The organism is Dysgonomonas sp. 216, from assembly GCF_010501065.1.
Taxonomy (GTDB): domain Bacteria; phylum Bacteroidota; class Bacteroidia; order Bacteroidales; family Dysgonomonadaceae; genus QVMM01.
The window spans coordinates 1-57671 of record NZ_QVMM01000022.1 but is presented as its reverse complement, the minus strand read 5'-3'; the positions used below and the strand labels follow the sequence as shown (position 1 = coordinate 57671).

The 57671-nt window shown below is 37.5% G+C and carries 49 protein-coding genes, 1 tRNA gene and 2 pseudogenes (1 of these 52 running past the window's edge); 27 read left to right on the top strand and 25 right to left on the bottom strand.

The window, feature by feature from the left end; translation table 11 throughout:
* Nucleotides 1–888: the 3' portion of an AbiJ-NTD4 domain-containing protein gene (locus tag D0T53_RS12100; RefSeq protein ID WP_163268257.1), read on the top strand. It extends 408 nt beyond the left edge of the window; only the last 888 of its 1296 coding nucleotides appear in the window; the start codon falls outside the window, past its left edge; the stop codon is at nucleotides 886–888.
* 20 nt (nucleotides 889–908) lie between these two features.
* Here the strand turns inward: D0T53_RS12100 and D0T53_RS13650 are convergent.
* Nucleotides 909–1108 (bottom strand): annotated as a pseudogene (locus D0T53_RS13650) (hypothetical protein); the annotation flags it as partial.
* Between the two features lie 170 nt (nucleotides 1109–1278).
* On the opposite strand from D0T53_RS13650, the gene D0T53_RS12095 reads away from it, so the two are divergent.
* The 3 genes from D0T53_RS12095 to rhuM all read left to right on the top strand — a co-directional run bounded on the left by D0T53_RS12095 (nucleotide 1279) and on the right by rhuM (nucleotide 2653).
* Nucleotides 1279–1380 carry a helix-turn-helix domain-containing protein gene (locus tag D0T53_RS12095; RefSeq protein WP_255489445.1) on the top strand — a complete coding sequence of 34 codons (102 nt, stop codon included), beginning with the start codon at nucleotides 1279–1281 and terminating at the stop codon, nucleotides 1378–1380.
* A 14-nt stretch (nucleotides 1381–1394) separates the two neighbouring features.
* Entirely contained in the window at nucleotides 1395–1616 is a 222-nt protein-coding gene (locus tag D0T53_RS12090) for a hypothetical protein (RefSeq protein ID WP_163268255.1), read from the top strand.
* Between the two features lie 62 nt (nucleotides 1617–1678).
* Entirely contained in the window at nucleotides 1679–2653 is a 975-nt protein-coding gene (gene rhuM / locus D0T53_RS12085) for a RhuM family protein (RefSeq protein ID WP_163268253.1), read from the top strand.
* A gap of 604 nt (nucleotides 2654–3257) precedes the next feature.
* Here the strand turns inward: rhuM and D0T53_RS12080 are convergent.
* Complete coding sequence (locus tag D0T53_RS12080) at nucleotides 3258–4118, bottom strand: AraC family transcriptional regulator (RefSeq protein WP_163268251.1); 861 nt, start codon at nucleotides 4116–4118, stop codon at nucleotides 3258–3260.
* Nucleotides 4119–4246: 128 nt separating this feature from the next.
* Between D0T53_RS12080 and D0T53_RS12075 the strand changes: the two genes are divergently transcribed.
* The 6 genes and pseudogenes from D0T53_RS12075 (at nucleotide 4247) to fucP (ending at nucleotide 10493) form a co-directional block, all read left to right on the top strand.
* The gene (locus tag D0T53_RS12075) at nucleotides 4247–5179 is read left to right on the top strand and encodes an aldo/keto reductase (protein WP_163268249.1); all 933 of its coding nucleotides are present in this window, start codon (nucleotides 4247–4249) and stop codon (nucleotides 5177–5179) included.
* 13 nt (nucleotides 5180–5192) lie between these two features.
* Nucleotides 5193–5582: an L-rhamnose mutarotase gene (locus tag D0T53_RS12070; protein WP_163268246.1), complete on the top strand. Its 390-nt coding sequence runs from the start codon at nucleotides 5193–5195 to the stop codon at nucleotides 5580–5582.
* Nucleotides 5582–6601 carry a zinc-binding alcohol dehydrogenase family protein gene (locus D0T53_RS12065; RefSeq protein WP_163268266.1) on the top strand — a complete coding sequence of 340 codons (1020 nt, stop codon included), beginning with the start codon at nucleotides 5582–5584 and terminating at the stop codon, nucleotides 6599–6601. Before D0T53_RS12070 ends, D0T53_RS12065 begins: the two co-directional genes overlap by 1 nt.
* Nucleotides 6602–6646: 45 nt before the next feature.
* Nucleotides 6647–8271 (top strand): annotated as a pseudogene (locus tag D0T53_RS12060) (alpha-L-fucosidase).
* A 14-nt stretch (nucleotides 8272–8285) separates the two neighbouring features.
* The gene (locus D0T53_RS12055; RefSeq protein WP_163268244.1) at nucleotides 8286–9209 is read left to right on the top strand and encodes an amidohydrolase; all 924 of its coding nucleotides are present in this window, start codon (nucleotides 8286–8288) and stop codon (nucleotides 9207–9209) included.
* Nucleotides 9210–9230: 21 nt separating this feature from the next.
* Nucleotides 9231–10493: an L-fucose:H+ symporter permease gene (gene fucP, locus D0T53_RS12050; protein ID WP_163268242.1), complete on the top strand. Its 1263-nt coding sequence runs from the start codon at nucleotides 9231–9233 to the stop codon at nucleotides 10491–10493.
* 49 nt (nucleotides 10494–10542) lie between these two features.
* On the opposite strand, the gene corA is transcribed toward fucP, so the two are convergent.
* The 8 genes from corA to D0T53_RS12010 form a co-directional block, all read right to left on the bottom strand.
* Nucleotides 10543–11622, bottom strand: a complete 1080-nt coding sequence (gene corA / locus D0T53_RS12045; protein WP_163268240.1) for a magnesium/cobalt transporter CorA — start codon at nucleotides 11620–11622, stop codon at nucleotides 10543–10545.
* Between the two features lie 113 nt (nucleotides 11623–11735).
* Entirely contained in the window at nucleotides 11736–15422 is a 3687-nt protein-coding gene (gene metH / locus D0T53_RS12040) for a methionine synthase (RefSeq protein ID WP_163268238.1), read from the bottom strand.
* Entirely contained in the window at nucleotides 15419–16822 is a 1404-nt protein-coding gene (locus D0T53_RS12035; RefSeq protein ID WP_163268236.1) for a DUF6056 family protein, read from the bottom strand. The genes metH and D0T53_RS12035 overlap by 4 nt, the downstream gene beginning before the upstream one ends.
* A 2-nt stretch (nucleotides 16823–16824) precedes the next feature.
* A complete protein-coding gene (gene smpB / locus D0T53_RS12030; RefSeq protein ID WP_163268234.1) occupies nucleotides 16825–17277 on the bottom strand; it encodes an SsrA-binding protein in 453 nt (150 codons plus the stop codon).
* A gap of 31 nt (nucleotides 17278–17308) precedes the next feature.
* The gene (locus D0T53_RS12025) at nucleotides 17309–17857 is read right to left on the bottom strand and encodes a YIP1 family protein (protein WP_163268232.1); all 549 of its coding nucleotides are present in this window, start codon (nucleotides 17855–17857) and stop codon (nucleotides 17309–17311) included.
* 65 nt (nucleotides 17858–17922) lie between these two features.
* Complete coding sequence (locus D0T53_RS12020) at nucleotides 17923–20253, bottom strand: ATP-dependent helicase (protein ID WP_163268230.1); 2331 nt, start codon at nucleotides 20251–20253, stop codon at nucleotides 17923–17925.
* Between the two features lie 191 nt (nucleotides 20254–20444).
* A complete protein-coding gene (gene groL, locus D0T53_RS12015) occupies nucleotides 20445–22079 on the bottom strand; it encodes a chaperonin GroEL (RefSeq protein WP_163268228.1) in 1635 nt (544 codons plus the stop codon).
* A 46-nt stretch (nucleotides 22080–22125) separates the two neighbouring features.
* Nucleotides 22126–22395, bottom strand: coding sequence for a co-chaperone GroES (locus tag D0T53_RS12010; protein ID WP_163268227.1), 270 nt, complete (start codon nucleotides 22393–22395; stop codon nucleotides 22126–22128).
* 183 nt (nucleotides 22396–22578) lie between these two features.
* Between D0T53_RS12010 and D0T53_RS12005 the strand changes: the two genes are divergently transcribed.
* Entirely contained in the window at nucleotides 22579–23409 is an 831-nt protein-coding gene (locus D0T53_RS12005) for a hypothetical protein (RefSeq protein WP_163268225.1), read from the top strand.
* On the opposite strand, the gene dnaB is transcribed toward D0T53_RS12005, so the two are convergent.
* Nucleotides 23406–24902 (bottom strand): replicative DNA helicase, encoded by a 1497-nt coding sequence (dnaB, locus tag D0T53_RS12000; RefSeq protein ID WP_163268223.1) that lies wholly within the window; start codon nucleotides 24900–24902, stop codon nucleotides 23406–23408. The genes D0T53_RS12005 and dnaB overlap by 4 nt on opposite strands.
* A gap of 93 nt (nucleotides 24903–24995) precedes the next feature.
* On the bottom strand, nucleotides 24996–25997 hold the full coding sequence (locus tag D0T53_RS11995) for a DUF2268 domain-containing putative Zn-dependent protease (RefSeq protein WP_163268221.1): 1002 nt from the start codon (nucleotides 25995–25997) through the stop codon (nucleotides 24996–24998).
* 612 nt (nucleotides 25998–26609) lie between these two features.
* On the opposite strand from D0T53_RS11995, the gene tsaD reads away from it, so the two are divergent.
* Nucleotides 26610–27626, top strand: a complete 1017-nt coding sequence (tsaD, locus tag D0T53_RS11990; RefSeq protein WP_163268219.1) for a tRNA (adenosine(37)-N6)-threonylcarbamoyltransferase complex transferase subunit TsaD — start codon at nucleotides 26610–26612, stop codon at nucleotides 27624–27626.
* Between the two features lie 56 nt (nucleotides 27627–27682).
* The gene (locus tag D0T53_RS11985; RefSeq protein WP_163268217.1) at nucleotides 27683–28306 is read left to right on the top strand and encodes a hypothetical protein; all 624 of its coding nucleotides are present in this window, start codon (nucleotides 27683–27685) and stop codon (nucleotides 28304–28306) included.
* 90 nt (nucleotides 28307–28396) lie between these two features.
* On the opposite strand, the gene D0T53_RS11980 is transcribed toward D0T53_RS11985, so the two are convergent.
* Both D0T53_RS11980 and D0T53_RS11975 read right to left on the bottom strand, forming a co-directional pair.
* Entirely contained in the window at nucleotides 28397–30442 is a 2046-nt protein-coding gene (locus D0T53_RS11980; RefSeq protein ID WP_163268264.1) for a M3 family metallopeptidase, read from the bottom strand.
* 86 nt (nucleotides 30443–30528) lie between these two features.
* Nucleotides 30529–31167, bottom strand: a complete 639-nt coding sequence (locus tag D0T53_RS11975; RefSeq protein WP_163268215.1) for a nitroreductase family protein — start codon at nucleotides 31165–31167, stop codon at nucleotides 30529–30531.
* Nucleotides 31168–31441: 274 nt separating this feature from the next.
* On the opposite strand from D0T53_RS11975, the gene ruvA reads away from it, so the two are divergent.
* The 6 genes from ruvA (at nucleotide 31442) to D0T53_RS11945 (ending at nucleotide 43378) form a co-directional block, all read left to right on the top strand.
* On the top strand, nucleotides 31442–32020 hold the full coding sequence (gene ruvA / locus D0T53_RS11970; RefSeq protein WP_163268213.1) for a Holliday junction branch migration protein RuvA: 579 nt from the start codon (nucleotides 31442–31444) through the stop codon (nucleotides 32018–32020).
* Nucleotides 32021–32088: 68 nt separating this feature from the next.
* The gene (gene sprA / locus D0T53_RS11965; protein WP_163268262.1) at nucleotides 32089–39585 is read left to right on the top strand and encodes a cell surface protein SprA; all 7497 of its coding nucleotides are present in this window, start codon (nucleotides 32089–32091) and stop codon (nucleotides 39583–39585) included.
* A gap of 170 nt (nucleotides 39586–39755) precedes the next feature.
* Entirely contained in the window at nucleotides 39756–41297 is a 1542-nt protein-coding gene (locus tag D0T53_RS11960; protein ID WP_163268211.1) for a sensor histidine kinase KdpD, read from the top strand.
* A 7-nt stretch (nucleotides 41298–41304) separates the two neighbouring features.
* The gene (locus tag D0T53_RS11955; RefSeq protein ID WP_163268209.1) at nucleotides 41305–42018 is read left to right on the top strand and encodes a response regulator transcription factor; all 714 of its coding nucleotides are present in this window, start codon (nucleotides 41305–41307) and stop codon (nucleotides 42016–42018) included.
* 95 nt (nucleotides 42019–42113) lie between these two features.
* The gene (locus tag D0T53_RS11950; RefSeq protein ID WP_163268207.1) at nucleotides 42114–42908 is read left to right on the top strand and encodes a thymidylate synthase; all 795 of its coding nucleotides are present in this window, start codon (nucleotides 42114–42116) and stop codon (nucleotides 42906–42908) included.
* Between the two features lie 23 nt (nucleotides 42909–42931).
* Complete coding sequence (locus tag D0T53_RS11945; protein WP_163268205.1) at nucleotides 42932–43378, top strand: GtrA family protein; 447 nt, start codon at nucleotides 42932–42934, stop codon at nucleotides 43376–43378.
* Nucleotides 43379–43401: 23 nt separating this feature from the next.
* Here D0T53_RS11945 and coaBC read toward each other — a convergent pair whose 3' ends face one another.
* Together coaBC and D0T53_RS11935 are read right to left on the bottom strand one after the other, a co-directional pair.
* Complete coding sequence (coaBC, locus tag D0T53_RS11940; RefSeq protein ID WP_163268203.1) at nucleotides 43402–44607, bottom strand: bifunctional phosphopantothenoylcysteine decarboxylase/phosphopantothenate--cysteine ligase CoaBC; 1206 nt, start codon at nucleotides 44605–44607, stop codon at nucleotides 43402–43404.
* A 23-nt stretch (nucleotides 44608–44630) separates the two neighbouring features.
* A complete protein-coding gene (locus D0T53_RS11935; protein ID WP_221411537.1) occupies nucleotides 44631–45059 on the bottom strand; it encodes a hypothetical protein in 429 nt (142 codons plus the stop codon).
* Between the two features lie 113 nt (nucleotides 45060–45172).
* On the opposite strand from D0T53_RS11935, the gene D0T53_RS11930 reads away from it, so the two are divergent.
* Together D0T53_RS11930 and D0T53_RS11925 are read left to right on the top strand one after the other, a co-directional pair.
* Nucleotides 45173–45736: an NUDIX hydrolase gene (locus D0T53_RS11930; protein WP_163268199.1), complete on the top strand. Its 564-nt coding sequence runs from the start codon at nucleotides 45173–45175 to the stop codon at nucleotides 45734–45736.
* Nucleotides 45737–45834: 98 nt separating this feature from the next.
* Complete coding sequence (locus D0T53_RS11925; RefSeq protein WP_163268197.1) at nucleotides 45835–46329, top strand: hypothetical protein; 495 nt, start codon at nucleotides 45835–45837, stop codon at nucleotides 46327–46329.
* Nucleotides 46330–46406: 77 nt separating this feature from the next.
* Here the strand turns inward: D0T53_RS11925 and D0T53_RS11920 are convergent, their stop codons facing one another.
* A complete protein-coding gene (locus D0T53_RS11920; protein WP_163268195.1) occupies nucleotides 46407–47045 on the bottom strand; it encodes a biopolymer transporter ExbD in 639 nt (212 codons plus the stop codon).
* A gap of 109 nt (nucleotides 47046–47154) precedes the next feature.
* Between D0T53_RS11920 and rnpA the strand changes: the two genes are divergently transcribed.
* Genes rnpA through sppA form a run of 5 tightly spaced genes read left to right on the top strand, consistent with a single transcriptional unit; the run spans nucleotide 47155 to nucleotide 50477 of the window.
* Nucleotides 47155–47562 carry a ribonuclease P protein component gene (rnpA, locus tag D0T53_RS11915; RefSeq protein WP_163268193.1) on the top strand — a complete coding sequence of 136 codons (408 nt, stop codon included), beginning with the start codon at nucleotides 47155–47157 and terminating at the stop codon, nucleotides 47560–47562.
* Nucleotides 47559–47780: a membrane protein insertion efficiency factor YidD gene (gene yidD / locus D0T53_RS11910; protein ID WP_163268191.1), complete on the top strand. Its 222-nt coding sequence runs from the start codon at nucleotides 47559–47561 to the stop codon at nucleotides 47778–47780. The genes rnpA and yidD overlap by 4 nt, the downstream gene beginning before the upstream one ends.
* A 26-nt stretch (nucleotides 47781–47806) precedes the next feature.
* On the top strand, nucleotides 47807–48412 hold the full coding sequence (locus tag D0T53_RS11905) for a DUF2238 domain-containing protein (protein ID WP_163268190.1): 606 nt from the start codon (nucleotides 47807–47809) through the stop codon (nucleotides 48410–48412).
* An 18-nt stretch (nucleotides 48413–48430) separates the two neighbouring features.
* Nucleotides 48431–48643: a helix-turn-helix transcriptional regulator gene (locus tag D0T53_RS11900; protein ID WP_163268188.1), complete on the top strand. Its 213-nt coding sequence runs from the start codon at nucleotides 48431–48433 to the stop codon at nucleotides 48641–48643.
* 34 nt (nucleotides 48644–48677) lie between these two features.
* A complete protein-coding gene (gene sppA, locus D0T53_RS11895; protein WP_163268186.1) occupies nucleotides 48678–50477 on the top strand; it encodes a signal peptide peptidase SppA in 1800 nt (599 codons plus the stop codon).
* Nucleotides 50478–50730: 253 nt separating this feature from the next.
* Here the strand turns inward: sppA and D0T53_RS11890 are convergent, their stop codons facing one another.
* The 6 genes from D0T53_RS11890 to ung form a co-directional block, all read right to left on the bottom strand.
* Entirely contained in the window at nucleotides 50731–52479 is a 1749-nt protein-coding gene (locus D0T53_RS11890; RefSeq protein ID WP_163268184.1) for a phospho-sugar mutase, read from the bottom strand.
* Nucleotides 52480–52648: 169 nt separating this feature from the next.
* Nucleotides 52649–53080, bottom strand: coding sequence for a thioesterase family protein (locus D0T53_RS11885; RefSeq protein WP_163268182.1), 432 nt, complete (start codon nucleotides 53078–53080; stop codon nucleotides 52649–52651).
* Nucleotides 53081–53374 carry a DUF721 domain-containing protein gene (locus D0T53_RS11880; protein WP_163268180.1) on the bottom strand — a complete coding sequence of 98 codons (294 nt, stop codon included), beginning with the start codon at nucleotides 53372–53374 and terminating at the stop codon, nucleotides 53081–53083.
* The gene (locus D0T53_RS11875) at nucleotides 53371–54480 is read right to left on the bottom strand and encodes a DNA replication/repair protein RecF (protein ID WP_163268178.1); all 1110 of its coding nucleotides are present in this window, start codon (nucleotides 54478–54480) and stop codon (nucleotides 53371–53373) included. Before D0T53_RS11875 ends, D0T53_RS11880 begins: the two co-directional genes overlap by 4 nt.
* Nucleotides 54481–54616: 136 nt before the next feature.
* Nucleotides 54617–55435, bottom strand: coding sequence for an N-acetylmuramic acid 6-phosphate etherase (murQ, locus tag D0T53_RS11870; RefSeq protein WP_163268176.1), 819 nt, complete (start codon nucleotides 55433–55435; stop codon nucleotides 54617–54619).
* A gap of 2 nt (nucleotides 55436–55437) precedes the next feature.
* A complete protein-coding gene (gene ung, locus D0T53_RS11865) occupies nucleotides 55438–56100 on the bottom strand; it encodes a uracil-DNA glycosylase (protein WP_163268173.1) in 663 nt (220 codons plus the stop codon).
* A gap of 125 nt (nucleotides 56101–56225) precedes the next feature.
* Between ung and D0T53_RS11860 the strand changes: the two genes are divergently transcribed.
* Nucleotides 56226–56297: transfer RNA gene (locus D0T53_RS11860), tRNA-Arg, on the top strand.
* Nucleotides 56298–56386: 89 nt separating this feature from the next.
* On the opposite strand, the gene D0T53_RS11855 is transcribed toward D0T53_RS11860, so the two are convergent.
* Nucleotides 56387–56665 carry a helix-turn-helix transcriptional regulator gene (locus tag D0T53_RS11855; protein WP_163268171.1) on the bottom strand — a complete coding sequence of 93 codons (279 nt, stop codon included), beginning with the start codon at nucleotides 56663–56665 and terminating at the stop codon, nucleotides 56387–56389.
* A gap of 65 nt (nucleotides 56666–56730) precedes the next feature.
* Nucleotides 56731–57306, bottom strand: a complete 576-nt coding sequence (locus D0T53_RS11850; protein WP_163268169.1) for a hypothetical protein — start codon at nucleotides 57304–57306, stop codon at nucleotides 56731–56733.
* Between the last annotated feature and the right edge of the window lie 365 nt (nucleotides 57307–57671).

Genomic DNA, 57671 nt, shown 5'->3' with positions numbered 1-57671 from the left:
GAATTATATGAGAGTGACAAAATATCAAACAGAGATGTATATTCCTGGAGACAAATATCAGCAGAAGAATCACAAAGCAATAGATTTATTCCTTTTTCTATAAGAAATAAAAAAGTAATCGAAGAGAAGACCTTAATATTACCATCTATTTCTAAGAAAAATAGAACAGATGTTATTAATTTGTTTAACCGGTATGATGAAACCCTGTACAGAACAACGGAGACAAACTGGAACTATACGATTAATACCAAAAATGCAGTAATTGAAGATTTAAACAATTATTATGCTCCAAAGGCATTTGCCCCATCTCGTAACTACATAGAAACGGGAGATTTGGATGATTTTGTGATGAATAATTATCCATATTGTGTTTTTGATGTCATTGAATTATTTGAGAAATACAATAAAGAAAACAACTTCACGAATGAAGTAAATCTTATTTTCCAAAACAGTAGTTTGGCATTCCGGTTATTAGGTGGAAAGATAGAATCTTCCAAGGGGAAAATAGAAATCAAGCAATCGGTTAAAGAATATGGGCTTAAGGAATTATTAGAGCAAGCTGTTTACCTGTACAATGACAAAACAAATGAGAATAAGCAATTAGCTGTTGAAAAATTATGGGATGCTTTTGAGAGATTAAAAACATATTATAAAGATTTAGATAAGAAAAAGTCCATAGAAAAAATAATCAACGAAATATGTCATATGGATGTAGATTACATTACTCTGTTGGATGAAGAATTTAAGAAATTAACAACAATTGGGAATAACTATCGCATCAGGCATCACGAAACTGGTAAAATAGATATATACAACAATAATTTCTATGATTATTTTTTTCAAAGATGTCTTGCTTTGATTGAGTTATCTCTCAAGTATTTAAAATGAAAGATTTATTTTAGTAAATCCTAAGCGATGCAAAAATGAAATTTAACCCGTGATGCATTTAAGCGATAACGGTTTTTTAAATTATTTATATTTCTGTTATTTAGTTTGTTTATGAGTTGTATGGCTGTAAGAGCCATTTTTTCGATAATATTCTGTTTTTGAATCCATCAAAAGATTTGGCATAATTCCTACGAATCATAAATTGGTCACACAATTGCGATGTATAATATAATTGAAAAGTATACCACCAGTTGAGTAAAATCTGCAAGAGCATATAATACATCTCTGTGTTTTACTAACAAATATTAACATTATAAATTCCTTTGTGTGTTATACACTAACACAGAGGTTAAAATGATAACAATGGTGGAATAACAAACAATTATTCACATGTACCGTACGGTTGGGTACAGTAAACGCGCTATAGCCAGGGAGTTGGATATCAGCCGTAAGACCGTTCATAAAATCATAGCCGATTATGAAAAATATTAAGTGCCAGCGATGCAATGGACGACGAAGTTATAAAAAAATTGGACTGGGCCCGAAAGAAAGCAGACTGGTTAGATCCGTTTATTGATGCCGAAGATGAATATTTGGATGAAGATGATAAAGACCAAAGAGTAGAACCTGTAAAAACAGAATCAAATGCACGTCATTCATCCACTACAGAAACTGAAAGATACAATTTCTGGACCAGGCCATATCGTTGGTTTAGTAAGAAAAGATAAGATGTCGTCGCAATTGACTATATTTGTATCAGCGTGATTATCATAATCAAAGGGTTAAAATAATGAATAAAGGAGAAGTTATAATATATAAATCGCCTGATGGCACGACCAATTTGGATGTAAAATTGGAAAATGAAACAGTTTGGCTTTCACAGGCTCAGATGGCAGAATTATTTGAGACTACACCTCAAAATATAACATTGCATATTAGTAATGTTTATAAAGAAGGAGAGCTAGAACAAATGTCAACTTGTAAGGATTTCTTACAAGTTCGACAAGAAGGAAAAAGACAGGTGCAAAGAAACCTCTCCCATTATAACTTGGATATAATAATATCAGTCGGCTACCGAGTAAAGTCTCAACGAGGAACTCAATTTCGTATTTGGGCAAATAGAGTTCTAAAGGAATATCTTGTAAAAGGCTTTGTTATGAATCGGCAAGCAAAGGTTAAACAATTACAGGAAGCTTTGGATTCAATAAAAATGCTGACTGGTATTGCATCAAAACCTTCTATTTCCGATGATCAGGCGAAAGGTATACTACAAGTTATTACTGATTATGCACATGGTTTGGATATTCTGGATCAATACGACCATCAGCAATTGACTATTGAACCAAGTGATACCAAAGAACAATTCAGAGCAACTTACGCGAGTGCAAAAGACGCAATCAAAGAGCTTTATAAAAAATTTGGAGGAGGTAACTTGTTCGGAAATGAAAAAGATGATTCATTTAAAAGCTCTATTAATACCATATATCAAACCTTCGATGGTATAGAATTATATCCCGGTGTCGAAGAAAAAGCAGCTATGCTTTTGTATTTGGTAACCAAAAATCATTCGTTCAGTGATGGAAATAAACGCATTGCAGCATTTTTGTTTATTTGGTTTTTGGATAAAAATGGGATTTTATATAACTCGGATGGCTCAAAACGGATTGAGAATAATGCATTGGTGCCACTTACTTTAATGATAGCTGAAAGTAAAACAGAAGAAAAAGATATGATGGTAAAAGTTATTGTAAACTTAATTGGATAGCCTCTATATTAACCAATATAATATAGACAAAAATAAGTTTATTACCCGAATAATTATCTGTATATTTGTAACTAGAAGTTAGGCTCACAGCGGTCTGCCAACACAAGATAAAAGACATTTTTTAATCGTTACGAATTCGTTACGGCATGTCTTTAAAGGAAATATAACAAGCTGAAAATTTAGCTATTACGAGATAAAAAAGCGATCCCGCTCGGATCACTAACAAGTAAACGTTTTAAACTTAATGGTTTAGGGCGTTTTGTTTTTATTTATATTATTAATATAAACCGTTTTTAAACTAAAATCACTATACTTGTATGTACTTTTAGGTATGTAGGTTGGGTATAAGGAATGATGTCGATTATGGAACTTTTTTTAATCTTTTGAATAACTGTTTTTTTATTTTATTGCGGCAAAATAGCTTTACAGATAAGTCAAAGAATAAAAAATATACGTGAAATTTGTTGTGTCCTGTAGAAGGTCCCAAAGGCAAGTGAAACGAAATAAAAATACATCGTAATAAGTGGTAAATCTCAGATTTGTAATCAAGAGCCTTCGAATATTTATATAAATCCTGTAAACCTATTATATTCGTTAAGTCGGTCTATAATAGTATTTTCTTTTTGTATTTGCCGGGACGCTCACCTGTTATTTTAGTAAAGAGTCGATTAAAATAAGAAACATTATCAAAGCCTAATCCATAAGCAATGTCTTTGATGCTGACATCGTCTATCAAAATACGTAATTGGGCTGTTTCTATTTTTTTTTGATTAATGTATTTGCCGGGTGTACAATTCATTTCCTTTTTAAAGAGCCTGATAAAGTGATCTTTTGTTAAGCAACAAATTTCAGCTAAATCATGAATATCTATGGTTTGGTCTATGTTTTTATGAATGAAATAAATACACTTTAATATTCGTTTTTCAATATTTTCATTTTTATAAACAGCTTGAACCATAAACCGTGATAGTAACTGGTTAATGATACCATGTGTTTCCATCTCAAAAGCAAGAGGACTTTTTTGCTGAATTGCAATATTATAAGCAACTGTGTCGGAATTATCGTAAGAGCGCGGATCGTAATATTTAAGTTCTCTTTCCGGATTTATATTTATTAATCGTTCTATAAGTTGTATATCCAAAGTATCTGCCTTTATTTCAACAGGAAAATCCATCATGTCGAAAAGACTGAGATTTTTACCAAAGTCTTCATAAAGATGAATATAATATAATTCGAGGATATCATTACATTCGTAACCATGTTTTGTATAAGATGGAGTCAGGTAGAGATGTCCTTTTTTTAATTCGTAAACACCATCTTGTCGTATAATTTTAGCATTACCATTCTTTACATAATGTATTCTGGCAAAAGGGCTCTGGATGTTCTTCCAGTTCCAGTCGGCATTATGATTAGCATATCCTACATTTAATAAAATGAAATCCTGCTTTAACTCTTTTCTATTCATTTTCAGATGTATTTGAGTCTAAAGATAAATAATAATGTCGATAAAGTGCATTTTTTAATCGATAAAGAATAAAAATAATCATTTTCATATATATAGTTTTGTGAACAAAGATTATTTAATTTAAAATCATGGAATACAGAGAAATCGGAAATACAGGCATGAAGGTGTCTAGCCTTAGTTTTGGTGCATCGTCGTTAGGAGGTGTTTTTCATTCCCTAAAAAAGGAAGAGGGTATACAGGCTGTATATACGGCAGTAGAAAACGGCATTAATTTTATAGATGTTTCGCCTTATTATGGACATCTGAAAGCTGAACTAGTACTAGGCGAAGCCTTAAAAGGGATTGGCCGAGATAAGTATTATTTGTCGACAAAAGTCGGTCGCTATGGTGCAGACGGGAAAAACTATTGGGATTATTCTGGAAAGAAAGCTATAGAAAGCGTGTATGAAAGTATGGAGAGGTTAAATGTTGATTACATAGATCTTATCAATGTACACGATGTTGAGTTTGCCGATTTGAATCAGGTTTGTAATGAAACGCTTCCGGCATTAGTAGAACTGCGCAGTAAAGGAATTGTAAAACACGTAGGTATTACTAATCTTACTTTAAGGCATTTTAAATATATAATAGATAATGTACCTGATGGTACAGTCGAAAGTGTATTATCATTCTGTCACTATTGTTTGAACGATGATGCCTTATTAGATTATCTCGACTATTTTGAGCAAAAGGGGGTTGGGGTAATTAATGCTTCGCCTTTTTCGATGGGATTATTAACCGAAAGAGGAGCTCCTGATTGGCATCCCGCTCCTAAACCCTTGCAAGATGTATGTAAAAGAGCTGCCGAATATTGTAAGTCGAAAGGTAAATCAATAGAGCAACTCGCTGTAAAATTCTCAGTCAACAATCCGCGCATAGCAACTACATTATTTAGCACTACTCGCCCGTCGGCAGTGTTGCAAAATATAGAATGGGCGAATGCTCCGCTGGATGAAGAACTATTGGAAGAGGTAAAGACGATTCTAGAACCTCGTTTTCGCGATACATGGTTAAACAGTTGAGAAATATAGAATCATGGAAAATAAAAGGACAGGATATAAATCTAATCAATATGATTTCCCCACTAAACATTATTGTCAAACACTCGATCTGAAAGATGATAAAGAATTGATTGAAGAATATGTGAAGCGGCATAGCCAAACTGAACATTGGAAAGAAATACGTGAAGGGATACGGAGCGTTGGGATATTGGAAATGGAAATCTTTTTACAGGGAACAAGGCTGGTAATGATCGTAGAAACGCCATTTAACTTTGAGTGGGATGATGCTTTTCAAAAGTTGGCAGGTTTGCCTCGTCAGGCCGAATGGGAAAAATATATGTCTGTATTTCAGCAGGCAGAAGCAGGAGCAACCTCTTCTGAAAAATGGAAGCTGATGGATCGGATCTTTAATTTATATGAATGATGAAAGCAATACAGATAACAGGCGAACGAAAAGTTGCAGTAATAGAAAAGGAAAAGCCTCAATTAAAACAAGGGGAAGTACTTGTTAAGATAAAATATGTTGGTTTTTGCGGGTCAGACTTGAATACCTTTCTGGGTAAAAACCCTATGGTAAAACTACCTGTTGTTCCCGGACATGAGATAGGTGCAATAATAGAGGCTGTAGCTGACGATGTGCCGGAGATATTCAAACCGGGTACACCTTGTACAGTCAATCCGTACACAAGTTGCGGACATTGTACATCTTGTCGAAATGGTCGACCAAATGCTTGTCGCTACAATCAAACATTCGGGGTACAGCGCGATGGAGCGATGAGTGAATATATTGTTGTTCCGTGGCAAAAAGTAATTACCGACACTGATATAACTCCACGAGATTTTGCATTAATCGAGCCCATGAGCGTTGGTTTTCATGCCGTAGCACGGGGTGAAGTAAATGATTTGGATATCGTGATGGTAATTGGGTGTGGTATGATAGGGATAGGTGCAGTTGTTCGTGCAGTGTTGAGAGGTGCGCGAGTTATAGCTGTTGATATGGATAATGAAAAATTGGACTTAGCCAAGCGATTAGGAGCAACTTATACAATTAATTCTAAAACCGAAGATGTTCATGCTCGTCTGATAGATATAACCGGCAACAACGGCCCCGATGTTATAATTGAAGCCGTAGGTGCACCAACAACCTATCAGATGGCTATTAATGAGGTAGCTTTTACCGGCAGGGTTGTTTGCATTGGATATGCTAAAACCGAAATAGCTTTCGAAACAAAATATTTTGTGATGAAAGAACTGGATATTCGCGGTTCGCGCAATGCTATGCCCGAAGACTTCCGGGCGGTTATGGAATATATAAAACGAGGAACTTGTCCTGTTGATGAGCTTATTAGTGGAATATATTTACCCGAACAAGCACAGGATGCATTAGAAAAATGGGCTGCCAATCCGGGAAAAGTATTTAGAATATTAGTAAGTTTTGATTAAAAATTTGTATACATTTCGATAATTAACCTTTAACCATAGAATAAAATGAACGTAAAAAACATTATTCTTTTATTATTAACCGGAAGTTTATTAATAGCCTGCCAACCGAAACACGAAACGATGTTGGAGGGGAAGTATGAACCTACTTGGGAGTCACTGTCTCAATACGAAGAAGCTCCTGAATGGTTTAGAGATGCCAAATTCGGAATATGGGCGCATTGGGGGCCTCAATGTGAACCTGAGGCTGGAGATTGGTATGCCCGTCATATGTATGATGAAGGACATTGGCAATATAAGTATCATCTTGAAAAATATGGTCATCCTCCGAATTTGGCTTCAAAGATGTAATTAATGCATGGAAAGCAGACAAATGGGATCCGGAAAAGCTGATGGCACTTTATAAACGGGTGGGCGCAAAATACTTCTTCGCATTGGGCAATCATCATGATAATATGGACTTATGGGACAGTAAGTATCAGCCGTGGAACTCGGTAAATATGGGACCCAAAAAAGATATTTTGGCAGGATGGGAAAAAGCAGCTCGCGCAAATGGTATGTATTTTGGCGTAAGTATTCATTCGGCACATGCATGGACTTGGTACGAAACGGCGCAACGTTCGGATAAAAACGGCACCAAAGCAGGTATCCCTTATGACGGTAAGTTGACCAAAGAAGATGGAAAAGGCAAATGGTGGGAAGGATACGATCCTCAGGAATTATATGCCCAAAATCATGAATTAAGCGTAGAAAGTGAAAAAACAAATAAACTTCACAGTCAATGGGCTTGGGAGAATGGAGCATCGATTCCGACAGAAGAATATTGCCAGAATTTCTTTGATAGAACTGTCGATATGATGAACAAATACAACCCTGATCTCGTGTATTACGACGATACCAGCATGCCTTTATGGCCTGTCAGCGATGCAGGGTTGAAGACTGTTGCGCATTTTTATAACAAAAGCATGAAAGACAACAAGGGTAAGAATGAGGCTGTTGTTTTTGCTAAAATACTGACAGAGGATCAAAAAGAAGCTCTTGTATGGGATGTGGAGAAAGGCGTTCCCGATAAGATGCAGGAAAAACCATGGCAAACATGCACATGTATAGGCACATGGCATTACCAAAGATCTTTTTATGATAATAATCGGTATAAATCGGCGAAAACCGTTGTACATATGCTTGTAGATATTATCAGCAAGAACGGAAATTTATTGTTGAGCGTGCCTGTGCGTGGCGATGGAACAATTGATGATAAAGAAGAAGCTATATTAGAAAATGTTGCTGCATGGATGAACGTTAACGGAGAAAGCGTATTCGGTACAAGACCATGGAAGATATTTGGCGAAGGTCCCGTAGCAGAAGAATCTAATCCGATAAGATCACAAGGATTTAATGAGGGCAGACATAAACCGTATACAGCCCAAGATATTCGTTTTGTGACAAAAGGTAACACCTTGTATGCACACGTATTGGCATGGCCGGATAATGATAAAGTAGTTATAAAATCGTTGTCTACAGGTAATCCCCTGTATGAACAAGAAGTGAAATCGGTTAAACTTCTCGGCAGCAACAAAGAGGTAAAATACACAGGAACGGCTGATGGTCTGGAGGTTGAATTGCCACAAGATGAAAAACCGAACGATATCTCCTTTGTGTTGGAAATTAACTAAATTATTTCAGAGTTATGATATACCCAATAATAGATACACATGCCCACCTCTGGCTTCGGCAGGATGCCGTAGTGGATGGGTTAAATATCAAAACATTGAATAACGGTAAATCTGAGTTTATGGGGGAAGTGCGCCAGATGCTTCCTCCTTATATACTGGATGGACAAAATACAGCGGAGATTTTCCTTTCTAATATGGATTATGCACAGGTGTCGGCTGCTGTTATAACGCAAGAATATATTGATGGCATCCAAAATAATTACCTGTGGGAAGTACAGCAAAAATATCCCGAACGTTTTCTGTGCTGTGCTATGGTAGATATGCGAAAATCTGGTTACTTGGAACATGCGGAGCAATTAATTGCTCAAGGTTTCAAGGCTATAAAAATTCCTGCTCAAAGGCTTATAACCCAAAATAACAGGGTTTACCTGACTGAAAAAGAAATGATGCAGCTATTCAAGTTGATGGAACAGCAGAATATTATTCTTTCTATTGATTTAGCAGATGGAGCAGAACAGGTTGCCGAGATGAATGAGATAATTCAGGAATATCCAAAATTGAAAATCGCTGTAGGGCATTTCGGGATGGTTACACGCCAAGGTTGGCAGGAACAGATAAAACTGGCACGAAATGAAAACGTAATGATAGAGTCGGGGGGGATTACATGGTTGTTCAACGACGAATTCTATCCGTTTACAGGGGCCGTGAAAGCAATAAAAGAAGCCGCTTCGTTGGTTGGTATGAATAAACTGATGTGGGGTTCTGATTATCCACGTACTATTGTGGCTATAACATACCGCATGTCGTATGACTTTGTAGCGAAGTCTAAATTAATAACAGAAGACGAAAAAGCTGCATTTCTAGGATTGAATGCCAAACAGTTTTATGGTTTTGAGAACCATATTGAATTACCTTATATAAAAAATATGTCGGAATAAACCGAGAGAAAATTTCATATCATGAATAATAACAAAAATAAATACACTGTTGCTTTAGCCCTTATATTTAGCTTATTTTTTATTTGGGCTATCAGTAGTAATCTATTGCCAACAATGATTAGGCAGTTGATGAAAACATTCGAATTATCGGCCTTTGAAGCTTCACTTACCGAAGCATCTTATTGGATGGCATACTTTATTTTCCCTATCCCGATAGCTATGTTTATGAAACGGTACAGTTACAAAGCCGGGATTATAGTCGGCTTGTTAATTGCAGCGGCAGGAGGACTATTGTTTTTTCCGGCAGCTATCATACAACAATATTGGGCATATCTGGGTATTTTCTTCATTATTGCTACCGGTATGTGTTTTCTCGAAACGGCTGCAAATCCGTATGTTACAGTATTAGGTGATCCGGAGACTGCACCTCGTCGCTTAAACCTTGCTCAATCTTTCAACGGATTAGGCGCGTTTATTGCAGCGATGTTTCTCAGCAAGTTGGTACTGAGTGGTAGCGATTATACTCGCGAAACAATTCCTGCCGATTATCCGGGCGGATGGGAAGGTTTTGTGCAATTTGAAACAGATGCAATGAAATTGCCTTATCTGATACTTGCTGCCATCTTGATTATTATAGCTTTGGTTTTTGTTTTCTCACATTTACCAAAAATAAAAGAGGGAGAGCATGAAGAAGGAAATGTAAAAGGGGAAAAACTTATCGACTTCGGCGTGTTAAAGCGTTCACACTTACGCTGGGGTGTTATTGCTCAATTTTTTTACAACGGGGGGCAGACGGCCATCAATGCCATGTTCCTTATTTATTGTTGTAAGTACGTAGGGCTATCTGAAAGCACAGCTACTACCTATTTCGGGTTCTATATGTTGGCTTTCTTATTGGGACGCTGGATAGGTACGATGTTGATGGTTAAATTCAGACCACAAAATATGTTAGTTGTTTATGCCATCGTTAATATTGCATTGTGCGGAGTGATTATGGCTTTCGGCGGAATGATTGGTTTGTATGCCATGTTAGGAGTATCGTTCTTTATGTCAATTATGTATCCAACACAGTTTTCGTTGGCACTCGAAGGTTTGGGTGGTAAAACTAAAAGCGGTTCGGCTTTTTTGGTTATGGCTATTGTCGGTAACGTTGTGTTGCCTCCGCTAACAGGGCATCTTATGGATTCATATCCTACTGTTTATTATGTAGCTTATATAATTCCGCTCATCTGTTTTATTTTCTGTGCCTACTATGGATGGAAAGGTTATAAGGTTGTAGACTGAAACCTGTCCTAGTAGAATTTCGGTTCGTTTACTCTTATTCTGGATATATTTAGAACCAGCCTTTTCGCTTTAGAAACAGAATTGCTATTAATGCTATTATAACCAAAGTTATCCACGAAACATAATAACCATATTCCCAGTCGAGTTCGGGCATATATTTGAAATTCATACCCCAAACACCAACCATAAATGTTAGAGGGATGAATATAGTAGAAACAATGGTTAAGCGTTTTATTATTTCGTTCATCCGTTGGTTGTTATTATTGAAGTATAGGTCCATAAGGGATGCTAATGTTTCGTGTATAATTTCAAGCTCTTCGAGTGTGGTTCGCAGGCGGTCGTCAAAATCGTCGAAATAGATAATATTTTCATCCAGAATAAGGTTATTCGAATTGTGAAGTAAATTTTTATATTCTTCTCTGAGAGGCATAACTGAGCGACGGATGATTGAGTAATCGGAACGTCGCTTACGTAAAAAACGCATAACATAGTTGTTGTCTTCTTTGTCGTCCTGATTTATAAGCTTATCTTCCATATAATCTAACTTTTCTGATGTTTTTCCGATAATGTCGTTATATCCCGAATGAACACAGTTAAGGAGGAAATAGAGTAGGTGATCGGCTCCTTTATTTCTTATTTGTAAAGTTGGATTATTGAGTGCAGTAATAATTCCGTCGAATATAGGCGAGCTGGTTTCTTGAAAGCTTATAACATAGTTCTTTCCTAAAATGAAGGCTATTTGTTCAACAACAACACAATCGTTCTCGTCGATGAAACACCCCGACATCATAATAAATGTAACAGTTTTGTAAGTTACAATTTTAGTTACCTGTAAGTTCGAAAATAGATCTTTGATGTCGAATCGCTGTATTCCAAATTTATTGCAAATACGATTTATTCTGTCAACATCAGAAAATCCTGTAATTTTAAACCAATAAACATATCCGTCTTTTATTTGATCTATAAGGCGTTCTTCTTCGGATATAGCTTTTTTTAAAATTTCTTTTTCATTAAATTTTATCATTTCTACTTCGGTTGCTACATTGTAACTGCCTTGGTATGATAGGTTTTGAAGTAAATGTGTATTCCCTTGCCGAACGTATGATTTGTGTGTGGTTTTCTTTTGCATGACCATATGTTTATAGTAAAGAAACGAGGTGCTTGTTTATAAAACACAAAGCAGAATCTTAAAGTTCATTCAGGTAGCTAAAGATTCTGCTTTATCCGAAGGATTATAATATATTATATCAAGTTTGCAGCAAGAAATTTTCTTACATCAATCTCTTTTTCTCCTCTTTTCTTAATATAATCGTTGGCTTGTTCTTCCGATATTTGCCCAATGGCGAAATATTTCGATTGAGGATTTGCCATAATGAAACCACTAACCGATGCGTTAGGGAGCATTACTCCGTTTTCGGTAAGATTAACACCTATTTCTTCCGATTGAAGTAAGTCTTTATTCAACAAGAAGTTTATAGATTGATCGGGAATAGAGGGATAACCCACTGCGGGACGTATTCCCCGATATTTTAGGGAAAACATTTCTTGAATGTCGAGATTCTCGTCAGAAGAAAATCCCCAGTATTCTTTACGGATTTTTTCGTGCAGATATTCTGTTGCAGCTTCAGCCAAACGATCTAAAACCGATTTCAACAGTAGTGCCTGATATTCGTCGCCTGCATCTTCATATTTCTTCATCAAAAAATCAGCTCCTGCTCCTGCTGTGACGGTAAATCCTGCAACGAAATCTTTAACATCTTTTTCTTTTGGAGCAACAAAGTCGCACAACGAGAGATATTCGTCTTTTTCGTTTTTCTTTTGTTGGCGGAGCATCGGGAATTTTATTCCGTTGAGGTATATGTTCTCATCTTCGGAATAAGCTTCGTAAATACCAAAAACAGCTTTTATATATTCGGCCTTAATATGTGCCAGATGCCCAAGTAATGCCTGCGCATCTTTGTACAATTTCATTGCTTCCGATGCTTTTTCCCTTTCGCCTTCAGGAAAAGAACTGAGCCACGATGCACGACAATTTGTACAACTGTCAACAAAATGTATGCTGGCATAACGCGCTGACAGATTCCACGAGTGGAAGAAGAATTTCCAATCGATATAAGGGATAATATCTTCTACGGGAATATAAGGTAAAACTGTACGCCCTAAAACATTTGGTACAGGTGTTTGAAATTCATTCCAGTCTATTTTTAGGGCTTTGGATTTGGCCTCATCTAAAGATAATAACTCTATTTTTTTATTCTTCTGAGATTTACGGAGTCCAGCATACTCGCTTTTTATTTCCTCAATATATTCTGCGCGGGTAAGTTTATTAATGAGTTTCGATACGGTAGACGGAGCTTGTGATGCATCTTTTACATAAACTACTGCACCACTGTTATAGTTCGGGTCGATTTTTATTGCAGTATGAAGTTTTGACGTGGTGGCACCTCCAATCATTATAGGAATAACAAATCCGGCTTTCTCCATTTCGCGGGCAACAATAGACATTTCTTCTAACGAAGGGGTTATAAGTCCGCTCAAACAAAGTATATCGGGTTGATGTTTTTTTACACTTTCAATGATTGTTTCGGGCGGAACCATTACGCCAAGGTCAATAACCTCGTAATTGTTACAAGCCAGAATTATAGCTACAATATTTTTACCTATATCATGTACATCGCCTTTAACGGTAGCAATAACAAGCTTTCCTGCTTTATTGCTCCCCGATACTTTTTCGGCTTCTATTGTTGGTTGTAATATGGCAACGGCGCGTTTCATTGTTCGGGCTGTTTTTACAACTTGAGGTAAAAACATTTTGCCGGCGCCAAATAGTTCTCCTACTTTATTCATCCCCGCCATCAACGGCTTATCTATTATATCAACAGCTTTTGGATATATCTTTAGAGCTTCCGCAAGGTCTTCTTCAAGATAATCGGTAATTCCTTTAACTAAAGAATGTTCGAGTCGTTCGGTTAGCGAGAGGCTTCGCCATTCTTCAATTTTTTGTTCGCTTTGGTTGGTTTGCGAATCCTTTAGTTTTTCGGCATATTCAATAAGTTCATCTGTAGCTTCTTCCCTGCGATTGAATATTACATCTTCAACCAAATTCCTTAAGTCGAGTGGGATATCTTCATAAAGAACAGATTCGCCCGGATTTACGATTCCCATATCCATGCCTTTTTGAACAGCATAATAAAGGAATACCGAATGCATAGCTTCGCGCACATAGTTATTCCCCCTGAAGGAGAATGATAAGTTGCTGATACCTCCGCTTATTTTTGCATGCGGCAGATTTTTCTTAATCCATTCTATGGTGTTAATAAAGTCTACAGCGTAGTTTCTGTGTTCTTCTATACCTGTTGCTATAGCCAAAACGTTGGGATCGAATATTATATCCTGAGGATTGAACCCATCGTTGATAAGAAGTTTATAAGCCCGTTCGCATATCTCGATCCTGCGTTCAAATGTATCTGCTTGTCCGGTTTCATCAAAAGCCATAACTATAACAGCAGCTCCGTAACGATGGATTAAGCGAGCTTGGCGTATAAATTCTTCTTCTCCACCTTTTAGCGAAATAGAGTTAACTACAGGTTTACCTTGTACACATTTAAGCCCGGCTTCTAAAACCTCCCACTTCGAAGAATCGATCATTACAGGCACACGTGATACATCGGGGTCGGAGGCCATCAGGTTCAGAAACGTAGTCATTTCTTTTACACCATCAAGTAAACCATCGTCCATATTCACGTCTATAATTTGTGCGCCATCTTCTACTTGCTGGTGAGCGATGGATAGGGCTTCTTCATATTTTTCTTCTTTTATCAGACGTAGAAACTTACGTGAGCCTGCGACGTTACAACGCTCGCCTATGTTTATAAAATTGATTTCGGGTTTAGCTTCTAGCAATTCGAGCCCCGACAGCCACATATATTGAGGTTTACTAGCTGGTATGTGGGGTTTTGCACCTTTTATCAGATTGAAGTATGTTCCTATATGAGCAGGAGTTGTTCCGCAACATCCTCCTAAAATATTAACTAAACCTTCGTCGATATATTCTTGTATTTGCGATGCCATTTTTTCAGGCGTTTCGTCGTATTCCCCAAACTGATTAGGCAATCCTGCATTTGGATATGCCGAAACAAACGAAGGAGCCAAACGTCCGAGTTCTTTTAAAAACTGTTTCATATCGGATGCCCCGAAAGAACAGTTCAGGCCTACTGACAGGTAATCTATATGGCTTATAGATGCTAAAAATGCCCCGATAGTTTGCCCCGATAATGTGCGTCCACCTTTATCGGCTAAGGTAACGGATATCATAATCGGAATATCCTTGTTTCGTTCTTTACGAACTTCATCGGCTGCAAATAATGCCGCTTTGGCGTTTAGAGTGTCAAATATGGTCTCGATAAGCAGCAAATCAACCCCTCCGTCTATTAAGGCTTCTGTTTGTTCCTTATAGGCAATATATAAATCGTTGAATGTTACAGCCCTGAATATGGGATTTTCAACCTCTGGGCTCATGGATGCAGTTTTGTTTGTAGGACCGATTGATCCTGCTACAAATCGGGGCTTTTCGGGGTTTTGAGTTGTGAAATCGTCTGCGGCTTTACGTGCCAATTTTGCCGATTCGATATTCATTTCTTTAACAAAAGCACTCATGCCATAATCTTCCATTGATATAGTGTTGGCATTAAATGTGTTTGTTTCTATTATATCGGCTCCGACCGATAGATATTCGCGATGTATCGCTTCTATAACATCGGGACGGGTAAGCGATAATAAGTCGTTATTGCCCTTTAGCAATATATTCCAATCTTTAAAACGGTCGCTTCTGAAGTCTTCTTCTTTCAGTTTATAACGCTGAATCATAGTACCCATAGCCCCGTCGAGGATAAGTATCCTTTCCTTTAGTATATCTTTTATTTTACTCATTCTTCACTTCCTTTATATATTACTGCCGAGTCTTTTATTATTGTTATAGATTTTACACCTTTATATTTTCTGTAGCATTCGCAACGCCAGTCATCTATTTCACTGGGGAAATCTCTCATTTTGGGAACAATTATCAACGGATTTTTTTTTCGTTCATATTTCCCGTATAAAATAACATCCTCAATCCCTTTGTTTTTCTGTTCGTTAATACAAGTTTCCCATGTTTGAAACAGTTCATGTGTTTTTTTGAGTTCATTTACGCTCATAACATAAGTTATTCCAAAGAATAACAGCCCAAGTATAAGTGCGACCCTTTTTGTGTTTTTCAGGTAAATATTCGAAAAATTAATTTTAGAATATAGCATTGCCGAGGCTAATATTATAAAAGTAATAATACCGAACCATGCACGTGGAGGAAACTTGGGAGAACCAATCATTACGATAACGGCTATTTGCGCCGATGCGAAAAATAACAGGGCTAGCTTTATTTGCAGGCTTTTAGCCTCTTTTTTGTTGGTTTTATAAACAAAGGAGAGCAGAATGCAAAAAATAACTGATGGGAGTAAACCATAGCGCAAGTATTTTTTCAGAACTTGGGCGGATGTTGATAAGAAATATAAAAAACCACCTTTACCATAATCTCCTATCTCTTCTAACCTTACATAATTTCCGGGAGCAGCAAACAAAAACACCATGCCTATTATAAAACCTGTACAGCCCAATATAGCCCATAACGGTATTTTTCTTTTATCGGCTTTTATCAAAAAAAATAACACGAAGAGAAAAAAAAGTGTAGCTAAGGACATGTTTTCGTTAGTCCATCCGGCAATTAGTCCAGCAAAAGGTAATAACGCATTCAAATATTTATTATTAAGCTTGCATCCTTTCCTGTAATAATTGCAATAAGGTACTAAAAAGAGAAGGATGATAAAGCAACTCCACATATAGTTGCCACTGCCTGTTACCCATAGGGTTGTTTCTCCATACTCTGACTGAAAAAACCACATGAATAAGAATATAAAAAGAAGCAACGTTATATTGTGTTCATTCTTTTCTTTGGCCGATAGTTTATAAATAACAATAATCAGCGAGGTATAGATAATTGTATTCAGGATATTTGACCATCCTTTTCCAAACCAAAGCAGGCTTTGCACTATTGTATGAGCCACAGAACGGCCTCCCCATTCGAAATAGTGATGGTATTGACTCGCAATAATATCGGCGAAACTGTTTATTGAGCCTCCTGACCAAGTGAATGCGTAGACCCAATCGTCAGCTATTAATGGATATAAAAGATTGAGCGCATAAGACAAACAAAAAAGTAATAACAATACCAACACAAAGGATATTTTACTTTGTATACTGCTTTTTGTTTCGGGTAAATTTGTGTTTTTATTCATTACTAAAACTTCATAACCCTATCCATCATGCGTTTGTCGTCTTTTTCTTTCAGGGATTGGCGTTTATCGTATTGTTTTTTGCCTCGGGCTATAGCTATTACTAATTTGGCTAAACCTCTTTCGTTAAGAAAAAGCCTTACGGGAACTATAGTGTTTCCTGTTTCTTTAACCATACGTTCAATTTTTCTGAGCTCTTTCTTTGATAGAAGAAGTTTTCGTTCGCGACGAGCGGCATGGTTATTATACGAACCGTAAAAATATTCGGCGATGTGCATGTTACGCACCCATAGTTCTCCCTTCTCAAGATAACAAAATGTATCTACCAAACTGGCTTTTCCCAAACGGATCGACTTAATTTCGGTTCCGGTTAGTACAATGCCGGCTGTATATGTGTCGAGCAATTCGTAATCGAAGGTTGCTCTTTTATTTTTTATGTTTATTGCGCTTTGTTTCATTTCGTTTGTTATGTCTAAAATGGCTAACCCATTAAATGTTCATAATAATGGATAAGCCCGATTTAAGTATGAGTGGCATTCCTAATATGAATGCCGAAGCTAATAGCATAAAGTTTGTTCTTCGTTCGGGTATTATACCATAATATATTCCGGCGCCTATGTAGACAATATAGGGGGTATAAAATGCGAATAACCAAAGAAAAAAAAGATCGTCGAATAAAGCTACTGCTATTTCTATAAGGTATATGACCGACGACGAATAGGCCACAAAAACCTGAGTTTTTTTTAGGTTTTTTCCTACATCAGTGAGTTTTCCTGCATATTCATTCATAAAGAATGAAGATATATGGAAGCTGGCGAAAAGAATGAGCCCCTCGGCAAGTAGGTTTTTAACTCCTAATTCAAAGCTGGCGTTATAGGTAAAAAAGCATCCTCCGATGAACGATAAAACCAATATGACACCCCATATTGGGAATAAAAATTCCCGATATATATTATGTTTGTTCTCTAAAATATTTTCCCATGCTTCGGTGGGAGAGAACATCACTTGAATAGCCGACTTAAAAGCGCCTTGTATCATACTCTGTAAACACAATCTACAAATATAAGCATTTTAGCGGATAACATGTTTATGTATGCTTTAAACTATTCTATAACTTCGAAACGGGCAAATTTTAGCAACAATTGCTTTATTCCCGAATTTTCGAATTCGACGGTTGCCTTTCTGTTGTTTTCATCTCCTTCTATCGCCTTTATTGTACCTATACCAAAACGTTCGTGCTTTATTATTGTTCCTGCTGATAATCCCGATGTGTTATTGTTTACAGCTTTAGGGGTGGCATTTTTTACATTAACGAAACGAGGCTGAGGGTATGTAGGTTGAGGAGTAGATGCCTGAACAGGCTCTTTTTTGCATTGTTCTTCTCTTTGCTCTCTATTTTGCCTCACAGTATCCCAAAATCCTCCTTGTTGGTTTGGTTGGAATCCTCCAAAACCATTCTCAAATACAATGTTGTTTGCTTTTAAATAGTTTTTATCAATCTCGCGTAAAAACCGACTGGGATTGCAGGATATTGTTTGTCCGTTTTTAAACCGACTTTTAGCAAATGTAATCATACAGAATTCTTCGGCACGAGTCATAGCCACATAGAATAAGCGGCGCTCCTCTTCCAGTCCACGCATTTCGGCTTTAGCCATTGCCGAGGGAAATAAATCTTCTTCCAGTCCGACAATGAATACATTCTTAAATTCCAGCCCTTTTGATGCGTGTATTGTCATCATTGTAACTTTATCGTTTTCGGCTTCTTTATCCGTGTCCTGATCGCTGAGAAGTGATACTTCGGATAAGAAGTCCATCATTCCTATATTTTCAATTCCTTCTTCCTGACGCATTTCACAAAATTCGTGAATACCTCCGAGTAACTCTTGCAGATTTTCCTGACGACTCATGCCTTCAGGTGTCTGGTCCTGATATGCGTCGTGTGCTATGCCTGTTTGTTTTACTACTAAACTAGCAAGTTCGTAAGCATTGAGTACTGATAGCTGTTCTATAAAACTGTCTATCATTTCCCTGAATCCGCTCAGTTTTTTTGCTGTTCCCGAATTTACTTCCAAATTGTATTCGAGAGGTTTGTTTATTATCTCCCAAAGACTAACATTATGCAATCGGGCAACAGATACTATTTTGTTTAAAGTAGTTTGTCCAATCCCTCTTGTGGGGTAATTAATAATTCTTTTAAAGGCCTCTTCGTCAAAAGGGTTTACTATAAGGCGGAAATAGGCTATAACATCTTTGATCTCTTTGCGCTGATAGAACGAAAGCCCGCCGTATATGCGGTAGGGTATGTTTTTTTTACGTAACGATTCCTCAAACACACGCGATTGTGCATTAGTGCGGTAAAGTATCACAAAATCTTTATAAGGTTCGCTTTTAGCATGCCTTAGTTCCAGTATCCTGTTTGTAACAATAATTCCTTCTTCAAAATCGGAGAATGCACTGGCTAGCTCAATTTTTTCACCCTCTTCTTTCTCCGAATATATATTCTTCTTTATTTGTTCTTTATTCTGGCTGATGAGGCTGTTTGCCGCATTTACTATGTTCTGTGTAGAACGATAATTTTGCTCCAGTTTAAAAATACGGGCTTCGGGATAGTTACTCTGAAAATTCAGTATGTTATCAATGTTTGCGCCACGGAACGAATAAATACTTTGTGCATCGTCGCCAACAACACTAACCCTGTGATGCGCTTCCGCCAATTGTTTAACTATCAGGTACTGAGCAAAGTTTGTATCCTGATATTCATCTACCAATATAAACTGAAAGCGATTTTGATAATCGGATAACACTTCGGGATAATCGCGGAATAATCGGCTTGTATAAAATAAGAGATCGTCGAAATCCATCGTGTTTGCAGCTCTCAAACGGTTACGGTATTCCTTGTATATATCCTTAACCATCGGAACTTTAGCTTTACGGTCATATTCCAGAATTTCGCGGTTTTGTGCGTACATTTCGGGCGAAAGTAAAGCATTTTTCGAATTCGAAATAAGTGATTGGATTTTAGCCGGTTTATATATTTTATCATCAAGTTGGAATTCTTTGATGATAGTTTTTATCAGGTTTCGGGAATCGGCAGAATCGGCAATTGTGAAATTCGAATTGAAACCTATTTTTTCTGCTTCGGTTCGTAATATTCGGGAAAATATGGAGTGAAAGGTTCCCATCCATAAGCGACGGGCTATCTTTTCGCCCATAAGCTCGGCTATACGCGATTTCATTTCGCGTGCAGCTTTGTTTGTGAAAGTCAGTGCCAAGATATTTTGTGGAGGCAGTCCCATTTTTAACAGGTATGCAATTTTATATGTAAGCACGCGGGTTTTACCCGATCCTGCTCCTGCTATAACAAGCGAAGGTCCGTTGTTATATTCTACAGCCTCTTGTTGCGACTTGTTTAGTTGTTTCAATAATTCGTCCATGTCCCGATTTTATATAGCCTACAAAGATATAAAAAGCAGTTGTATAAATTATTGTTTGTTGATAAGTGGTTTTACTAAATAAATTTGGTTTAGTCGTATACTGAAATAAACAGTCCCGCAATCAGTTAAGATACGGGACTGTTTTTATTTAGAAAGCGCTAATTAATAGCCTTTATTTGAGTTTGGCTTTATTACATCATGCCGCCCATTCCTCCGCCCATTGGAGGCATTGCAGGAACTGGGTTATCTTCTTTCTTATCTGCAATAATGCATTCTGTAGTCAAGAACATACCAGCGATAGAAGCTGCATTTTCCAAAGCAACACGGGTTACTTTAGCAGGGTCGATAACACCCGCAGCGGCTAGGTCTTCGTATACATCCATACGTGCATTGTAACCAAAGCTTCCTTTTCCTTCGCTCACTTTTTGTACAACTACTGCGCCTTCTTTTCCACAGTTGTTTACAATAGTACGAAGAGGTTCTTCGATTGCACGTTTTACAATCTCGATACCTGTTGTCTCATCGTCGTTTTCGCCTTTAAGGTTTTGGATAGCCTCAATAGCACGGATATAGGCTGTACCTCCTCCCGGAACCGTACCTTCTTCGATAGCAGCACGAGTAGCAGAAAGAGCATCGTCAACACGGTCTTTCTTCTCTTTCATTTCTACTTCCGATGGAGCACCTACATAAAGAACTGCCACACCACCAGCTAATTTAGCAAGACGCTCTTGCAATTTTTCGCGGTCGTAGTCTGAAGTAGTTTTTTCGATCTGAGTTTTGATTTGTCCTACACGTGCAGCAATGGCAGCTTTGTCGCCAGCACCATTTACGATAGTAGTATTGTCTTTGTTGATTGTAATTTTATCAGCTGTACCTAACATGTCTAATGTTGCAGCTTCCAGTTGAAGCCCTTTTTCTTCCGAAATTACTGTTCCACCTGTAAGAACTGCTATATCTTCAAGCATTTCTTTACGACGGTCTCCGAATCCGGGAGCTTTAACAGCTGCAATTTTCAATCCTGCACGAAGGCGGTTTACAACAAGTGTAGTTAACGCTTCTGAATCAATGTCTTCGGCAATGATTAATAATGCACGACCCGATTTAAGAGCAGATTCAAGTATTGGAAGAATATCTTTCAATACAGAAATCTTTTTGTCATAAATCAAGATATATGGATTTTCAAGGTCTGCTTCCATTTTTTCTGTATCGGTAACAAAGTATGGAGAAATGTAACCTCTGTCAAATTGCATACCTTCTACAATATCAACGTATGTATCGGTTCCTTTAGCTTCTTCTACAGTGATTACTCCTTCTTTTTTAACCTTATCCATTGCTTCTGCAATCAGTTTTCCGATAGTCTCATCGCCATTTGCTGAAATCTTAGCAATATTTTCGATTTTCTTCAAATCGTCACCGATTTCAACCGATTGAGATTTGATACTTTCTACAACTTTAGCAACAGCTTTGTCGATACCGCGTTTCAAATCCATAGGATTAGCTCCGGCTGTAACGTTTTTCAAACCTACACTGATGATTGATTGAGCCAATACAGTTGCAGTAGTAGTGCCGTCGCCGGCGTCATCGTTTGTTTTAGAAGCTACTTCTTTTACCAGTTGAGCTCCCATGTTTTCGAATGGGCAATCCAATTCTATTTCTTTTGCTACAGTTACACCATCTTTTGTGATATGAGGGGCACCGAATTTTTTCTCGATGATAACATTACGACCTTTAGGTCCAAGAGTTACTTTTACTGCATTTGCCAACTCGTCAACACCTTTTTTCAGTTGGTCGCGAGCATCGATATTAAACTTAATTTCTTTTGCCATGATTTAATATTTTTATTTTTTGCTTTTTAATGAATAAAGATTCTTATTAGATAATTGCCAAAAGGTCGGATTGACGCATAATAAGGTATTTTTTGCCATCCAATTCAAGCTCGGTTCCGGCATATTTGCCATATAAAACATTATCTCCGGCTTTAACAACCATTTCTTCATCTTTAGTTCCGTTACCAACTGCAATAACTTCGCCTTTCAATGGCTTTTCTTTAGCTGTATCGGGAATTATAATTCCACCTACTGTTTTTTCTTCAGCCTCAGCTGGCTTAATAAGCACTCTGTCTGCTAATGGTTTAATGTTCATAATCTTAATCTTTATATCGTTATACTTAATAAATAAATTAATGTTCTGCTAACATTACATGCTAAATCCGTGCCAAAAATGAGAACTGACAAAAAAACAGTCTGAAAAAAAGTAGGGGCAATAGATTGCGACAACTTGGCATCTTTTCTATTACATTTGTATGTATTAGAAAATGAAGAGAGAATGAAACTTATTATAGAAAGCGGATCTACTAAAACAGAATGGGTGATTATTCAGGATGGAGAGATTAAAACCCGGAGTATGACCGATGGAATAAACCCACTTATGCAATCGGCGGAGTCGATATCCGATACAATAAAAAAGCAGTTGGCTGATTCGTTCTTTGTTAATGAATATGCTTCGGTTCACTATTATGGGGCGGGTTGCGTGTCGGACGAAGTAAAGCGAACGATTAATGACATTCTATCCGAGACCTTTTTTGTTACGGCAAGTGTCGATACCGATTTGCTTGCGGCTGCCAGATCCTTATTACAACATGAAAAAGGAATAGCTTGTATTTTAGGTACAGGGTCGAACTCTTGTTTTTACGATGGGCACGAGATAATAAAGAATGTGCGTTCGCTTGGATATATATTAGGTGACGAGGGTAGTGGTTCGGTGTTAGGCAAGATGTTTTTAGGCGATTGCCTGAAAGGTTTGGCTCCGGACGACATAACACAATCTTTTTTTAGTACATATAGTTTAACTTACGAACAGCTTATAACACGTATTTATAAGGAGCCTTATCCCAATCGTTTTCTGGCAAGTTTGTCTGAGTTTTTGAATACACATATCGGACATGAGTATGTACATGGACTGGTTTATGCAAACTTCGAATTGTTTTTTAAACGTTGTATTTCGCAATACAACCATGAACAATATCCATTGGCTTTTACAGGCTCTATCGCTTATTATTATAAAGATATACTTACAGAGGTTGCTGAACAATACGGGGCGCAGATCAGCAAAATACTGAAATCGCCCCTTATAGGATTGGTTGAATATCACTCTTAAAACGGCATCGGGTCATTACCTCCTCCCGGTGTTAACGATGGGGGTGCAGTACTTATTTTAGACCGGAACTCGTTTACACTGTTATATTCGTCGTCAACGTTCTGAAAACGGGCAAATTCGCTTTTGAAACGCAAAAGAACGTCGGCTGTGGCACCGTTACGGTGTTTTGCTATAATAATTTCGGCAAGCCCGATCAGTGAATTTCCTTTTTCGTCTTCAAATATTTTGTAATATTCGGGGCGGTGTATAAAGCAAACCATATCGGCATCTTGCTCAATTGCTCCCGACTCACGAAGGTCGGACAACTGAGGTCGCTTTCCTTCTGCTCCTGTACGTCCTTCAACACCACGATTCAGCTGCGACAGGGCAATGATAGGGATGTTAAGTTCCTTAGCTAAACCTTTCAACGATCGCGATATCATACTTACCTCCTGTTCGCGGCTACCATAATTCATCCCGCTGGCATTCATTAACTGAAGGTAGTCGATTATTATAATTCTCACACCATGTTCGCGAACAAGTCGGCGTGCCTTTGTCCTAAGTTCGAATACCGACAGACTGGGGGTGTCGTCGATAAATAAAGGAGCGTCATAAAGTTCCTTTATCTTAAAGTCAAGTTGTTCCCACTCGTAAGGTTCGAGCCGTCCGTTTTTTATTTTTTCGCCCGGAATTTCGCAAGTGTTCACAATCAGACGATTAACCAGCTGAACGTTCGACATCTCAAGCGAGAATAATGCAACAGGAGTATTGTAACTCACAGCCATGTTTTTGGCCATAGATAGTACAAACGCAGTTTTACCCATTGCAGGACGGGCAGCAATAATAATAAGATCGGAATTTTGCCAACCTGATGTTATCTTATCCAGACTTTTGAAGCCTGTTTCCAAGCCGCTCATACCTTCGGGTTTACTGGCCGCAATACTTAATAAGTCGAGAGCTTCTTTAATTACAGGGTTTATTTGGGTAACGTCTTTCTTTACATTTCTTTGCGATATTTCAAATAACTTTCCTTCGGCTTCCTGCATCAGGTCGTCTACGTCCGAAGTTTCGTCGAATGCTTTATTTGTTACTTGCGAAGAAAAAGAGATAAGCTCCCTTGCCAGATATTTTTGGGCTATGATGCGGGCATGAAATTCGATATGTGCAGCCGAAGCAACTTTTTCGGTAAGCTGGGCTACATACACAGGACCACCAACCGATTCGAGTTCTCCTTCTTTTTTAAGTTCTTCTACAACGGTAAGCATATCTACCGGTGCCTGCCTTATAGCCAGGCTTACAATGGCACGGTATATGATTTGGTGTACATTGTCGTAAAAACTATCGGGTTTCAATATATCACTAACCAGCGAATATGCATCTTTCTCAAGCATCAAAGCTCCAAGAACAGCTTCTTCTAATTCTCGGGCTTGTGGTTGTATCCGCCCTATATCGGGAATAGTTATATCTGAATCTTTCTTTGTTCTGCGCTGACCTTTTTTATTATTGCTTTCCATTCTTTTTTGTAGTGATTTTCCAGATTCAAAGATACTGGACTTTTATCTTCCGTATGCTCTTTTTTCTTTAAAAGTATGAACAGGTTTTTAACATCAAGGATTGTACCCCGAATCTTTTAATAGTTGTTGCGAAGCTGTGTTAACCAACTGTGATAACGATGCTTTATTTTTTGTCATATATGCTTTAACTATTTGCCATCCAACCCATATTCCGGCTCTTCCGGGCGAATCGGTTGTTAATGTTGCTGTGTAAGGTGCATCGTTAATATATTTATTAATAATTTGATAGTCTTGTTCGTAAAGATGATTCTTCTTTATGATAATTTTCCATATATCTTTTTCATTATCTGTACACCATTTCATCTGATCGGAAGTGTAACTAATCAGATTCGTTTCTTCCCAATCGGGCAATAATTGCGAAAGGATGTAAAGTGTTTTGCCTTCCTTTATCATTTCGTCGAGTAACGAAGGGGTTTCTACAGCTTTCACTTGTTCCGATAATATCCAAGCCCTTAAAAAATCGCGTGTTATAAGGTTAGGCTGCATTTGTATACGTTGGTAATCTTCGAAGAATTGCTTGTATGCCTGATAATTTTGCCCAAGATATTTATCGACCGAAAGCGATATTACACCCGGCAGAACCATGACGTTTTCTTTAAACCCCGATACATGAACAAAAAGAAACGGTAATTGCTGATCCTGAAAGTTTTCTATAATCAGTTGGTTTGCTTTGGTTAGTTCCTTTTCGTATGAGCTGAAATCGGAAAAAGTGGTTAAAGCATCGTCATATATCTTCGATAACATTTGATTCGAAAAATACTGACGTAGACGGGTATAAAATTCCGAACGGTACGAGTCGGAATTATTTATTGTGACACGTCCGAATGCCGGCAGAAAATTTTTGTATTTGTTTTTTAATCCTGTCAAATTACTCTCACTCGGATCTTTAATATACGAATGTAAGTCTTTATCGAAACGGATTATAGATATTTGATCTGTATTGTGTGCTTTGTTGTTTGCTGCACGACTATCAGATTGTCCTGTGCAACTAATAAGCGAAAGCGAAAGCGCTATATAGCATATGAGATATTTCATAATTCTTCCTGATTCAAATTCGACCTGTAAATATAGCATAAAACTACGTCATCTATAACAAGAGTAGAGCTCTGTTCTGTTTTTTTAATATCTCAATTTGTATGAGTTATATTTCGATTGTATTCTATTCTGGTAGAATTGTGTCGTTGTTATAGTGTGTTGTAGCTAGTGTATTTTATAAAACCTGACGGTTCTGACAGATTTTCGTTCTTTAAAATTATACTTATTGCGTGTGATCGAAAACCACTTGCAGTAACAGTAAATGAGTATAATAAAAAAACACACTTATTCTACTTGTGTAGAGTTATATCTTGCCGAAAACACTCTAAAAGAACTAAAATTTCAAAACCTGACACACCTGACAGTTTTTAGCATATTTCATAACTGTTTAATTGTTGTTGTAAATAAAATATAACCAACAGTCAATATATAGATAAATTTCACGGCCGATTTTTTGTTAAGAAACTCGTATATATTTGCTTCTGCTTTATTTTTAGATTGAATGAATAACTTCGGTTAGTTATCTAAACATAGTTAATCATCACATTATTGCAATAACATAAAGTTTATTCTTTAATTTTGTAGCCTTGAATAAAACAACGCATTTATTTTATGATTACAATACTAGGTATCGAATCGTCGTGCGACGATACTGCTGCTGCGGTTATACGTGATGGTATTTTGCTGTCGAATGTAGTGTCGAGCCAGAAAGTACACGAAAGTTATGGGGGAGTTGTTCCCGAATTGGCGTCAAGAGCGCATCAGCAGAATATAATACCTGTTGTTCACGAAGCCTTAAAACTTGCAGGGGTTGATAAAGATGAACTTAGCGCTATTGCTTTTACTCGTGGTCCCGGACTAATGGGGTCGTTGCTTGTAGGAACATCATTTGCTAAAGGTTTTTCTACAGCTTTGCAAATTCCTTTGGTTGATGTAAATCATTTGCATGCGCATATTTTAGCTCACTTTATAAAAGCAGAGGGAGAGGATAAAAAATTTCCTGCTTTTCCTTTCTTGTGTTTGTTGGTTTCGGGTGGAAATTCGCAGATTGTACTTGTGAAATCGTACAAAGAAATGGAAATAATAGGACAAACTATTGACGATGCCGCAGGCGAAGCCTTTGATAAATGCGCAAAGGTTATGGGTTTAGGTTATCCGGGTGGTCCTATTGTCGATAAGTTAGCAAAGGAAGGCGATCCTTCGAAATTCAAATTTAATAAGCCTCACATACAGGGTTACGATTACAGTTTTAGCGGATTAAAAACTTCTTTTTTATATTTGCTGAGAGATGAAGTGAAAAAAAATCCCAACTTTATAGAAGAAAATAAGAAAGATTTATGTGCTTCGTTGCAGCAAACCATAATCGAGGTGCTGATGGATAAATTATATAAAGCTGCAAAAGACCTTAAAATAAAGGACGTGGCAGTAGCCGGAGGAGTATCGGCAAATTCAGGGTTACGACAGGCTTTTGAAGACTACAGGCTGCGTTATGGATGGAATATCTATATCCCGAAGTTTGGCTATACAACCGATAATGCGGCGATGGTAGCAATATCGGGCTATTATAAATATTTAGATAACGATTTTTGCTCTATCGATGCTGCACCTTATGCCCGATTAACAGTCTAGCATTCACACATATATACACTAGAACTAACTATAACACTAACTTAAAACACTTTATTATGAAAGATGGAAATTCGGAAATCGGAGATTATGATTTTGGCAGTGACGATGCTTACAAAACAAACATGCAGGATGGAGTAGAAGATAAATTAAATTCGGCATTTAATGGTTTTGTACAAAAGGATGAAAATATTACAGAGGCTGTTGTTGCTGAGCCGTTGAGTGCAGAATCTTTAGATACAACGTTGGAAAGAGTAGAGGAAATTGATTCAGCTTACGAAGATAAGAATTTTGCAGGGGCTATACTTGGAGGAATTATTGGTACTGTTGTAGGTGCACTAATATGGACACTGATTACTGTTATAACAAACTATAAAATAGGATATGCTGCTATTGGGGTTGGTTTATTAGTCGGCTTTTTGGTTTATCGCATGGGTAAGGGCAAATCTTTTATGTTTGGAATAATAGGAGGCTTGTTTGCTTTGATTGCCTGTGTAGTTGGCGACTTTTTTAGTGTTGTTGCTATAATGGCTAACGAGCTCGAAATGTCTTATTTCAGCTATCTTACAGGACATGGTTTTGCCGATTCTATAGATATAATGAAAGCATGGTTCGAACCTCTGGATTTGTTGTTTTATGGAATAGCCGCGTATGCAGGTTTTAAACTTTCGTTTAAGGACTAGGATATTAAACATGCTTTTAATAAAATAAATAAGCCCAAAAGAAATTTTCTTTTGGGCTTATTTGTGTAGAAATATTTTTATTCTGTTTGTTTATTTCACTCCGTTTCTGTCGAGCAGTGCATCAACAGTAGGTTCGTGTCCTTTAAACTTAATGTACAACGACATCGGATCTTCGGTGTTACCTTTTTCTAAAATGTTTTTGCGGAACGATGTTGCTGTTTCTTTGTCGAATATTCCGGCTTTTTTGAATGAGGCAAAAGCATCGGCATCCAATACTTCCGACCACTTGTAGCTGTAATATCCTGCGGCATATCCGCCAGCGAAAATGTGGCTGAACGATACCGACATATTTGTGCCGGGAACAATAGGAAGCACAGCAGTTTTACTCATCGCTTTTTGTTCGAAATCCAGAATGTTGCCGGTATAGGCTTTGGTTTGTGTGTGCCAAGCCATATCCAGATATCCGAATGATAATTGACGGTAGCACAAATATCCTGCAAGATAATTTGAAGCATCTACAAGTTTTTTCACTAATTCGGCAGGAATCCGTTCGCCAGTTTGGTAATGTACCGCAAATTTATCAAGGTAGTCTTTTTCTGTCAGCCAGTTTTCCATCACTTGCGAGGGTAGTTCTACAAAATCGCGTGCTACGCTTGTTCCCGAAAGGGTTTCGTATGTACACTTGCTCAACATACCGTGTAGTGCATGTCCGAATTCGTGTAAGAAAGTTTCCACTTCGTCAAAAGTCAGTAACGCCGGTTTGTTTTCGGTTGGACGAGTGAAGTTCATCACTATTGAAATATGCGGGCGAGAATCTTTTCCGTCACGCATATACTGATCTTTATAGCTGGTCATCCATGCTCCCTGACGTTTTCCATCACGTGGGTGAAAATCGGTATAAAGAACGGAAAGGAATTTTCCATCGGCATCGAATACTTCAAACGCCTCTACTTCGGGATGATATACCGGAATTTTCGAGTTTTTCTTGAACGTTAATCCGTATAAGTCGGTAGCTAAACCAAACACACCTTTTTTTACGTTTTCTAATTCAAAGTATGGACGTATCAGTTCGTCATTTACCTGATATTTGGCATCTTTCAGTTTTTCCGAATAATAAGCCCAGTCCCAAGGTTGAATCTCAACCGCACTGCCTTCCATTCCTATAGCAAAACCTTGAACTTCTTTTACATCTTGTCGTGCGCTTAGAGCGTATGCCGCATACAATTTATCCAATAAATCGTAGACCGACTCTTTGTTTTTGGCCATTTTATTGCGTAAGCTCAATGTGGCATAGTCAGGGTATCCTAATAAATTGGCTATTTTAAGGCGGGTTTCAGCTATTTTTATAACATTTTCTTTATTATCGAACTCACCACCTTTAACACATTTCGTGCAGTAAGCCATATATAGCTTTTCGCGAAGATCGCGACGCGATGAATATTTCATAAAGCCGATATAGCTGGGTGCAGAAAGATCGAAGCGCCATCCTTCCTTGTTTTTCGATTTGGCACTCATTGCTGCAGCCTCTTTAATGCTTTCGGGTAGTCCGGCAAGGTCAGCTTCATCGGTTAAAACCATTTCGAAGAGGTTGCTTTCCTTTAATACATTCTGCCCGAAGTTTAAAGTCAACTTGCTTAATTCTGTCGAAAGTTCACGATAAATAGCTTTGTCGGCATCGCTAAGGGTGGCCCCACTGTTTTCGAACCCTTCGTATATTTTTTCAACCAAACGTATCTGCTCGGGATTTAGGCCCGATTCGTTACGTTTGTCATATACGGCTTTTACTTTTTTAAATAAGCCTTCGTTAAGGGTTGTATTGCTCGAATGCTCCGATAGTTTAGGGGAAACTTCTTGCGATATTTGCATCATTTCGTCATTACTTTCAGCACTCAACAGATTGAAAAATACTGTTGTTACTCTGCCTAACAAATCGCCCGATTTTTCGAAAGGCTCAATTGTGTTTTTGAAAGTAGGAGCTTCTTTTGAATTTACTATTTTGTCTATTTCAGCCTGATGGTCTTTTATTCCTTTTTCGATGGCCGGCAGATAATGTTCGTTCTTTATCTTATCGAAAGGAGCGGTTGCATGAGGCGTTTTGTAAGCTTTAAAAAATGGATTTGCTTGTATTGTAGTCATAGCTAACGTTAATAATAAAAAAAGTGATAATTTTCTTTTTCTCATATCGTAATATTTAAATTATAGAGTTTCGGGTTTTGCTTAATTTATTTCCATTGGGTTATTTCTTCGGCCGAAAAGCGTATTGTGTCATGCGGTGCTTCATCAGCTTTTCCTATCGAAATAAGTATCATAGGTATATAACGATTGGTGTCGAGCCCTAAAGCTTCGGTCAGTTCTTTTTTCATATATCCGCCTATAGGGTTTGTGTCGTATCCATATGCTTTGGCGGCTAACATAATTTGCATAGTTATCATACCGCAGTCGAAAACAATAACATCTTTAGCCTTTTCGGGTGTGTAGCTTCCTGCATATTGTTTTATTTTAGCTATGCGAGCCTGAGCATGCTCTTCGCTCATAAGTCCCGTTTTTACCGATTCGGAAACAATCTGTTCGGTATATGATGCGTTTTGCATATCGCCAAAAACGGCAATTATTGCAGCCGAAGTGTCGCATTGCACTTCGTTGAACATCATAAAAGGTTTTATTAATTTCTTGCCCTCTTCGGAGTCGATAACAACAAAACGCCAAGGTTGTAAATTAAGCGATGATGGCGCTGTTATAGCATCCTGAAGAAGATTTGTCATTTCTTCTTTGCTTATTTTTACCGATGGATTATATTTTCTTATCGAATACCGGTCTTTTAATAGAGTATTTGCCGGATTTATTACATCTTTAATTTTCATATGCATTAATTTTCTGTATATTAAATCGGATTTATTTTCACAAAGATAAAATAAGTAATTCAAAGAATTTTATCTTTGCAGATTAATATAATTAAAAAGAAACCGATAGAATACAACAATATATAAGAATGTATAATCTCATGATGTTAGAAATGACATGTTTAGTGCGTTTGGTTTTTTTAACGAAATGCAATGATTGAATAAACTTAATAGAGGGTTATACGTTTTTAATATTTTTGACGTTGTTATTATAAGGTAAAAGATTTGTAGTTCGATGATAGATTATATAAAAGGAGAAATAGCAGAATTAACACCTGCATCGGTAGTAATTGAAAATAACGGAATTGGATATCTGCTTCATATTTCCCTGAATACATATTCGGCGCTTAACGGGCAAAAGTCGTCGAAGTTATATGTTTACGAAGCTATAAGGGAAGATGCTCATTTATTGTTTGGGTTTAATGACAAACACGAACGGGAGTTGTTCTTATTGCTCATAAGCGTATCGGGAATCGGGGCAGGAACAGCCCGGATGATATTGTCGTCAATGAATCCGCACGAATTGGAATCGGTTATAGCCTCGGGCAATGCCGATATGTTGAAAACAGTGAAAGGTATTGGGCTGAAAACAGCTCAACGGGTTATTGTTGATTTGAAAGATAAGATAAGAATATCGGAAGGTGTTGGCATACCATCGGTGGTTGATAGCAAGATTGTTGAGGAATCGGTTGCTGCACTTGTTATGTTAGGGTTTCCTCAAAACGTTTCGCATAAGGCTGTTTCTAAAATATTGAAAGATAAGCCCGATTGTACTATCGAAGAGGTTCTTAAATTAGCACTTAAAATGTTATAATCTTTTCAAAACTACAGGATTGATAGTTGAATAGAATTCTTAAATATGCTTGTTTATCGGTACTCTTAATGTTAGGGGTACTGAGTTTGTTTTCCGGAACTTCCGGCAGAACAGAGAGCGTATTATTGCAGCCCGAAGTACAGCAAACTCCTCCTCAAAACCAGAATGACGAGGATTCGGTAGCGGGTGCGCGTTATCCTGTGAAAAAAACACAAATATCTACTTACGAAGATTTGGAGAACCGTACACCGATAGATTTACGAGATCCGTCAAATGTAAAAACCGAGATAGAATACGACCTTAAAAATAATGTTTACCTGTTTAAATCTAAAATCGATAATGATGTTTGGGTAACACCTTTTACCCTTAACGAAAAGCAATATCAGGATTATACATTAAAACAATCGATGTCGGAATATTTTAAATTGAAAAATTCGGAACTGGTTGAAAAAGGAAGTACAACGGAAGATTACAATCTGAAAGATATAAAAATCAATATTGGTCCTGCCGAAAAAATATTCGGTCCCGGAGGTATACGTTTTAAGCCCCAAGGATATGTTGAATTGTCGATGGGTGTGAGGCATCAATCGATTGACGACCCTACTATGCCGCAAAAGGGTAGGAGTAATACTACATTCAAGTTCGATGAGAAGATAAAGTTAAGTGTAAATGCGTCGGTAGGAGATAAAGTTAATTTCGATCTGAATTACGATACGGAAGCAACATTCGATTTCGATTCGAAGAAAGTAAAACTTGCATACGAAGGAAAGGAGGATGAGATAATACGTTACCTTGAAGGAGGGAATATTAGTTTTAATACAACAAACTCTCTTATTCCCGGAGTCTCGTCTCTGTTTGGTATCCGTGCCGATCTACAGTTCGGTAAGTTGCGTGTAAATACGGTAATCTCGCAACAGGAATCGGAATCGCAGACTGTTAACTCGAAAGGCGGTGTACAAACAACGTCGTACGAATTTAAAGCAGACCAATACGATGAAAACCGGCACTTCTTTCTAGGTCACTATTTTCGCGATCAGTACGATGAGGCTATGAGCCGTTTGCCGTATGTAAAGTCGCCTGTTATAATTTCGCGAATGCAGGTTTGGGTTACAAACAAGAGGGGGAATTTCGATCAGGCACGTAATATTGTTGCTTTTGCCGATTTAGGAGAGCCTAAAGTGATAAAAGATAGTACAATATGGACAGGAACAGGGATATACCCCGAAAATAGAGCGAATACACTATATGAAGAAATGACAACTACTTATGCCGATATTCGCGATATAAGTAAAGTTACATCTACTCTTAGCACTGTTGGTGGAACAGGGCTTACTGCGGGCACAGCCTACGAAAAGCTTGAAAGCGCTCGTCTACTATCTTCCAGCGAGTATTCTTTTAATCCGCAGTTAGGATATATATCGTTAAACAGCACCTTGCAATCTGATGAGATTTTGGCTGTTGCTTTTGAATATGAAGTGTTGGGAAAGACGTATAAGGTTGGAGAGTTTGGTGCAGATATTGTTGATAAATACGATTCGGGTAACCCAAAATCGGGAGCATTGATCTTGAAATTATTGAAGCCGGTGTCTATGTCTCCTAACTCTTACACATGGCATCTGATGATGAAAAACGTTTATTCGCTTGGTGCGTACCAACTGCAATCGGATAAATTCAGGCTTAATATTTCTTATCAGAGCGATACAACGGGAACATATATAAATTATATACCCGAGGGCATTTTAAAAGATACAGTGCTGCTGCGTGTGATGAACCTTGACAGGTTGGATTCGCAAAAGAGGGAAAGAGCAAATGGTGATGGTATATTCGACTTTTTAGAAGGGTATACGGTTATTCCTCAAAATGGTAGAATTATTTTTCCTGTAATCGAACCGTTCGGGTCGCATTTAAGAAAAAGGATTAAAAACGATGATATTGCTGATAGGTATGTTTATCAGCAGCTATATGATTCGACTTTGACTGTTGCCCGTCAGAATGCGGAGAGAAATAAATTTAAAATATCGGGGACATATAAGGCTAGCAATAATAACGAGATATTCCTGAATGCGACCAATGTGGCACGCGGGTCGGTTAAAGTTATGGCAGGAGGGGTGCAATTGACAGAAGGAACTCACTATTCTGTCGATTATATGTCGGGCATTGTAAGGATAATCGACCAAAGTATAATTGATGCGGGAACATCGGTTAGCGTTTCGCTCGAAAACCAGTCGTTTTTCAGTATGCAAAAGAAAACGATGTTAGGTCTGAATCTTAGTTACGAGTTTTCGAAAGATTTTAATATAGGGACAACCTTCATGCATATGTACGAAAAGCCTTTGGTTATGAAAACTGAGGTAGGGGGCGAATCGGTAAAAAATACGCTTTGGGGGGTAAATACATCATATCGCACCCAATCGCAATTACTTACCGATTTGATTGATAAGCTTCCCTTTGTAACCGCAACAGCTCCATCGCAAATAGCTTTTAACGGAGAGTTTGCCCACATGATTCCCGGTCACTATACAAATAAATATGCAGGCGGGTATTCTTATCTCGACGATTTTGAATCGTCCCGTTCCCGCTTATCATTGAGTGACCCATATAGTTGGAATTTAGCATCTACTCCGTCTATGTTCGACGAATCAAAAAGCGATAGTGTAGATTATGGATATAACAGGGCGCACATGGCTTGGTTTAATATCGACAGATTGTTTACCCGCCGAAATTCGTCGCTCACACCTTCGCACATAAAAGAGGATAAAAACCAATTGTCGAATCATTTTGTGCGTGAAATTAGTGTTACCGAACTGTATCCTAACAGGGAAACCCTTTATAGCGAGAATGCAATAATTACTGCATTTAACGTTTCGTATTACCCTGAACAACGGGGGCCATATAACCTTGATGCTGTAAATATATCGAACGAAGGTAAACTGAAAGATCCGCAAAAGCGTTGGGGAGGTATTTTCCGAAAAATGCCTGTTCAGGATTTTGAAAGTAATAACTACGAGTATATTGAGTTTTGGCTGATGGATCCCTTTACATATAATGATACAATTACTAATGAGAGTGATAAAAATCATGGTGGGTATCTTTATTTTAACTTGGGCGATGTGTCGGAAGATATTTTGAAAGACGGGCGTAAATTTTATGAAAACGGTCTGCCTGTAAGCGGCGATTTGTCTCAGGTCGACTTTACGGCATGGGGTAAAGTGCCTAATAGGCAATCGACCGTATATGCATTTGACGCCAGCCAGAGTAATGCATTGTATATGCAGGATGTGGGGCTTAATGGTTTGAGAACCGAAGAGGAGCATGAATACTACTCGTATAAAAACTATGTTGAGAAATTTATAGATAAAGTACAAGGGAATGCAGATGCCTACATCCGTTTGCAAAACGATCCTTTTTCGCCACTGAATGACCCTGCCGGAGATAATTATCATCATTACAGGGGAGCCGATTACGACAGGGATAGGGTAAGCATTCTCGATCGTTATAAGTACTATAACGGAACGGAAGGTAACTCGACCAGTACCGATAACGACATGATAAATACATCGCGGAGGGTACCCGATGTGGAAGATATAGATCAGGATTATACCTTAAACGAAAAAGAATCGTATTACCAATATAAAATTCATCTGAAACAAAGCTCTATGGCTGTTGGTAAAAACTACATTACCGAGGCCCGGAAAGTAAAAGTGAAGTTGGAAAACGGTACAGATGGTGAAGTGACATGGTATTTGTTTAAAGTTCCGCTTAGGGATGATGCGAAAGAAAAGGTTGGGTCTATTCAGGATTTTAAATCGATACGTTTCATGCGTATGTTTATGCATGGGTTTGAAAAACCAACATTCCTCCGTTTTGGTACGCTCGAACTTGTGAGGGGAGAATGGCGAACATACACCCAAAATCTGAATCATGATATAAATACTCCTAATGGAGGAGAAATAAATGTCTCTTCGGTAAGTATAGAAGAAAACAGCAATAAAGAGCCTGTTAATTATGTTTTACCTCCGGGAGTAACCCGTATACTTGATCCTAGTCAGCCTCAATTACGGCAGGAAAACGAACAAGCGCTATCTTTGCAGGTTATTGATTTGGATGGCTTTGGAGCTACACGTGCAGTTTATAAAACATCGTCTTACGATTTACGCCGGTTTAAGCGTTTACAAATGTTTACTCATGCCGAGGAACTTATAAGTGGTTTAGGCGAATTGAAGAAGGGAGATTTGAGGGTATTCATTCGTTTGGGTTCCGATTATAAGAATAACTATTACGAGTACGAAATGCCTTTAAGCATAACACCTCGCGGAAAATATAACGAAAAAAACGAGGCAGACCGTTTAATTGTGTGGCCTCAGGAAAATATGTTCGACTTTCCTCTCGAACTGCTTAAAAACGTGAAAGTTAATCGTAATAGGAAAAAACGTCAAGCCGGATCGTCTTATTCATATACAACGCCATATGATGAAGAGAAAGATCCGGAGAAGCCGACTAATAAAGTGACGGTAATGGGTAACCCTTCGTTAGCAGAGATTAATGTGATAATGATCGGGGTAAGAAATACTTCATCACGAACACATTCGGCAGAGATATGGGTAAATGAATTACGGGTTACCGATTTTGACGAAGAAGGAGGATGGGCAGCACAAGGAAATCTTAGTATAGGTTTATCCGATATTGGGACGGTAAACGTTACAGGACGAAAAGAAACCGCAGGCTTCGGTTCGATAGAGCAAAGCCTGATGGAAAGAAGACAGGACGACTATCATACATATAGTATAGCTACCAATGTCGACTTAGGGCGGTTTTTACCCGAAAAAGCTAAGATGACAATTCCGTTGTACTATACTTATACAAATGAAACAACAACTCCACAGTACGATCCATTAGATCAGGATGTTTCGCTCGATGAGGCTATGTCGGCGGTAAGTACTAAAGCCGAGAAAGATTCTATAAAGAATTTGGCTCAGACTAAGACTATCAGCAAAAACTTTAGTTTAAGTGGTGTTAAGGTAAATATTAAGAGTAAAACCCCAATGCCTTACGACCCGGCTAACTTTACTTTCGGGTATGCTCAAAGTTCGGTCGAGATGTCCGATCCTACAACGGTTTATGATCGTACCGAAGATTATAAGGCGAGTGTAACTTATTCGTATTCGCCGTTGATGAAAACATGGAAGCCTTTTGGCGAAACGAAGAGTAAAGCTCCGATGTTGAAATATGCAAAGTCGTTAGGTTTCAATTATTTGCCAACTAATATATCGTTTAATTCGTATTTAAGCCGGTATTATACCGAAACAGCAGTAAGGGATCTGGAAAGTTACGTTCTGGGTGGAGATAATAAAGACAATGAGTATTTGTCTTTCAGTTCGAATTTCTATTGGGACAGAAGTTTCAGTATGACATGGGACTTTACAAAAAATCTGAAAACGAGTATACAAACCGGAACTAAGGCCGAAATTTATGAACCTTATCTGCAGGTAAACAAAAAGCTAAATCCTGACGATTATCAGCTGTGGAAAGATACCGTAATTCAGAGCTTGAAGCAATTGGGTACTCCGTTGTCGTATAACCAAACTGCAAAGGTTACTTATGCATTGCCATTCTCAGATATTCCATTCCTCGATTGGGCAAATTCATCGGCTAATTACGAGAGTTCTTATAGCTGGCAGCGGGGGACTGATGTGTCGAACGAGTATAAAGTGGGTAACTCGTTGAGTAACAGTTTGACTTTTGGTTTGAATAACAGATTTAATATGGTGACTTTGTATAACAAGTCGGCTTTTTTACGAAAAGTGAATCAGAAATTTAATATGTCAAGCTCTCCTCGTACGCCTCAAAGACCGGTGCGTGCCGAAGCAAAGAAGCCCCGAAAATTTGAGCGAGAAGTTACATTAAATACCGATTCGGCAACAGTTATAAATCATAATTTAAAAACAAAGAATGTTATTGTTTCGGCCAGACGTGTGTCGGATGGGAAAATATATAAAATCAAGTTTAAGAAAACAGATGATAATACAATTCGTATCAATGTTAAAGATACCGTAAAACTGAAGGTAAATGTTTTGCAGGGGCCCGATCCCGAAGAACAGCTTTGGTATAAAGTGGCTCAATATTCGGCTCGGGGGCTGATGTCGTTACGTAGTATATCTATTAATTATTCGAGACGTAAGGAGAATCATATTTATGGGTTCAAACCTAATGTTGGCGATTTCTTTGGACAAAACAGCAGAGATGACGGAATGGCTCCCGGTGTGGGGTTTGCCTTTGGATTTGATGGCGGGGAAAAGTATGTGGATAAATTACTGTCTAAAGAAGAATCGTGGTTACTTCTCGATAATGCAATGAATATTAGTCCGGCTATATTTAACTCAATGGAGAAACTTGATATTAAAGCTGATTTAGAACCTATAAAAGGACTGAAAATAAACTTATCTGCTTTAAGGGAAACGAACGACCGCACAAGCTACAAATACATGTACGACGGAAAACCTAAAAGTTATGGTGGTAGTTTTACAATAACAACAATATCTATAGGTTCGGCTTTCGAGTCTGTTAATGCAAATAATGATTATTATTCGAAGGCTTTCGAAAAATTTGTTGGTTACAGAACACAGATAGCAAACCGTTTAGAGAATAAATATCAAAATAGTAGATACCCAGAAAGCGGCTTTCTTAAAAATCATAATGCGAGCAAGCCGGGTGGTCCTAATGGTGGAGTATACGACCCTGTTCTTTATGGAGGTGTAGATAAAAACTCTGCCGATGTGTTAATACCTGCATTTTTGGCAGCATACACAGGTAAAGATCCTGATAAAATATCCTTATCCCCTTTCCCTTCGCTTAGTTCTTTGGTGCCTAACTGGACTATAACTTATGATGGGCTTATAACACTGCCTTGGATAAGAGACAAGTTTAAGTCGTTGAGAATAATGCATGGTTATACCAGCCAATACCGTATCGGTTCGTACGAGTCGTTTTCTAGTTGGGTTAGTGCCGGTAACGGGCTTGGTTTCACTCAGAATTTAGCTGGTAATCCAATGCCTTCTTCGCCTTATAATATATCGTCGGTTAGTATTGTTGAACAATTTAACCCGTTATTTGGTACCGAAGGAACTCTTAATAATAGCCTTACATTGCGTGCCCGCTATAATACACAGCGAAATCTGAATCTGAATATAACTTCGTATCAGATTGTAGAATCGCGCACAAAAGAAATTGTTGTAGGAATGGGATATACTATAAACGAATTTAATCGGGTGGTAGGATTAACTTCTCGTAATCAGGGCGGATTTAATAACGATCTTAAATTAAGTGGCGATTTATCGTACCGAAAAACACATTCGTTACTACGAAAAATAGAAGAATACTTCTCGCAGGCAACCGCCGGTACAGAAGTGCTTACAATAAAACTAGCTGCTAACTACGCATTAAGCCGTGCATTAACACTTAGTGCGTTCTTCGACAGGGCTGTTAATACTCCTTTAGTGTCGGCATCCTCTTACCCAACCACAAACACCAATTTTGGGGTAAGTATTCGGTTCAATTTGACACAATAATGTTTTGAAATATTAAAACTCTAAAAAACAGACTAATTAGAAAGGGTGTTTTATAACAAAGTTGTAATTTTTATAAACAAAAGGCTTCTTTATTTGTTAAAATACTAAATCTTAATTAAATTTACATGTCGTATCTATTGTGTAAATGAAATTAAGGTAAGGGAAACTGAATGAAAAAGTCGACTATATGGATATTAGCTGCGATAATGGCCTTCGCGTTTTTTGGGCTCATATATCTGCAAATTAACTTTTTCAGATCGGCAGTCCTCATGCGGGATAATCAGTTTAACGAAGCTGTGAGCAGAAGTCTTTATCAGGTCTCTAAAAACTTAGAACTGGAACAGACTAAAAAGTATCTTGATGATGGGCGAGCAAAAGCAAAGAACAAGGAACGTATTTCGCTAAACCAAATGGGTGAGTCGACTACTACTATCCAGCAGAAGTGGAAAATTACAATGCCCGATGGAAGTGGAAATGTTGATGTTCAGGTTGATCATACTGTAAGGAAGAGACCTTCGGGTTCGGTTTTTTTATCGCCTAATCATGGGTCTAAGTCTATCTCTCAAAGGTCGTACGAATTGCAAGAAGCCGAAAGGCAACGTTACGAGTACGAAAAGGCTTTGTTAAACGATGTACTTAACAATTTGGTAAATGCGCCTAGCAAAGTTCTGTTTGAAGAAAGGGTCGATTTAAAGAGCTTACAGAACAACATAAAGGACGAGTTAAGATTTAATGGCATAGAGTTGCCATTTACGTTCGAAGTAGTAAATAAGGATGATAAACCGATTTATCGGTCGGAAGATTTCAGTGTTGAAGATAGCAGGGCTTTATACAGGCAGGTTTTGTTCCCGAACGATCCGAGAGATAAGCTAAATTATTTGAGGGTTTATTTCCCAACTAAAACAACTTATATACTGAGCGAAACGAGGGAGTTTGTTCCCATCATCTTGTTTACGTTTGTGTTGTTGATAACGTTTATTATAACGATATATTTGATATTCCGCCAGAAGCGTTTGTCGGAAATGAAGAGCGACTTTATGAACAATATGACGCACGAATTGAAAACTCCGGTGTCTACAATATCGCTGGCAGCCCAAATGCTGAGAGACAGTTCGATATTGAAATCTCCGGATGTGTTCAAGCACATATCAAATGTGATAAACGATGAAACAAAGCGTTTGAGTTTTCAGGTCGAAAAGGTACTGCAAATGTCGTTGTTTGAAAAACAGAGGGCAACGCTAAAGCAGAAAGAAATGGATGCGAACGATATGATTGTCAGTGTGGCTAATACGTTTCAGCTAAAAGTTGAAAAATTTGGCGGACATATTGATGTTGATTTGCAAGCAACAGAATCTACTATTTTTGTAGATGAAATGCATTTTACAAATGTATTGTTTAACCTGTTGGATAATGCAGTGAAATACAGGCGGGAAGATGTTCCGTTGGAGTTGATGATCAGGTCGTGGAATAATGGAAGTAAAGTTTATATATCGGTAGAGGATAACGGAATTGGTATAACAAAAGATAATCTGAAAAAGATTTTTGAGAGGTTTTATAGAGTATCTACCGGTAATTTGCACGATGTAAAAGGATTTGGTTTAGGTTTGGCTTATGTGAAAAAAATAATTGAAGATCATAAGGGTACCATAAAGGCCGAAAGCGAATCCGAAAAAGGCACTAAATTTATTATTTGTTTACCTATTATAAAGTAGATTAGTTATGGAGGAAAAGTTGAAATTATTTTTATGTGAAGATGACGAAAATCTTGGTATGTTACTAAGAGAATATCTTCAGGCTAAAGGATTCGACACAGATTTGTATCCCGACGGGGAAGCAGGCTATAGAGGATTCATTAAAGAGAAATACGATTTGTGTGTTATAGATGTTATGATGCCGAAAAAAGATGGTATCAGTTTGGTAAAAGATATCAGAGGTGTTAATTCGGATATACCTATTATATTTTTAACAGCTAAAAATATGAAGGATGATATTCTGGATGGTTTTAAAGCCGGAGCCGATGATTATATTACTAAGCCATTCAGTATGGAAGAACTTGTTTTACGTATCGAGGCTATTTTCAGACGAGTGAAAGGTAAGAAGGTTAAAGACCAACAAACCTACCACTTCGGAAATATGGATTTCGATACACAAAAACAAATACTTAATATTGATGGTGTAAGCACTAAACTGACAACTAAAGAATCGGAACTTCTTGGGTTGTTGTGTGCTCATGCTAATGAAATATTGGAAAGAAATCATGCCCTTAAACAAATTTGGGTTGATGATAACTACTTCAATGCTCGTAGTATGGACGTTTATATCACAAAACTACGTAAGTTGTTGAAACCAGCTAAAGATATCGAAATAATCAATATCCACGGAAAAGGATATAAACTGATTGTTCCGGTTGAAGAGGGCGAAGATAAAGCTTAAAATTTTATCAATCTTTATAGGGAAAGTCATCTCAAATGCGGGATGGCTTTCTTTTTTTTCATAACTTTGATTTTCGAAAAAATAGTAGGGTAGAAATGAAACAATATATAGATTTACTGCAAAGGGTTCTGGATGAAGGAACTGTGAAAGAGGATCGTACAGGTACCGGAACTATTAGTGTTTTTGGGCATCAGAGCCGTTACAACCTGTCGGAAGGTTTTCCTTTGATTACAACTAAAAAGTTGCATCTGAAATCTATTATATATGAGTTGTTGTGGTTTCTGAAAGGAGATACCAACGTAAAATATCTTCAGGATAACGGTGTGCGTATTTGGAACGAATGGGCTGACGAGAACGGAGACCTTGGCCATATTTACGGTTATCAATGGCGGTCGTGGCCCGATTATAATGGCGGATTCATAGATCAGATACAAATAGCAGTAGACACGATAATAAACAATCCCGACTCGCGACGTAACATTGTCAGTGCATGGAATGTTGCCGATTTGCCAAATATGAATCTTCCTCCTTGCCATGCGTTTTTCCAGTTCTATGTTGCTGACGGAAAGCTTAGTTTACAGTTATATCAGCGTAGTGCAGACATATTTTTAGGTGTACCTTTTAATATAGCGTCATATGCCCTTCTGTTGAAAATGATGGCTCAGGTAACCGGTTTACAGGAAGGCGAGTTTGTTCATACATTAGGTGATGCCCATGTTTATTCGAATCATTTGGAACAGGTGAAATTGCAAATGTCGCGCGAACCCCGGAAATTGCCTCAGATGATTATAAACCCCGATGTTAAAAGTATTTTCGACTTTAAGTTTGAAGATTTTACTCTTGAAGGTTACGATCCGCATCCACATATAAAAGGAGTTGTAGCAGTTTAATAATATTAGATAAAACATTGTAAGTGAATCAATCTTTTAAACAATTAGTGAAATATGGTCTTGTGGGAGTAGCAGGGCTTGTAGTCGATTTTTTGTTTTTTATAATATTTAGGGATGTTGTGGGTTTGCCATATTGGGTGGCTCAGCCAATAGGCGCAGCATTTGGTATTCTTAATAATTTTATTCTCAATAGTTATTTCACATTTAAAACTACCGACAATATGGCTAAACGGGGAATCTCGTTTTTTGCTATCGGTGGAATAGGGCTCGTAGCTAGCAGTTTGTTGTTACCATGGTGTGTAACAATGTATAATACTTACGGACAAGGTATCTTTGAAATACAAAACCAAAAAACTCTTGAGAGTATAATGAAGATTGGCGTTACTCTTTTTGTGGCTTTCGTTCAGTTTTTTGCAAACAAATACATTACTTTCAGGCAAAAAAACGAGATGAAAAATTCTAATTCGTAATATGTTTATTTAAAATATTGAAACTATATACTGACATTATCTAATGTATTATCAATAATATCGGAGGCCACTTCTTTTTTCGATTTTAGGTCGAAATTTATTTTGTTGCCGTTTCGGGCTATAATTGTTATTTTATTTGTATCGTATTTAAAACCTGCGCCTGCGTTATTTAATGAATTGAGGACAATATAATCGAGATTCTTTTTCTCAATCTTATTTAACGCATTTTCTTCTTCGTTATTGGTTTCAAGTGCGAATCCGATGAGGGTTTGCTTGTTTGTTTTTATTTTGCCTAATGTGGCGGCAATGTCTTTATTAGCAACAAGTTCTATTGCAAGATTTTCGCTTGTCCGTTTTATCTTTTCAGCGGCTTTTTGTCTCGGTTTATAGTCGGCTACAGCTGCACACAAAATAGCGGCATCGCAGGCTGGAAATTCGTTTATTGTGGCCTCAAACATTTCGTCGGCCGATTCAACATCTATCCTCTTTATGTTAGGATGGTTGACTTGTAAGTTCACAGGTCCACAAACAAGAATAACTTCTGCACCGCGTGCAGCACATTCTTCGGCCAGTGATAATCCCATTTTCCCCGACGAGTAGTTGCCGATAAAGCGTACGGGATCTATTTTTTCATAGGTCGGGCCTGCTGTTATCAGTATTTTTTTTTTTGAAAGAGATTCTTGTTTGCTAAAAAAATCTTCGATGTATGTCATTATTTTTTCAGGTTCTTCCATACGTCCTTTGCCAATTAAGTGGCTGGCTAGTTCTCCGCTGGCAGGTTCTATTATATGGTTTCCGTACGAGCGAAGTAAATCGAGGTTACGCCCTGTGGATGGGTGTGCAAACATATCTAAATCCATTGCAGGAGCAATAAAAACAGGAGCCTTCATCGACATATACGTAGTTATCAGCATATTGTCGGCAATTCCGTTTGCCATTTTACCTAGTGTCGATGCTGTAGCAGGTGCTACAACCATAGCATCGGCCCACAGTCCTAAATCTACGTGGCTGTGCCATGTGCCATCGTTAGCTGTGAAAAACTCACTAACTACAGGTTTCCCTGTAAGAGCTGACATGGTAACAGGAGTAATAAATTCTTTACCCGAAGGAGTCATTATTATTTGAACTTCGGCTCCGGCTTTAATAAATAAGCGAGTCAACGATGCGGCTTTAAATGCTGCTATACTGCCGGTAATACCTAAAACAATATGTTTTCCTTTTAATGTCATATCCTTACTTTATGGTTAGGTTCTTATTCGTTTAGCAATTGGTCAAGAAATTCATCGAATTCTTTATCCATTCTTTTCATAAAATCGCTTTCTATTCTTATTATAGAGTCATCTTCGATAGTAAGTAGTTCGTCAAGAACAATAAAATCTTCGTCGGAAAAATTAATGGAGAATGGAGTATATACTTCGAGCGAATTAAAATATCCGTTATCGTCCATTTCCACAACAACTTCTCTTAGTGCTTTTGAATAATTTATAGGATGTTCGTCGTCGAATTGTTCCCATTCTTCAATAATGCTTTTGCTTAACAGGTTCTGCTCATCGTCAAAAACTGATAATTCGCCACACTCTTCGTCAACAATTAAAAAAATATCGGTTAATGAGCTACCCTGATAATTGTTGATTAAGGAGTTGATAGCATCCGAAAGGACATCTTTTATTTTCGATTTCACATTCATACTGTTTCTGCGATTAATAATTACAAAGCGAAATTAAGAAAATTAAATCAAACCGAATACAAAATGCTTTTATTAATAAGTACCTTTGTGCCTTAAAAATAAAAAAGATGAAACTAGAACCAACCGAGGACAGAAAGTGGAAAGTGCTTAGTAGCAAATATCTTTCGCAAAAACCGTGGAATACTATTCGCGAAGAACATGTATTGCTCCCCAATGGAAATGAAATACCTAATTATTACGTACACGAATATCCTACATGGGTAAATGTTATTGCTATAACCAAAAATGGAGAATTTGTGTTTGTTCGTCAATACCGTCATGGTTTAGGGAAAACAGCATTTGAACTTTGTGCGGGAGTAGGAGAGGAAGGCGAAGAGCCTATGTTTTCGGCAAAGCGTGAACTTATAGAAGAAACCGGATATGGTGGTGGAGAATGGTCCGAGTTTATGGTATGTGCTGCTAATCCCAGTACAAATACTAATTTGGTCTATTCGTATTTGGCTACAGGTGTAGAAGTGGTTTCGGAGAGCAATCTTGAACCGTCGGAAGATATAACCGTACATTTACTTTCGGTTGAACAAGTGCGGGAACTATTATTAAACGATTACATTTTACAATCGGTAATGCTTGCTCCGCTTTGGAAATATTTTGCACAAAATAAGCTGTTATAGTGCTTTGCTTTATTTAAATATCGGAAGGGGAGTGTGTTAATGAAATGTTTTTATATATTTGCAGCGATAGATTTATTTAAAACTTTAAAAACTAGCACATGAAAAAGGCGTATTTATTTGTACTGACATTATCTGTTTCAATTATTTTTGCAGCATGCTCTGGCGGCTCAGGTGGCCCTTTAAACCCAAAGGCATTCAACGATAAAGCAATAAGCATATTTGAAGGAGCAACTAAAACACTCGATGCTTTTGATGCAAAGATCACACAAGGTGTAAAATCGAACGATTTGGCAAGTATTGGAGAGGCAGCTCAATTGGCGTTAACTGATATTGATGCCAAAATTGAGGCAATGAAAGCTTTGAACATACCAGAGGGTGCAGATGCTTATAAAGAATCTGTTTTAAAGTCTTTACAATCATTGAAGTCGATAGTTGAAACAGGCAAGAAATATTCGGAGTTAAAAGAAGGATACTCTAAAAAAGAGTTTAACGCTTTGGAAAAAGAGTACAATAATAAAAGGAAGCAGCTTTCGGCTGATCTTAAAAGTGTATCGAAAGCAGCATCTGCATTTATGAAGAGTAGCGTAAAATAAACAAATTCAGATTGAATAATAGTAAGAGACTGTTTCGATTTGGAACAGTCTCTTACTTTTTTTGTACCCCGATTAAGCTATTTATTTTGTGCGGTTATTTTTTCTTCGGGTTTATTATTTTCCAATAAGTAACGATCGCCTTCTTCGAGGTCGACTATCGCATATTTGCTTATATTACATATCAGCATTTCGTCAAGAGCATCAACCAAATTTCGGTACGACGATTTGTCTGTCGGTTTTATAACAGCAATGGCTCCTTCGTCCGATTTCTTTATCTCAATCAGTGCTTGTTTATACGCCGATTCGGTTAATTCTCCATTACGCCTTTTTTGTTTCAGGCTGTTAGCTTTTGTAACGAGCGTGCTGTTGTGTCCCAGCAAAACGTTGCGTAACCCTTCTTTACTGAAGTTTGTTACCTGCAAAGTTTCGGCAGCATCATAATCGGGTTTCCCTATGTAATAATATACTTTATTGTCTTCTCCCAAAATGAGGGTAATAGCCTTATGTTCGGGTATTTGGGTTGAGTTTTCTACCCTGTCTTTGGTTGGCATAACAATATCCATAACTTGTGGCATACTAAGCGTAGTGCAGAACATAAAGAATGTTATTAACAACATATTCATGTCGACCATTGGGGTAAAATCTACTCTAAGATTTCTTTTCGAAGGCTTGTTTCTCTTGTTGTTTCCTCCTCCATTCATATTTACTTGTGCCATGATATTTATTTTTATAGGTTAAACTTCTGTTTCTTTACTAATAAGAGTTGATGTTAATTAAAATTCCATAAGAAAACCGAGTCATTTTTTTTTCTAGTATCTTTGTGGCATGACATTATCCGTTAAAAATACATTGCCGAAGAGCGAACGAATGAGCCATACGAAGAGCATAGATAAACTGTTTTCGTCGGGTGAAGCTTTTATCAGTTATCCGTTGCGAATAGTTTATTGTAAACGCGAGCCCGATTCGTTGCCGTTGGTGTCAATAATGGTAAGTGTTCCTAAAAAGCGGTTTAAACGTGCGGTTAAGCGCAATAGGGTTAAACGCCTTGTTCGTGAGGCTTACAGACTGAATAAAAGCTTGTTCTGGGAACTGTGCGAAAAACATAATACCGCTATCGATATTGTTTTTATTTGCTTAAAGGACGAATTGCCTGATTATAAGGAAATAGAAAAGGCAATATTAAAAACAGCAACAACATTGGATAGCCGCTTGGGTGCAGGCATAGAGAAATGAAAAAAATACTGTCGTATATATTATTATTGCCTATACATTTCTATCGTTATAGTATATCGCCTCTTTTTCCTCCATCATGCAGGTATACCCCAACATGTTCGGAATATGCAATACAAGCTATTAAGAAATATGGGCCATTTAAAGGTCTGTGGCTGGCAATAAAACGTTTTTTGCGCTGCCATCCGTGGGGTGGGAGCGGGTACGATCCGGTTCCGTAGTATGATGGATTAAAATATTAAATTATATGAACAGAACGCTTTATATTCTTATTATTTTGCTTGCTATAGTAGCTCTATGGTCGGGAATAAACCATTTTGATTATTTTACATGGGTTCTTGAGGCTCTGCCCGTAATTCTGGGAATTGCTGTATTAGCCTTTACTTTTAAACGGTTTCGGTTTACCGACCTGACATATATATTTATTTTTGTTCATTGTTGTATTTTGCTTGTAGGAGCAAAATATACTTATGCCGAGGTTCCGTTATTTAACTGGATTCAGGAGCATTTCGGGCACGATCGTAATAATTACGATAAAATAGGTCATTTTGCTCAGGGCTTTATTCCTGCAATGATTGCGCGCGAGTTAATTATCAGGCTGAATGTACTAAATAAAAAATTGTGGTTGCCATTTATTGTTGCCTCGATATGTTTGAGTATAAGTGCTGTGTATGAATTGTTCGAGTGGTTTGTTGCTGATTTTACCGGACAATCGGCCGAAGCTTTTCTTGGAACACAGGGTTACGAATGGGATGCCCAGTCTGATATGTTGTGTGCTACAATAGGAGCAATATGCATGCTTTTGTTTTTATCAAAGGCTCAGGATAAGGCCATTTTAAAGAATAGTATTTAATAATATAAAGAACGTGCTATGTCGATAATCGTAAATTTAGACTTGATGATGGCTAAACGAAAGATTTCGCTTAACGAATTGTCTGAAAAGGTGAATATAACACCTGCCAATCTGTCGATACTTAAAACAGGAAAAGCCAAATCTATCCGTTTTAATACGTTAGAAGCGATATGTAAAGTACTTGATTGTCAGCCCGGTGATATATTGGAGTACAGAGATGAGAAGGAATAGATAAAGAGTAATAAATCAAATAAAACAAGTAACAATGAAAAATTTTTTGAAAACGCTGTTGGCTTCTACCGTAGGAGTCATTATTGGGGCGATAATATTTACATTTTTGATGTTCTCGTTCCTAATGGGAATCGCAGCGTCAAGTGGGTCGTCGCCTTATCTGGTAGAAGATAATACAATTTTGAAGCTGGACTTAAACGGAATGTTATATGAGCAGGCTACAGAAAGCCCTTTGGGGACTTTGTTGGGAGAGCCGGCACCACTTGGTCTAGACGATGTGTTGGTTGCGATAAAAAAAGCGAAAGAAAACGACAAGGTAAAAGGAATATATATAAAGTCGGGTTATCTGGAAAGTGGGGTGGCCGGAGTTGATGCAATAAGACGCGAATTGATGGACTTCAAAAAAACGGGCAAATTTGTAGTATCGTATGGCGATATATACAGCCAAAGCGGATATTATTTGGCGTCGGTTTCTGATAAAATCATAATGAACCCGCAAGGAATGCTCGAATTTCAAGGTTTGAGCACTAACATTCAGTTTGTAAAAAACTTCTACGATAAAATAGGGGTAAAGTATCAGGTTTTTAAGGTTGGAACGTTTAAATCGGCAGTCGAACCATTGATTCAAGATAAAATGAGCGATGCAAACCGTCAGCAAATAACATCGTATATGGGCAATATATGGGAGCATATTCTTGATGGAGTATCAGAAAGCCGTAATATCTCGAAAGAAAATTTGAATCGTTATGCCGATAAATTCCTTTTGTTTTCCGATCCCGATTCTATTTTATCATATAATATGATCGATTCTTTGTTGTATGAATCGAAGGTGGAAGAGTATCTGAAAACATTAGTGAATATTGGCAAAGACGAGAAATTGAAGTTTGCTTCTGTTCAGAATATGGTTTCGGTGCCCGTAAAAGAGAAAAATAAAGAGAATAAGATTGCGGTACTGTTTGCCGAAGGAAGTATTATAGATGACGATAGTGGAAGCCCTTTGTTTCAGGATAAGTCGATTACAGCAAAGCAATATGTTAAGGAATTGAACGATTTGCGTGATAATGACGAAGTTAAGGCTGTTGTTTTTCGTGTGAATTCACGTGGAGGTAGTGCTTATGCTTCGGAACAGATTTGGAATGCAGTTAAAGAACTGAGGGCTAAAAAGCCTGTAATTGTATCGATGGGCGATTATGCAGCATCGGGAGGTTATTATATTTCGTGCGGGGCAAATGCTATTGTAGCCGAGCCTACAACATTGACAGGGTCGATTGGTATTTTCGGGCTGTTGCCAAATGGCGAGGAATTAGCTAAAAAGATGGGATACAGCTACGATGAAGTAAATACAAATAAACATAGTTCGTGGGGAGGACGTGCGTTTGGTATACCATTTATTGTTACAGCTTTATCGAGAGGTTTGAATGCTGAAGAATCGGGGATGGTGCAGGCTTACGTTGAACGTGGATACGATTATTTTCTTTCTCGTTGTGCCGAAGGGCGTTCGAAAACAAAAGCTGATATAGATTCGATAGGGCAGGGACGTGTATGGACCGGTAATCAGGCATTGCAGTTAGGACTTGTTGATAAGCTTGGAGGTATTAATGATGCTATTGAATTAGCGGCTAAAACAGCAGATATCGAATCATACAGTATTAGTAAATACCCTGCGAAAAAACCTTTCTTTGAGCAATTGATGGAAAGCTCTATTGCTGAAACAAAAGTGAAGGTGGTAAAAATGTTTGTGAGTAACGAAGATTATGAACGCAGTCTTTTAATGAAAGATATTAACAATCTTGATATTCAGATGGCAGTTATGCCCGATAAAATAAATTTCTAAACAACTCTTTTATTGAAGTTTTTTTAGATAAACAGAACATGATTTTCGATCGGAAGATATCATGTTCTGTTTATCTATATATAGGGGGCTTAATATGGGAGGATAAGTAACTATATATTGGGAAAATGAAGATTCAGTAAATTTTGTCAAATGTGTCAGATTTGTCAGGTTTTTAGAAAAGCTCACTAAAAAAACAGAGGCATCTGAATTATTCAGACGCCTCCTGTATTAACTATTAAAGATTAATTATGAATTAAACATTCATATCCTTTCTTACTTGTTCTATTTTTGCTTCGGCAGCAGCATCTACCTCATAATATTCTTCTCTTGAAGCCAATTTTCCCTGAACCTCAATGTAGAATTTGATTTTAGGCTCAGTTCCCGAAGGACGGATAGATACCTTAGTTTTATCTTCGGTAAAGAACTGCAACACATTAGATGTGGTAGGCATTTCAAGAATAAATGTTTCGTTCAGATTAAGGTCTTGAGCCTCAAGAGAAACAAAGTCTTTGATAAGAATAACTTTCGATCCGGCAAGCTCCTTAATCGGATTCTTACGGAAGTTTTTCATTATAGCCTCAATTTCCTCTGCTCCCGTACGTCCTTTTTTCACAACAGAGATACCTTTCTCTTTCGAGAATCCGTATTCTACATAAATATCCTGAAGCATTTCGAATAGAGTTTTACCTTCGTCTTTAGTCCACGCAGCAATTTCGGCAAACATTACAGCAGCCGATACGGCATCTTTATCGCGAACAAAATCTTCGGCAAGAAATCCGTAGCTTTCTTCTCCTCCACCTATATATTTGCGTTTGCCCTCAAGCTCGCGCATAACCGAAGCAATCCATTTGAATCCTGTATAACATTCGAACATTTCAACCCCGTTCTTCTCGGCTATAACCTGAGTTAATGCGCTCGTAACAATAGTGCGAACGGTATATTCTGTTCCCGTAAGTTTACCCGACTGTTTCCATCGGGTTATAATGTAATAAATAAGGATTATCATAGTTTGGTTTCCGTTCAACAGGATAAACTCACCCTTGTCGTTACGGATACCTGCTCCAAAGCGGTCTGAATCGGGGTCGGTAGCAAATACAAGTTCGGCATTTGTTTCAATCGCCTTTTGTATAGCCATAGCCATAGCTGCAGGCTCTTCAGGGTTTGGAGATACAACCGTTGGAAAATCGCCGCTTACAACATCCTGTTCAGGAACATTTATGATATTCGAAAAACCGCAGGCTTTCAATGCCTCAGGTACTATACGCACACCTGTTCCGTGTATAGGAGTATAAACAATCTTTATATCTCCGTGGCGTTTAATACTATCGGTCGATAGCAATACTGTTTTCACATCTTCGATGTACATATCGTCCATCTCTTTACCCAAAGTTTCAATCAGGGCTTTGTTTCCTGTGAATTTGATATCGCTAACCGATTTTATCTTATTAACCTCGCCAATAATATTCTTATCATGAGGAGGTGTAACCTGTGCTCCATCGTTCCAATATGCTTTATACCCGTTATATTCTTTCGGGTTATGCGAAGCTGTAATTATAATACCGCTTTGGCAACCCAGTTTGCGTATAGCATACGAAATTTCGGGGGTAGGCCTTAAATCGTCGAACATATAGGCTTTGATTCCGTTTGCCGAGAAAATATCTGCCGATATTTCGGCATACTTACGGCTGTTGTTACGGTTATCGTGACCTATTACTACTTTAATTTGGTCTAAACCTGAAAATTCTTTCAACAAATAGTTCGATAATCCTTGTGTCGCATTACCGACTGTATATATATTAATACGATTAGTTCCAACACCCATTATGCCACGAAGACCGCCTGTACCGAACTCTAAATCTTTATAAAAAGCATCTAATAGTTCTGTTTTGTCTTCATTGTCTAGCATTCTTTTTACTTCTGCTTTAGTTTCAGCATCATAATCGCCCGATAACCACACATTGGCTTTAGCTGTAACCTGTGCTAGTAATTCGTTATTTTCCATTACTGTTTTATTTAGAGATTTTTGATTAGTTATTTTAGAGAAAATAAGCTACAAATATAAGAAGTTTTATCTATAAACATGATATAAATCCCATGTACAATATCATTAAATATCGAAAAAAATGTTGATAGAAACTGTAGTTATTTGTTTACAAAAACTTATTCTTATTTCAGAAATCGGTTCCTTCGTAAACAGATATCCCATCCCTCCAAACATCGGGAATATCCATTGATGTTTGCAACTGAGCATTGTAAGCAACAATTATAGAAGTGCAACGGCATTTTATTTCCTGAGTTTTAACATTACGTATCTGTTGAAGCAATGTAAAACTTTTGGTCCCTATTTTTTTTACCTTGGTTTCAACCACAATAGATTCTTTATAATAGATAGGCGAAAGGAAATCGGTTTCGATACGGGCAACCACAATAATGCCTTCGGTCCAGCTGACATAAGAAGCTTTCAAGTCCTCGAAATAATAAGTTTTACCCAAATCGAAGTAACTGAAGTATATATTGTTATTTATGTGCCCGATAGCATCAATATCGTTAAACCGAATCTGAATAGGAAGAGAGTGCCTGAAATGTTCAGTATTAATATCCATTTATCTAAAAATTATGTTATTTACAATATCCATCCCTGCATATTTATTTAATGCAGTAATCATCCGTTCTTTACTCATTATAAGTTCGGAACGAAGAACCGATGATGTAAGATGAACATATAATATATTATTATTCAAATATAAGTTTGATGTATACGAAGCTATTGCAGGACCAAATAGCTTTGCCCAACCCGAAATAATCCGGTTCTCGGCGATTTTTCTCTTTATAAATTGATTTTCCTCGAAAAATTGCTTCAGAACGTCGCCAATCGATTCGGTGTTTTTTTTTCTCATGGCTGTTCTTTTATCTGGTTTATACCGCCCTTATCAACGTTGTACAAATGGTACGAGCTTGTTGTTTTCTGTAACAGATCGTCTAAATGCTCACGATTTGTGTCGGTTATAAATATTTGTCCGAAATCGTCGCCCACAACAAGTTTTACTATCTGTTCAACTCGCGACGAATCCAGTTTATCGAAAATATCGTCCAATAATAAAATGGGGGTTGTTTTTCCTGCTTTCAGTAGAAAATCGAACTGGGCTAATTTCAGAGCAACAATGTAGGTTTTACTTTGTCCTTGCGAACCTACACGCTTCATCGAGTAATCGTCCATCTGCATATCCAGATCGTCTTTATGAATTCCGGCTGAAGTGTAACCTAATATTTTATCGCGTTCGCGCCGTTGCTTTAATAGCTCCGAAAAATCTGTCTCATTCAAATGAGATATGTACGACAATCTCACAACTTCGTTAGATTGACAAATAAAATCGTAAAACTTTTGAAATGTAGGGATAAACTGCTCGATAAATTGCTTGCGGCGCTGATGGATGATAATAGCCTCCCTTGCCATTTCGTCTTCCCACAGTTCGAACAGCGTATTATCGGTTTTTGTCTGATCTGCTTTTAACAGGGCATTGCGTTGCTGCAAGGCTTTATTATATTTTATAAGGGAATGCAGATATTCTTTATCGAACTGCGACAGAACTACGTCCATAAGCTTCCTTCGCTCGTCGCTTCCTCCCGTTATCAGGTTCGAATCGGCAGGCGATATCATTACCAAAGGCAATAAGCCTATATGCTCCGATAACTTTTCGTATTCCTTCTTGTTTCGTTTAAAATGCTTCTTTTGGCGGCGTTTCAGACTACAGAAAAATTCCTCTTGTTTTTCGTGTATGTTGTACCAACCCTGAAGCATCATAAAATCGGCATCGTGATTAATGTTCTGCGAATCGATAGGGTTTGTGTAGCTTTTACAAAACGAAAGGTAGTAAATTGCGTCGAGAAGGTTTGTTTTACCCATACCATTATTACCTAAAAAGCAATTTATTTTAGGCGAAAAATATAAATCAGATTGCTCTATATTCTTATAATTTAGTATGGACAGATGTTCTAAAACCATTCTTTTTTTGTTCTCGACGATAAATAAATCGAGGGATTCAAAGGTACGAAGAATTTATGATTTTCGCGTAAAAACAGCACGGCATGTATTTTTTTTATGGCAGTTTATCTTTCCTCTGAGAATTGGTTCGTAATTCTTATTTTTCGTTTCGATATGCATCAATTGCTTTTTTTACGGAACCATGTAATAGTAAAAGTTTTTTTGCTTGCTCATATTCCAGACCTAATTCTTCGATTAGCATTCGTATGCCTCTGTCAACCAATTTGGCATTTGATAGTTGCATATTCACCATTCGGTTTCCTTTTACCCTTCCCAGTTGAATCATGGTTGTCGTAGATATCATATTCAATATCATTTTCTGCGCTGTCCCCGATTTCATGCGCGAACTTCCTGTCACATATTCGGGGCCAACAACAGCTTCAATTGCAATGTCGGCTTCTTTCGATATGGGAGATTCCGGATTAGCAGAAATCGAGGCAGTTAAAATTCCATTCTCTCGCGATTTGTGTAATGCACCTTCAACATAGGGTGTTGTTCCTGATGCAGCAATGCCTATAACAATATCTTTATTATTTATCTGATGTTCTTGCAGGGCTTTCCATCCGGCAAACAAATCGTCTTCGGCGCCTTCTACAGGGTTACGCAGTGCAGGCTCGCCTCCGGCAATAATACCCACAACAAAACCCGAAGGCATTCCGAATGTTGGAGGAATTTCAGATGCGTCCAAAACCCCTAGTCTTCCGCTGGTTCCTGCTCCTATGTAAAACAGCCTTCCGCCTTGTTTCATACGAGAAACTATTTGTGCAACCAGTAGTTCTATTTGAGGAATTACTTTCTGAACGGCCAAAGCTACCTTTTGGTCTTCGTTATTTATATCCTTTAGAATCTCGGATATTGGTTTTTGCTCAAGATCGTTATATAAGGACGATTTTTCGGTTATCTTATCAAATGCCATCTTTACCAATTTATAGATTCGAGCCCTCTCGATTGAAGGTAATTATTAGCCTGGCTAAAATGTTTACAGCCAAAAAATCCGCCATGAGCCGATAGTGGTGACGGATGCACAGCTTTCAATATCAAATGCTTGTCAGGGTCTATAAATGCTGCTTTCTTTTGGGCATAAGCACCCCATAACATAAAAACAATATTTTCTCTATTGTCGGCAAGTTTTTTTATGGCTGCATCGGTAAAGGTTTCCCACCCTTTTTTCTGGTGAGAACCTGCAATATGAGCCTGAACCGTAAGCGTTGCATTTAGCAGCAGAACCCCCTGATCGGCCCATCGGGTCAAATCTCCCGATTGAGGAACGGGAACGCCTAAATCGGAGTTAATTTCTTTAAAGATATTTATGAGAGAGGGAGGAAAGCGTACCCCTTCGTTTACGGAGAAAGATAGTCCATGAGCCTGCCCTATATTATGATAAGGGTCTTGCCCTAAAATAACAACCTTCACTTTGTCGAACGGAGTATGTTCAAAAGCATTAAATATAAGCTTAGCCGGAGGAAATACAGCTTTTGTTTTGTATTCGTCCCGAACAAAATCGGTTAACTTCACAAAATACTCTTTATTAAATTCGTCTGACAATTGATTTTTCCAGGTTGGTTCAATCTTTACATCCATACTACGATTCTGTTTATAATTTCATCAAATATAAGTACATTCTATATTTTAACAAAAAAGGAGAACTTGTAAATTGAAAAAAATATCCTACTTTTGCATCCTGTATACATACAGTATGCAGATATGGTCCCGTAGTTTAATGGATAAAACGTAGGATTCCGGTTCCTATGATGGGGGTTCGATTCCCTTCGGGATCACAGATACATTTTGCAATCCGCTGATTTATAACAATTAGCGGATTTTTATTTGTGTAGATTGGAACTTATTTTGGAACAAACCGTATATATTACTTATTATCGCTTGACATAAAATCCCCTTTTCCTAACATCAACCAATCAAGAGAAACATTATAAACCCTATGTAGAGAAAGAATATTTGTTATTGTAGGTTCATTGGTAGATCCTTCAGCAATCATTCTATTAAGATTGCTTTGAGTTGCTATCCCAACAGCTTCACAAAATTCTTTTTTTGTTTTTACTTTCTTTCTATATCTTAATTCATTAAAAGATTCAACAAAACGTGCTACTACTTCTCTTGATTCTTTTTGTGTCGCTTTTATTGTCATTGTTTTGAAACAAATTTGTTTTTAAAATGTTAAATCTTTACAACTCCACTTGCTGCTTTAAAATTTTATAGATTGTTAACTGGTGATTCTTCATTGGTCAGTTCAGCCTTACCCTTGATATCCGTAAAAGATTCCCCTTTTTTATTCTCGGTAATATCATCATCTTTTTTCACGCCTTGACTACAAAGATAGTTTACAAGCTTTGTTATATTTTCAGTTTGTTGCCTTCCTTGAGCTATTAATTCTTTTATATTCTCGGTCATTAAAGCAACATTTTCAGCATTAATTTTTTCACTTGAAGACAATTTGTCTACAGCATTTATTAATTTATCTACACTTGAAAAACCAGAATCATTATTGCTTTCATTTGATGACATTTCGCTTTTATTACCACTGCATTCATTAGAATTGGATTTCACTGAATTATTTGAATCAGATAATAGCATATCCCCCTGACCTGTTCTTAACCATACTATATTTAGGTCCCTAAACGATTTAGATATTTTATCTAAGGATGAATATCTTGTGTTATCTCCTGATTTATCAACAAATCCATTGGCTAATCCTGCAGTCCTTTCAAACTCAGATTTTGCAATACCTAGATGGTTGATGTATAAGATCAATCTTTCTCTCAAGTTCATACAATATAGTTAAATAATACTAATACTAAATTAATTTAGATAAACATCTTTGTTATCCTTAGATATATATCTATATTTGTATCATAAACATAAGAAACACTAAAGTTTCTTCATGATTTCACAAAGTAAAACAAACAAATATAATTAAAAAATAACTCAAAAGGAGTAGAAAAAAATCAAAAAGATTATGGATAAGCCTAAAAAACCCAAAAAGAGCTATGCTTCTGAGGCCTGTAATTCAATCGGAGTATCTGAGACTGTATTTTATACAGCTAGGAAAAAATTCAGGAAGGGTGTATAATATAATTGAAAAGTAGTCCACTAAAATAATTGAAAAGTATACCACCAGTTAGGTAAAATGTGTG

Excerpts from the sequence above, each read along its gene's own strand:
- D0T53_RS11980 (WP_163268264.1), bottom strand. The coding sequence starts at position 30,442 with ATGACTACAATACAAGCAAATCCATTTTTTAAAGCTTACAAAACGCCT.
- D0T53_RS12080 (WP_163268251.1), bottom strand. The coding sequence starts at position 4,118 with ATGAATAGAAAAGAGTTAAAGCAGGATTTCATTTTATTAAATGTAGGA.
- D0T53_RS12075 (WP_163268249.1), top strand. The coding sequence starts at position 4,247 with ATGGAATACAGAGAAATCGGAAATACAGGCATGAAGGTGTCTAGCCTT.
- ruvA (WP_163268213.1), top strand. The coding sequence starts at position 31,442 with ATGATAGATTATATAAAAGGAGAAATAGCAGAATTAACACCTGCATCG.
- D0T53_RS11995 (WP_163268221.1), bottom strand. The coding sequence starts at position 25,997 with ATGAAATATCTCATATGCTATATAGCGCTTTCGCTTTCGCTTATTAGT.
- D0T53_RS11905 (WP_163268190.1), top strand. The coding sequence starts at position 47,807 with ATGAACAGAACGCTTTATATTCTTATTATTTTGCTTGCTATAGTAGCT.
- D0T53_RS11930 (WP_163268199.1), top strand. The coding sequence starts at position 45,173 with ATGAAACTAGAACCAACCGAGGACAGAAAGTGGAAAGTGCTTAGTAGC.
- tsaD (WP_163268219.1), top strand. The coding sequence starts at position 26,610 with ATGATTACAATACTAGGTATCGAATCGTCGTGCGACGATACTGCTGCT.
- D0T53_RS12095 (WP_255489445.1), top strand. The coding sequence starts at position 1,279 with ATGTACCGTACGGTTGGGTACAGTAAACGCGCTATAGCCAGGGAGTTG.
- D0T53_RS11985 (WP_163268217.1), top strand. The coding sequence starts at position 27,683 with ATGAAAGATGGAAATTCGGAAATCGGAGATTATGATTTTGGCAGTGAC.
- D0T53_RS11885 (WP_163268182.1), bottom strand. The coding sequence starts at position 53,080 with ATGGATATTAATACTGAACATTTCAGGCACTCTCTTCCTATTCAGATT.
- murQ (WP_163268176.1), bottom strand. The coding sequence starts at position 55,435 with ATGGCATTTGATAAGATAACCGAAAAATCGTCCTTATATAACGATCTT.
- D0T53_RS11960 (WP_163268211.1), top strand. The coding sequence starts at position 39,756 with ATGAAAAAGTCGACTATATGGATATTAGCTGCGATAATGGCCTTCGCG.
- D0T53_RS11920 (WP_163268195.1), bottom strand. The coding sequence starts at position 47,045 with ATGGCACAAGTAAATATGAATGGAGGAGGAAACAACAAGAGAAACAAG.
- rnpA (WP_163268193.1), top strand. The coding sequence starts at position 47,155 with ATGACATTATCCGTTAAAAATACATTGCCGAAGAGCGAACGAATGAGC.
- D0T53_RS11890 (WP_163268184.1), bottom strand. The coding sequence starts at position 52,479 with ATGGAAAATAACGAATTACTAGCACAGGTTACAGCTAAAGCCAATGTG.
- D0T53_RS11950 (WP_163268207.1), top strand. The coding sequence starts at position 42,114 with ATGAAACAATATATAGATTTACTGCAAAGGGTTCTGGATGAAGGAACT.
- D0T53_RS12005 (WP_163268225.1), top strand. The coding sequence starts at position 22,579 with ATGAAACTTATTATAGAAAGCGGATCTACTAAAACAGAATGGGTGATT.
- D0T53_RS12055 (WP_163268244.1), top strand. The coding sequence starts at position 8,286 with ATGATATACCCAATAATAGATACACATGCCCACCTCTGGCTTCGGCAG.
- D0T53_RS11875 (WP_163268178.1), bottom strand. The coding sequence starts at position 54,480 with ATGGTTTTAGAACATCTGTCCATACTAAATTATAAGAATATAGAGCAA.
- sppA (WP_163268186.1), top strand. The coding sequence starts at position 48,678 with ATGAAAAATTTTTTGAAAACGCTGTTGGCTTCTACCGTAGGAGTCATT.
- rhuM (WP_163268253.1), top strand. The coding sequence starts at position 1,679 with ATGAATAAAGGAGAAGTTATAATATATAAATCGCCTGATGGCACGACC.
- dnaB (WP_163268223.1), bottom strand. The coding sequence starts at position 24,902 with ATGGAAAGCAATAATAAAAAAGGTCAGCGCAGAACAAAGAAAGATTCA.
- fucP (WP_163268242.1), top strand. The coding sequence starts at position 9,231 with ATGAATAATAACAAAAATAAATACACTGTTGCTTTAGCCCTTATATTT.
- yidD (WP_163268191.1), top strand. The coding sequence starts at position 47,559 with ATGAAAAAAATACTGTCGTATATATTATTATTGCCTATACATTTCTAT.
- coaBC (WP_163268203.1), bottom strand. The coding sequence starts at position 44,607 with ATGACATTAAAAGGAAAACATATTGTTTTAGGTATTACCGGCAGTATA.
- D0T53_RS12065 (WP_163268266.1), top strand. The coding sequence starts at position 5,582 with ATGAAAGCAATACAGATAACAGGCGAACGAAAAGTTGCAGTAATAGAA.
- D0T53_RS11850 (WP_163268169.1), bottom strand. The coding sequence starts at position 57,306 with ATGAACTTGAGAGAAAGATTGATCTTATACATCAACCATCTAGGTATT.
- D0T53_RS12070 (WP_163268246.1), top strand. The coding sequence starts at position 5,193 with ATGGAAAATAAAAGGACAGGATATAAATCTAATCAATATGATTTCCCC.
- D0T53_RS11900 (WP_163268188.1), top strand. The coding sequence starts at position 48,431 with ATGTCGATAATCGTAAATTTAGACTTGATGATGGCTAAACGAAAGATT.
- D0T53_RS11975 (WP_163268215.1), bottom strand. The coding sequence starts at position 31,167 with ATGAAAATTAAAGATGTAATAAATCCGGCAAATACTCTATTAAAAGAC.
- D0T53_RS12025 (WP_163268232.1), bottom strand. The coding sequence starts at position 17,857 with ATGATACAAGGCGCTTTTAAGTCGGCTATTCAAGTGATGTTCTCTCCC.
- sprA (WP_163268262.1), top strand. The coding sequence starts at position 32,089 with ATGTTAGGGGTACTGAGTTTGTTTTCCGGAACTTCCGGCAGAACAGAG.
- ung (WP_163268173.1), bottom strand. The coding sequence starts at position 56,100 with ATGGATGTAAAGATTGAACCAACCTGGAAAAATCAATTGTCAGACGAA.
- corA (WP_163268240.1), bottom strand. The coding sequence starts at position 11,622 with ATGCAAAAGAAAACCACACACAAATCATACGTTCGGCAAGGGAATACA.
- D0T53_RS12090 (WP_163268255.1), top strand. The coding sequence starts at position 1,395 with ATGGACGACGAAGTTATAAAAAAATTGGACTGGGCCCGAAAGAAAGCA.
- D0T53_RS11855 (WP_163268171.1), bottom strand. The coding sequence starts at position 56,665 with ATGACAATAAAAGCGACACAAAAAGAATCAAGAGAAGTAGTAGCACGT.
- D0T53_RS11925 (WP_163268197.1), top strand. The coding sequence starts at position 45,835 with ATGAAAAAGGCGTATTTATTTGTACTGACATTATCTGTTTCAATTATT.
- smpB (WP_163268234.1), bottom strand. The coding sequence starts at position 17,277 with ATGAAACAAAGCGCAATAAACATAAAAAATAAAAGAGCAACCTTCGAT.
- D0T53_RS12035 (WP_163268236.1), bottom strand. The coding sequence starts at position 16,822 with ATGAATAAAAACACAAATTTACCCGAAACAAAAAGCAGTATACAAAGT.
- D0T53_RS11880 (WP_163268180.1), bottom strand. The coding sequence starts at position 53,374 with ATGAGAAAAAAAAACACCGAATCGATTGGCGACGTTCTGAAGCAATTT.
- groL (WP_163268228.1), bottom strand. The coding sequence starts at position 22,079 with ATGGCAAAAGAAATTAAGTTTAATATCGATGCTCGCGACCAACTGAAA.
- metH (WP_163268238.1), bottom strand. The coding sequence starts at position 15,422 with ATGAGTAAAATAAAAGATATACTAAAGGAAAGGATACTTATCCTCGAC.
- D0T53_RS11955 (WP_163268209.1), top strand. The coding sequence starts at position 41,305 with ATGGAGGAAAAGTTGAAATTATTTTTATGTGAAGATGACGAAAATCTT.
- D0T53_RS12010 (WP_163268227.1), bottom strand. The coding sequence starts at position 22,395 with ATGAACATTAAACCATTAGCAGACAGAGTGCTTATTAAGCCAGCTGAG.
- D0T53_RS12020 (WP_163268230.1), bottom strand. The coding sequence starts at position 20,253 with ATGGACGAATTATTGAAACAACTAAACAAGTCGCAACAAGAGGCTGTA.